The sequence below is a fragment of the Flavitalea sp. genome (assembly GCF_035489435.1).
Classification (GTDB): domain Bacteria; phylum Bacteroidota; class Bacteroidia; order Chitinophagales; family Chitinophagaceae; genus DATHKG01.
Genome location: NZ_DATHKG010000060.1, coordinates 1 through 57,671, shown reverse-complemented (window position 1 = coordinate 57,671; position 57,671 = coordinate 1). Strand labels below are relative to the sequence as shown.

Annotated in this window: 48 protein-coding genes and 1 pseudogene; 19 read left to right on the top strand and 30 right to left on the bottom strand. The window is 41.7% G+C overall.

Annotation, left to right across the window (positions count from 1 at the left end; genetic code table 11):
* Nucleotides 1–214 precede the first annotated feature (214 nt).
* The 3 genes from VK664_RS09415 to VK664_RS09405 are packed head-to-tail and all read left to right on the top strand — an operon-like array spanning nt 215 to nt 5,684.
* Nucleotides 215–1,003 carry a LacI family DNA-binding transcriptional regulator gene (locus tag VK664_RS09415; RefSeq protein WP_461398392.1) on the top strand — a complete coding sequence of 263 codons (789 nt, stop codon included), beginning with the start codon at nt 215–217 and terminating at the stop codon, nt 1,001–1,003.
* A gap of 33 nt (nt 1,004–1,036) precedes the next feature.
* A complete protein-coding gene (locus tag VK664_RS09410) occupies nt 1,037–3,193 on the top strand; it encodes an alpha-glucuronidase family glycosyl hydrolase (RefSeq protein WP_461398391.1) in 2,157 nt (718 codons plus the stop codon).
* Nucleotides 3,194–3,239: 46 nt separating this feature from the next.
* The gene (locus VK664_RS09405; RefSeq protein ID WP_461398390.1) at nt 3,240–5,684 is read left to right on the top strand and encodes an endo-1,4-beta-xylanase; all 2,445 of its coding nucleotides are present in this window, start codon (nt 3,240–3,242) and stop codon (nt 5,682–5,684) included.
* A gap of 6 nt (nt 5,685–5,690) precedes the next feature.
* On the opposite strand, the gene VK664_RS09400 is transcribed toward VK664_RS09405, so the two are convergent.
* Nucleotides 5,691–6,413, bottom strand: a complete 723-nt coding sequence (locus VK664_RS09400; protein WP_461398389.1) for a hypothetical protein — start codon at nt 6,411–6,413, stop codon at nt 5,691–5,693.
* Between the two features lie 200 nt (nt 6,414–6,613).
* Between VK664_RS09400 and VK664_RS09395 the strand changes: the two genes are divergently transcribed.
* On the top strand, nt 6,614–7,417 hold the full coding sequence (locus VK664_RS09395) for a phosphatase PAP2 family protein (protein WP_461398388.1): 804 nt from the start codon (nt 6,614–6,616) through the stop codon (nt 7,415–7,417).
* Here VK664_RS09395 and VK664_RS09390 read toward each other — a convergent pair.
* The gene (locus VK664_RS09390; protein ID WP_461398387.1) at nt 7,414–7,974 is read right to left on the bottom strand and encodes a DUF4199 domain-containing protein; all 561 of its coding nucleotides are present in this window, start codon (nt 7,972–7,974) and stop codon (nt 7,414–7,416) included. The genes VK664_RS09395 and VK664_RS09390 overlap by 4 nt on opposite strands.
* A 151-nt stretch (nt 7,975–8,125) precedes the next feature.
* The gene (locus VK664_RS09385) at nt 8,126–8,611 is read right to left on the bottom strand and encodes a response regulator transcription factor (protein WP_461398386.1); all 486 of its coding nucleotides are present in this window, start codon (nt 8,609–8,611) and stop codon (nt 8,126–8,128) included.
* An 84-nt stretch (nt 8,612–8,695) separates the two neighbouring features.
* On the opposite strand from VK664_RS09385, the gene VK664_RS09380 reads away from it, so the two are divergent.
* Nucleotides 8,696–9,514: an SGNH/GDSL hydrolase family protein gene (locus VK664_RS09380; RefSeq protein ID WP_461398385.1), complete on the top strand. Its 819-nt coding sequence runs from the start codon at nt 8,696–8,698 to the stop codon at nt 9,512–9,514.
* A 132-nt stretch (nt 9,515–9,646) separates the two neighbouring features.
* Entirely contained in the window at nt 9,647–10,087 is a 441-nt protein-coding gene (locus VK664_RS09375; RefSeq protein ID WP_461398384.1) for a response regulator, read from the top strand.
* A 145-nt stretch (nt 10,088–10,232) separates the two neighbouring features.
* On the opposite strand, the gene VK664_RS09370 is transcribed toward VK664_RS09375, so the two are convergent.
* The 8 genes from VK664_RS09370 to VK664_RS09335 all read right to left on the bottom strand — a co-directional run bounded on the left by VK664_RS09370 (nt 10,233) and on the right by VK664_RS09335 (nt 17,756).
* Entirely contained in the window at nt 10,233–11,660 is a 1,428-nt protein-coding gene (locus VK664_RS09370) for a T9SS type A sorting domain-containing protein (protein WP_461398383.1), read from the bottom strand.
* A gap of 30 nt (nt 11,661–11,690) precedes the next feature.
* Nucleotides 11,691–13,301: a hypothetical protein gene (locus tag VK664_RS09365; RefSeq protein WP_461398382.1), complete on the bottom strand. Its 1,611-nt coding sequence runs from the start codon at nt 13,299–13,301 to the stop codon at nt 11,691–11,693.
* A 173-nt stretch (nt 13,302–13,474) separates the two neighbouring features.
* Nucleotides 13,475–14,128, bottom strand: a complete 654-nt coding sequence (locus VK664_RS09360; RefSeq protein WP_461398381.1) for a hypothetical protein — start codon at nt 14,126–14,128, stop codon at nt 13,475–13,477.
* Complete coding sequence (locus VK664_RS09355) at nt 14,113–14,694, bottom strand: hypothetical protein (protein ID WP_461398380.1); 582 nt, start codon at nt 14,692–14,694, stop codon at nt 14,113–14,115. Before VK664_RS09355 ends, VK664_RS09360 begins: the two co-directional genes overlap by 16 nt.
* A 228-nt stretch (nt 14,695–14,922) precedes the next feature.
* The gene (locus tag VK664_RS09350; RefSeq protein ID WP_461398379.1) at nt 14,923–15,570 is read right to left on the bottom strand and encodes a DNA-3-methyladenine glycosylase family protein; all 648 of its coding nucleotides are present in this window, start codon (nt 15,568–15,570) and stop codon (nt 14,923–14,925) included.
* A 140-nt stretch (nt 15,571–15,710) separates the two neighbouring features.
* Nucleotides 15,711–16,346 carry a hypothetical protein gene (locus tag VK664_RS09345; RefSeq protein WP_461398378.1) on the bottom strand — a complete coding sequence of 212 codons (636 nt, stop codon included), beginning with the start codon at nt 16,344–16,346 and terminating at the stop codon, nt 15,711–15,713.
* A gap of 1 nt (nt 16,347) precedes the next feature.
* Entirely contained in the window at nt 16,348–16,833 is a 486-nt protein-coding gene (locus tag VK664_RS09340; RefSeq protein WP_461398377.1) for an RNA polymerase sigma factor, read from the bottom strand.
* Nucleotides 16,834–17,072: 239 nt separating this feature from the next.
* The gene (locus VK664_RS09335; protein WP_461398376.1) at nt 17,073–17,756 is read right to left on the bottom strand and encodes a dioxygenase family protein; all 684 of its coding nucleotides are present in this window, start codon (nt 17,754–17,756) and stop codon (nt 17,073–17,075) included.
* Nucleotides 17,757–17,988: 232 nt separating this feature from the next.
* Here VK664_RS09335 and VK664_RS09330 point away from each other — a divergent pair, with 232 nt between their 5' ends.
* Together VK664_RS09330 and VK664_RS09325 are read left to right on the top strand one after the other, a co-directional pair.
* Complete coding sequence (locus VK664_RS09330; RefSeq protein WP_461398375.1) at nt 17,989–18,162, top strand: hypothetical protein; 174 nt, start codon at nt 17,989–17,991, stop codon at nt 18,160–18,162.
* Between the two features lie 310 nt (nt 18,163–18,472).
* Nucleotides 18,473–19,513: a ScyD/ScyE family protein gene (locus VK664_RS09325; RefSeq protein ID WP_461398374.1), complete on the top strand. Its 1,041-nt coding sequence runs from the start codon at nt 18,473–18,475 to the stop codon at nt 19,511–19,513.
* A gap of 17 nt (nt 19,514–19,530) precedes the next feature.
* Here VK664_RS09325 and VK664_RS09320 read toward each other — a convergent pair whose 3' ends face one another.
* Complete coding sequence (locus VK664_RS09320; RefSeq protein ID WP_461398373.1) at nt 19,531–20,037, bottom strand: DUF1579 domain-containing protein; 507 nt, start codon at nt 20,035–20,037, stop codon at nt 19,531–19,533.
* A 98-nt stretch (nt 20,038–20,135) separates the two neighbouring features.
* On the opposite strand from VK664_RS09320, the gene VK664_RS09315 reads away from it, so the two are divergent.
* The gene (locus VK664_RS09315) at nt 20,136–20,522 is read left to right on the top strand and encodes a hypothetical protein (RefSeq protein WP_461398372.1); all 387 of its coding nucleotides are present in this window, start codon (nt 20,136–20,138) and stop codon (nt 20,520–20,522) included.
* Between the two features lie 22 nt (nt 20,523–20,544).
* Here the strand turns inward: VK664_RS09315 and VK664_RS09310 are convergent, their stop codons facing one another.
* The 11 genes and pseudogenes from VK664_RS09310 to VK664_RS09260 form a co-directional block, all read right to left on the bottom strand.
* Nucleotides 20,545–21,138 carry a TlpA family protein disulfide reductase gene (locus VK664_RS09310; RefSeq protein ID WP_461398371.1) on the bottom strand — a complete coding sequence of 198 codons (594 nt, stop codon included), beginning with the start codon at nt 21,136–21,138 and terminating at the stop codon, nt 20,545–20,547.
* Between the two features lie 93 nt (nt 21,139–21,231).
* Entirely contained in the window at nt 21,232–22,878 is a 1,647-nt protein-coding gene (locus VK664_RS09305; protein ID WP_461398370.1) for an alpha-L-fucosidase, read from the bottom strand.
* 15 nt (nt 22,879–22,893) lie between these two features.
* A complete protein-coding gene (locus VK664_RS09300; RefSeq protein ID WP_461398369.1) occupies nt 22,894–23,523 on the bottom strand; it encodes an ATP-binding protein in 630 nt (209 codons plus the stop codon).
* A gap of 65 nt (nt 23,524–23,588) precedes the next feature.
* Nucleotides 23,589–24,437, bottom strand: coding sequence for a RagB/SusD family nutrient uptake outer membrane protein (locus VK664_RS09295; RefSeq protein ID WP_461398417.1), 849 nt, complete (start codon nt 24,435–24,437; stop codon nt 23,589–23,591).
* A gap of 15 nt (nt 24,438–24,452) precedes the next feature.
* Nucleotides 24,453–25,121, bottom strand: a pseudogene (locus tag VK664_RS09290) (RagB/SusD family nutrient uptake outer membrane protein); the annotation flags it as partial.
* A 59-nt stretch (nt 25,122–25,180) separates the two neighbouring features.
* On the bottom strand, nt 25,181–28,555 hold the full coding sequence (locus VK664_RS09285) for a SusC/RagA family TonB-linked outer membrane protein (RefSeq protein WP_461398368.1): 3,375 nt from the start codon (nt 28,553–28,555) through the stop codon (nt 25,181–25,183).
* Nucleotides 28,556–28,593: 38 nt separating this feature from the next.
* Nucleotides 28,594–29,460 carry a hypothetical protein gene (locus VK664_RS09280; protein WP_461398367.1) on the bottom strand — a complete coding sequence of 289 codons (867 nt, stop codon included), beginning with the start codon at nt 29,458–29,460 and terminating at the stop codon, nt 28,594–28,596.
* 245 nt (nt 29,461–29,705) lie between these two features.
* Nucleotides 29,706–31,133 carry a YdcF family protein gene (locus tag VK664_RS09275; protein ID WP_461398366.1) on the bottom strand — a complete coding sequence of 476 codons (1,428 nt, stop codon included), beginning with the start codon at nt 31,131–31,133 and terminating at the stop codon, nt 29,706–29,708.
* Between the two features lie 331 nt (nt 31,134–31,464).
* Nucleotides 31,465–31,686, bottom strand: a complete 222-nt coding sequence (locus VK664_RS09270) for a hypothetical protein (protein ID WP_461398365.1) — start codon at nt 31,684–31,686, stop codon at nt 31,465–31,467.
* A gap of 344 nt (nt 31,687–32,030) precedes the next feature.
* Nucleotides 32,031–32,174, bottom strand: a complete 144-nt coding sequence (locus VK664_RS09265; protein ID WP_461398364.1) for a hypothetical protein — start codon at nt 32,172–32,174, stop codon at nt 32,031–32,033.
* A 291-nt stretch (nt 32,175–32,465) separates the two neighbouring features.
* Nucleotides 32,466–32,651: a hypothetical protein gene (locus VK664_RS09260; RefSeq protein WP_461398363.1), complete on the bottom strand. Its 186-nt coding sequence runs from the start codon at nt 32,649–32,651 to the stop codon at nt 32,466–32,468.
* Nucleotides 32,652–32,992: 341 nt separating this feature from the next.
* Here VK664_RS09260 and VK664_RS09255 point away from each other — a divergent pair, with 341 nt between their 5' ends.
* Nucleotides 32,993–33,331: an MmcQ/YjbR family DNA-binding protein gene (locus VK664_RS09255; protein WP_461398362.1), complete on the top strand. Its 339-nt coding sequence runs from the start codon at nt 32,993–32,995 to the stop codon at nt 33,329–33,331.
* A gap of 14 nt (nt 33,332–33,345) precedes the next feature.
* Here VK664_RS09255 and VK664_RS09250 read toward each other — a convergent pair whose 3' ends face one another.
* A complete protein-coding gene (locus VK664_RS09250) occupies nt 33,346–34,131 on the bottom strand; it encodes a DeoR/GlpR family DNA-binding transcription regulator (RefSeq protein WP_461398361.1) in 786 nt (261 codons plus the stop codon).
* Nucleotides 34,132–34,372: 241 nt separating this feature from the next.
* On the opposite strand from VK664_RS09250, the gene VK664_RS09245 reads away from it, so the two are divergent.
* Both VK664_RS09245 and VK664_RS09240 read left to right on the top strand, forming a co-directional pair.
* Nucleotides 34,373–34,843: a RidA family protein gene (locus tag VK664_RS09245; RefSeq protein WP_461398360.1), complete on the top strand. Its 471-nt coding sequence runs from the start codon at nt 34,373–34,375 to the stop codon at nt 34,841–34,843.
* Between the two features lie 90 nt (nt 34,844–34,933).
* On the top strand, nt 34,934–36,004 hold the full coding sequence (locus VK664_RS09240) for a dipeptidase (RefSeq protein ID WP_461398359.1): 1,071 nt from the start codon (nt 34,934–34,936) through the stop codon (nt 36,002–36,004).
* Between the two features lie 23 nt (nt 36,005–36,027).
* Here the strand turns inward: VK664_RS09240 and VK664_RS09235 are convergent, their stop codons facing one another.
* Nucleotides 36,028–37,584: a M20/M25/M40 family metallo-hydrolase gene (locus VK664_RS09235; protein ID WP_461398358.1), complete on the bottom strand. Its 1,557-nt coding sequence runs from the start codon at nt 37,582–37,584 to the stop codon at nt 36,028–36,030.
* Between the two features lie 328 nt (nt 37,585–37,912).
* Here VK664_RS09235 and VK664_RS09230 point away from each other — a divergent pair, with 328 nt between their 5' ends.
* From VK664_RS09230 to VK664_RS09210, 5 genes are all read left to right on the top strand, one after another.
* A complete protein-coding gene (locus VK664_RS09230) occupies nt 37,913–38,905 on the top strand; it encodes a hypothetical protein (RefSeq protein WP_461398357.1) in 993 nt (330 codons plus the stop codon).
* Between the two features lie 187 nt (nt 38,906–39,092).
* Nucleotides 39,093–39,848, top strand: a complete 756-nt coding sequence (locus tag VK664_RS09225; RefSeq protein WP_461398356.1) for a glucosamine-6-phosphate deaminase — start codon at nt 39,093–39,095, stop codon at nt 39,846–39,848.
* A gap of 6 nt (nt 39,849–39,854) precedes the next feature.
* A complete protein-coding gene (locus VK664_RS09220) occupies nt 39,855–41,192 on the top strand; it encodes a sugar MFS transporter (RefSeq protein WP_461398355.1) in 1,338 nt (445 codons plus the stop codon).
* Between the two features lie 45 nt (nt 41,193–41,237).
* Nucleotides 41,238–42,458, top strand: a complete 1,221-nt coding sequence (gene nagA, locus VK664_RS09215; RefSeq protein ID WP_461398354.1) for an N-acetylglucosamine-6-phosphate deacetylase — start codon at nt 41,238–41,240, stop codon at nt 42,456–42,458.
* 104 nt (nt 42,459–42,562) lie between these two features.
* Nucleotides 42,563–45,166 carry a mechanosensitive ion channel domain-containing protein gene (locus VK664_RS09210; RefSeq protein WP_461398353.1) on the top strand — a complete coding sequence of 868 codons (2,604 nt, stop codon included), beginning with the start codon at nt 42,563–42,565 and terminating at the stop codon, nt 45,164–45,166.
* A 108-nt stretch (nt 45,167–45,274) separates the two neighbouring features.
* Here the strand turns inward: VK664_RS09210 and VK664_RS09205 are convergent, their stop codons facing one another.
* The 3 genes from VK664_RS09205 to VK664_RS09195 form a co-directional block, all read right to left on the bottom strand.
* Nucleotides 45,275–47,107: a serine hydrolase domain-containing protein gene (locus VK664_RS09205; protein ID WP_461398352.1), complete on the bottom strand. Its 1,833-nt coding sequence runs from the start codon at nt 47,105–47,107 to the stop codon at nt 45,275–45,277.
* An 87-nt stretch (nt 47,108–47,194) separates the two neighbouring features.
* Nucleotides 47,195–48,520 (bottom strand): RagB/SusD family nutrient uptake outer membrane protein, encoded by a 1,326-nt coding sequence (locus VK664_RS09200; RefSeq protein WP_461398351.1) that lies wholly within the window; start codon nt 48,518–48,520, stop codon nt 47,195–47,197.
* Nucleotides 48,521–48,544: 24 nt separating this feature from the next.
* Complete coding sequence (locus VK664_RS09195; RefSeq protein ID WP_461398350.1) at nt 48,545–51,574, bottom strand: SusC/RagA family TonB-linked outer membrane protein; 3,030 nt, start codon at nt 51,572–51,574, stop codon at nt 48,545–48,547.
* 168 nt (nt 51,575–51,742) lie between these two features.
* Here VK664_RS09195 and VK664_RS09190 point away from each other — a divergent pair, with 168 nt between their 5' ends.
* Together VK664_RS09190 and VK664_RS09185 are read left to right on the top strand one after the other, a co-directional pair.
* Nucleotides 51,743–52,945 (top strand): anhydro-N-acetylmuramic acid kinase, encoded by a 1,203-nt coding sequence (locus tag VK664_RS09190; protein WP_461398349.1) that lies wholly within the window; start codon nt 51,743–51,745, stop codon nt 52,943–52,945.
* A gap of 51 nt (nt 52,946–52,996) precedes the next feature.
* Entirely contained in the window at nt 52,997–54,445 is a 1,449-nt protein-coding gene (locus VK664_RS09185) for an MFS transporter (RefSeq protein ID WP_461398348.1), read from the top strand.
* A 2-nt stretch (nt 54,446–54,447) separates the two neighbouring features.
* On the opposite strand, the gene VK664_RS09180 is transcribed toward VK664_RS09185, so the two are convergent.
* Entirely contained in the window at nt 54,448–56,823 is a 2,376-nt protein-coding gene (locus tag VK664_RS09180; protein ID WP_461398347.1) for an ABC transporter permease, read from the bottom strand.
* Nucleotides 56,824–57,102: 279 nt separating this feature from the next.
* Nucleotides 57,103–57,671 (bottom strand): pirin family protein (locus tag VK664_RS09175; RefSeq protein WP_461398346.1); only part of this gene is annotated, 569 nt, incomplete at its 5' end.

The following is a 57,671-nucleotide window of genomic DNA, read 5'->3' as shown; positions in this document are numbered from 1 at the left end:
ACAGATCTGAAACTTCATCAGTATTGAAAGTTTTTCAGATCTGAAACTTTATTAGTACTGAAAGTTTTTCAGAACTGAAAGCTGTATAGATCCGAACATTTTTCAATAACCAAGCACTACACGGTTAATGATCTTTGTGATAAACGCCAGCCCGGGCGGCATCTCGCAGAATAATGATTAACTTAATAGCTCAAAAGTATTACTAATTTCAAGTATGAACAGAGCAAAAGAGATTACCATCTACGACCTGGCTGAAAAATTGAATATCTCTGTTGCCACCGTAAGCCGGGCGCTTAAAGATGATCCGGTCGTAAGTAAAAAAACAAAAAAGAAGATAGCTGACCTGGCAGAAGCCCTCGGTTATCGATCCAATCATTTTGCCCACAACCTTCGGGATCAATGTACAAATAACATCGGAGTAATAGTACCAAGACTCAACAGCTATTTTATGTCGGCTGTGACTGCTGGAATAGAAAGCGAGGCCAATAATAAAGGATACAATCTTATTATTTCTCAATCTTCCAAATCCTTTGAAAAAGAGCTGGAAAGTACAAAAACGATGTTCAATAACCGTGTGGATGGACTGCTGGTTTCGCTTGCTTATGACACAAAGCGAATAGATCATTTTGATGTTTTCTTCAAAAGAAAAATTCCTGTCATCTTTTTTGACAGTGTGATTGGGCATGAGTATTCGCCGAATATCCTTATTGATAACCGAAAGGCTGCTTATGATGTTACCACTCACCTTATCAGCCAGGGATGCAAACGTATAGTTCATATAACAGCCATGTCAAACCGCAATGTTTATGTAGACAGGTTCCATAGTTACAAGCAGGCATTACAGGAAAACAGGATACCCTTCCGGGAAAATTATGTCCTTGCAAACAATCTGAGCCAGGAAGAAGGTGAGCGTGCCGCGAAAAAACTACTACAGATGAAACCGTTACCTGACCAATACCATTATTGTGCGATCGGATCTGGTCATTCGCAATTCGTCGCTTAAATCAAAATTGCCCTAACGAAACCACTTAGCTATATGAAAATGTTGAAACTGTTATTCATTATCACATTGTTTGTAGCACCGGTGCATGGAGAAGACGGGTACAGGCTATGGCTCAGATTTGACAAAATAAAGAATGCAGCTCTCCTGCAGCAATACAGGACCGCTGTTTCCGGCATTCATTTAACAGGCAACTCAGCTATCCTTAATACAGCTTCGGTTGAACTAAAAGCTGCCCTTTCGGGATTGCTCGACAGACCCCTGCCTATACATTCAAAACCTGAAAACGGAACGCTGTTACTTGCAACCCAGTCTGCAGCTGCTGATGTTGCCAGTACATCCGGGATTGATTATAAGCTGCTTGGCAAAGAGGGTTTTGCAATCCGGACAATGAAGGTGAATGATAAAAATATCATTTTCATAACTGCCAATACCGACATTGGGATTTTGTATGGATCTTATCACTTCCTTCGATTGATACAGACCAACCAGGATATACGTAAATTTTCCATTTCATCTGCGCCAAAAATACAGTTGCGGATATTAAATCATTGGGATAATCTCAACCGTACTGTTGAAAGAGGTTATGCCGGGCTTTCTCTTTGGAACTGGCACACCCTTCCTTCGTATATTGATCAGCGTTATATCGATTATGCAAGAGCAAATGCTTCTATTGGTATAAACGGAACGGTGCTTACAAATGTCAACGCGAACGCTCTTATAATTACTGAGCCATATCTAATTAAAGTTGCAGCTCTTGCAGATGTATTCCGTCCTTATGGCATCAGGGTTTACCTCACAGCGCGATTCAGTGCACCGGTTGAATCAGGTGACCTGAAAACAGCAGATCCTCTGGATAGCAATGTACAGCGGTGGTGGAAACAAAATGTAAAAGAGATCTATAAATTCGTACCTGATTTTGGCGGTTTTCTTGTGAAAGCAAATTCCGAAGGGCAACCCGGCCCGCAGAATTATGGCCGGAACCATGCCGACGGCGCTAACATGCTCGCTGATGCGGTTTCACCATTTGGGGGAATTGTGATGTGGCGCGCATTTGTTTACAGTAACGAAGTTCCGGAAGATCGTGTAAAACAGGCCTACACGGAATTTAAATCCCTTGATGGTAAATTCAGGAAAAACGTGATGGTACAGGTTAAAAGCGGACCACTGGATTTCCAGCCAAGAGAACCTTTTCATCCTTTATTTGGTGCTATGCCTCAAACACCGCTCATGATGGAATTTCAACTTACCCAGGAATACCTTGGCCAGGGCACTCATTTGGTATATGAAGCTCCCCTTTTTAAAGAATGCCTTGACGCAGAAACTTATGCAAAACCAGGTGGAGCACCTGTTTCCGGTATTGTTGAAGGAAGCATTGATAAACAAAACTTATCCGGCATTGCAGGCGTAACCAATATTGGCAATGAACGTAACTGGACCGGTCACCCTTTTGGACAATCAAACTGGTATGCTTTTGGAAAACTTGCCTGGGATTATTCTCTTGGTTCGGCAGACATGGCCAGGGAATGGATTCAACAGACTTTTACAAACGATCCACAGTTTATAGAAGCAGCAACTAATATGATGTTGAGTTCGAGAGAAACCATGGTCAACTATATGACCCCGCTGGGACTGCATCATATCATGGCAACAGGGCATCACTATGGACCCGGCCCATGGGTGAGTAATGCAGGCAGGCCTGACTGGAATCCTGTATACTATCATAAGGCAGATTCAAATGGTATTGGCTTCGACAGAACAACTAAAGGCAGCGATGCTATTTCACAATACCATGAACCTGTTCGTGCGCACTTCAACAATCTGGCTACAATTGATGAACATTATCTTCTATGGTTCCATCATGTTCCCTGGAACCATAAGATGAAGTCAGGCCGTAGTTTATGGGAAGAACTCTGCTTCAAATACAACACTGGTGTTGACAGCGTCCGGTCCATGCAAAAAACCTGGAATAAACTGGAAGGAAAGATTGATAAAGAAAGGTACCAGCAGGTGAAGATGTTACTTACTATACAGGAAAATGAAGCAGTGTGGTGGCGCGATGCCTGCCTCGTCTATTTCAGCAGTGTATCCGGAAAAGCTATTCCTTCAAACTATGAAAAACCCGCATACCCTTTGGAACATTATATGAAATTACAATTTCGATTTGCTCCCGGCATCGGAGGTAATCCCTAGCTATCGGGATGAACCATAGTTCGATTGAATGCCTAAATAATCTACAATGAAAAATATCATTTTATCTGTTCTCGTCATTATAACATCTGCTACTGCGTTCTCTCAGCAGCGAAGCCGCGAAGAGGACAGTATTGCAAGACGGAGGTTCCAGGATAGTATCCGGACACTCACTGAGCAGGATCACAAGGAAATGCTTGCCTTGTTAAATATCAAGACGCTTCGTCCGGGTGCAAACGGCAGTAATCCAAATGCTCCCAATGCCGCAAACTATGATGAATCCAAAGCCAACCCATTCCCGGTTTTACCAGCTGCGCTCATTCTTAAAAACGGAAAAAAAATTTCTACGGCAAATGATTGGTGGCAGCGCCGCCGCCCTGAGATCATAGAAGATTTTGACAGGGAAATCTACGGACGAACACCCGGGAACATTCCCAAAGTCACCTGGCAACTAATCACTGAAGAAAAAGGTATTAATAACAATATCCCGGTAATCATAAAAAAACTTGTTGGTCATGCTGACAATAGCTCATACCCAAAAATAAAAGTAGATATAGATCTGACTTTGACAGTGCCTGCAAATGCAACAGGACCTGTGCCGGTGATCATGGAATTTGGTTTTGTTTTTCCACCGGGATTCAGACCAACTGCGACACCTCGCGATACCACGGCTGGAAATAATAATCCTGCACCTCTTACCTGGCAGCAACAGGTGCTTGCTAACGGTTGGGGATATGCGATCATTATTCCCGGTAGTATCCAGGCAGACAATGGCGCTGGTTTAAAACAAGGCATAATCGGGCTGGTAAACAAAGGGCAACCCCGTAAACCAGACGATTGGGGATCATTAAAGGCCTGGGCCTGGGGTGCAAGTCGTGCTTTGGATTATTTTGAAACCGATAAATCTGTCGATGCAAAAAGAGTCGCTATCGAGGGCCATTCAAGATATGGCAAAGCTGCACTTGTCGCTCTTGCTTATGAGCCCCGGCTCGCCACCGGTTTTATCAGCTCCTCGGGTGCAGGCGGCGCCAAGCTGCATAGGCGCAATGCAGGAGAGATTGTCGAAAATGTAGCTGCAGCAAACGAATATCATTGGATGGCCGGTAATTTTATGAAATATGCAGGCCCCCTTAACTGGAATGATATGCCTGTTGATTCACATGAACTTATTGCACTATGTGCCCCAAGGCCTGTATTTATTAGTGCGGGTGATAAAGGAGATGGCTGGGTTGATGTAAGAGGAATGTTCATGGCAGCTGTTGCTGCAGGACCTGTTTATAAACTACTTGGCAAAAAAGACCTGGGAACTGAAATCTTTCCGCCATTGGAAACCAGTCTTACAGATGGTGAAATTGCTTTCAGACAACACAGCTCAGGGCATACACCAGGTCCCAACTGGCCATTTTTTCTTGCATTTGCAAAACGATATTTTGAACCGGGTTCAATCCAGGTCGCCAAATCCGGAAATAATCAGGCTGGCAGATCGGATAAAGGTCTCAAAGATTATTATAGTAATTATTTTCCGATTGGAGTTGCAGTATCACCTGGATCCCTGAAAACGGATGAGGCCGCTCTTATCATTTCGCAATTCAATAGTATGACGCCCGAAAATGCAATGAAGATGGGGCCGATTCATCCACGCGAAAATGAATATTTCTGGAAAGATGCTGATAGCATCGCAGCTTTTGCAAAGCAAAATAATTTAAAGCTTAGAGGTCATACCCTTTGCTGGCACAACCAGGCACCACGTTGGTTTTTTACTGACTCCGCTACCGGTAAACCGGTTAGTAAAGAAGTTTTGCTGAAGCGTTTAAAAGAACATATCACAACGGTTGTATCAAGATACAAAGGGACCATATATGCCTGGGATGTTGTAAATGAGGCGATATCAGACAATCCGGATGAATACTTACGCAACACGGAATTCTATAAAATCATAGGAGATGAATATATAGCAAGGGCATTTCAATATGCGCATGAAGCAGATCCGGCCGCAATTCTTTTTTATAATGATTATAATGAGATCAACCCGATCAAAAGTGAAAAAATTCATCGCCTGGTAAAATCTTTGCTGGATGCAGGAGTACCTATTCATGGCGTCGGACTGCAGGGTCACTGGGCAATCAATGAACCGACTGCATCTCAACTGGACAGCACCATCAGCCGGTTCGCAGACCTGGGTTTAAAACTACAGGTAACAGAGCTCGATATTTCTATATATCCTAAAGAGCATAACGCAAGAGAGAGAAAGACCGTCGACGCAGACACGACGTTTAATCCAGCTAAAGAAAAGCAGCAAATAGATCTATACCGGATTTGTTTTGAGGCATTCAGGAAATATAAAAATGTTATATCCGGGGTTACATTCTGGAATATATCAGACAGAAAAAGCTGGCTGGATAATTTCCCCGTTCGTGGGCGTAAGGATTATCCCTTGTTGTTTGATAAAGAACTGAAACCTAAAAAAGCATATTGGGAAGTTGTCAATTTTTAAAGAACATCAATTACGAAACTCGTGATCTATCATTGAAATAATTTTTTGAGATTTGTCAATGCAAATATTGTATCGCTCTAAGATTTCAGTGATATTGGTTAACACACCCGCGCGATTGTAGATCGCGGGCGATGTCAACACTTTGTCAATATTTGTTGTTGAGTCGGTCAATCTGGCCATGTTATCATTGTACAGGTCCAGGAACTTTGCTTTTTGTGAAGTATAATAATCAGTGCTTCTTATTAAAGTAGGTATACTCTCCACATACATGTCCACTATTTCGTTTTGCAGAACCTCATTTTCAATATTTCCTAATCGGCCTGAAGATTTAAATCCCTCAAAGCGGCCATCGTTTGGTGTTAAACCAGTGGCATTAAATAAATAATCATCATACTTATCCAGGCTGTCCTTGTTTATTTGTTGATCTAATTTCAGGCTTTTCAGATAATTGAAACTTGCCTGGCTGTTTTGATACGATTCTTTATCTGCCTGCATTTCCCTTATATCCTTTCTGAGGTCCTCCCGCAGGCCGGTCAGAAATACTTCTACTTCTTTTTGCTGATGGGCATGTTCACTTCTTTCATGGAACCAGATGGAGAGACTGACAGCGAATACTATGATTATGATCTCCAGTAAAAATTCTTTGACCTTCGCCCAAATGTTGTGCTTTTTATCGCCCCAGATATTATATATTTTTTTAGTATGTTTAATTACTTCCTGTTCAGCCATCTGTTAGTTTTGAGTTGAATATACATCAGATACGGTGAAATTGAAAAGCAGCGGTGCATAATTTATTCGGTTTGATACGAAACCCGGCGTATGAACGTTATTATGTTACAACCCGCTATTCTCCGGTCCCACGAAATCAGAAATTCTTCAGAATTTAATACTAGTTTGTAATACGTTTTATCAAATTTCAACTAAACTGCATGTTAAGGAAACGTTGGTTTCGCCTGCTTTCAATACTTTTATTTTACACCTATTCGGCTGGCGCTCAATTCAATGATACGCTCGCATTGCCAGCTTTGGCTGCAAAAAATTTCACCGTCAATCTGAAGCCATCAGCGCCGGCAAAGGAAAATAAGATAAGCCTTAAGTCCTTTTACGTGCCAGCTGGTTTAATAACTTATGGGATCGTTAGCCTGGAGAGCCATAATCTGCGTCAACTCAATCACAAAGTCAGGGAAGAAATTTACCTGGAAAACCCACATAAAAAACTAGGTGTAGACGATTATCTTCAGTACGCCCCTGCTGTTGCTGTATATGGATTGAATTTCGCGGGTGTTAAAGGTTTGAATAATTTTCGTGACAGGACGCTTATTTACCTGATGTCGGATATCATCTTAAACGCTGCAGTTTCAGGTGGTAAAAAGGTCACCCGCGAACTTAGGCCCGACGAATCAAATTATTTGTCATTTCCGTCAGGTCATACTGCACATGCATTCGCATCAGCAGAGTTTCTTCGCCAGGAATACAAACATGTTTCACCCTGGTATGGTTATGCCGGCTATGCTGTTGCAGTTACAACCGGATATTTAAGAATGTATAATAACAGGCACTGGTTAAGCGATGTTGCGGCCGGTGCTGGTGTTGGAATTGCATCAACTAAAATCGCTTATTGGCTATACCCCAAGGTTAAAAAATTGTTTTTTAACAAGAGCAAATCAGAAAACATTATTATGCCTTCTTATAGCGATGGGTCTGTGGGCATAAATTTCATCCGCCGATTTTAAATCCCTGCTGCCCGGCCTGCTGGCTGAACTTCATGAATATTATTACGGTTTCGTTTTAAAATCAAACCGGAAATAACAGTCACTATAATTCCGACCATAAAGGCAGTTAAAAACATTACCAGTGCTGAGATAACAGGGTTTGCGAACATATTTTTTTCAGCTTCGATGGCCTTTGCCTTTACCTGGAACTCGCTTGCAGAAAGCGTTTTTTGCATTTTCTCTAACTCAGCCAGGTAATACTGATCCAGGAAATCCGGGTTGATGAAAAGTATATATAACAAATCAACAAGTGCAAAACCGATCGAAGGGAATAACGCTATAAGCGCCCCGACTTTTAAAGCCTTGACAAAATTGAGCCGGCCATGATTCACTTTATCCCGGTAGTAGCGGATGCCGGCAAATACAAATAACATTGACAGGATAATTCCTGAATATCCGATTACTTCCTGCCCCTCATAATCATTTGCCTCAGAACCGAAAACCAGCCAGTTAACCAGGAAAAATAAAACAATAAACACAGCACTGGACAAACCATAACGAATCAGAACTTTTTTCATAATTTTTGTTTTTTGGTCAGGCTGTAAAGAAGATGAAGAATCCTGAAAGTTCAGTTACACTTTAGTATGATTTTGTGATGCCGGGCACGAATTACTACTTAAGTATTAGTGTTCATCACCAAAAAACCATTGAATATTGCAAGCCAGGTTTCTATTGGATTATTTTCAATTGCTTTGCCTTGTTTATTGCATCTGTTCTTCGTTCTGCGTCCAGTTTTTGGAAAAGGTTGCTGACATGTTTTTTTACTGTATGAGCAGAAACGAAAAGCCTGTCGGCAATCTGTTGATTGCTTAGCCCCTCATTTATCAAAATGAGAATCTCAAGTTCCCTTTTACTTATACCGCTTTTTTGTAAAGAAGGTGTATTTTCTTCCTCATGCCCGGTGGCTTTTTCCGGGGGCATAGTAAACAACAGGTGGTCGGTTGTTTCAGCTTCGGGAGTCATATCACTTTTCGTGGTTTTGCTTTTCGGCATCTTCCGGCTTATTGCGATTCCTATCATCAAAAAAAGAAAACTGAAACCCGCTATCCAAAGTTCCAACTGGAAGTCAGGTTTTAGCCGGTTGATATTAACCAGACGGAACAACACGAGCAGGCAGAATATTAGCAAAGAAAAAGCTATCACAATGTCTCTCATGTCCTAAATCTAAGAATTAATGATGGTTGTTTTACAGGCTTTGCCTATGTTCAGTATTGACTGGTATTAGTTACATTTAAAGTCATGAAAAAATTAGTACTATTTACCTGCATTCTATTATTATTCACCTCCTTTCAGAAAAAAGGAATTACCTGGGTGGCGATCGGAGATTCTATTACTTATTTGAATGAACATCCTGATGAAACCGGGAACCGGGTCACCAGGGGCTATATGACGCTGGTGAAAGAAAAACTCCCTTCGATAAATTATATCAACAAGGGTTACAATGGTTGGACTTCAGCCGGCATTGGTGATAAGATAGAAGATCTGAACATTCCCACTGCAGATATATATACCATTTTTCTCGGTACCAATGACTGGTGGCAGGGAAGACCAGTGGGCACAATCAATGACTATCAAAACAATACAGGGACGAAAACGTTGTACGGTTCGTTCCGGGTCATCATCAATAAATTGCGTATTCTTAATCCCAAAGCAAAGATTATACTGATTACGCCGCTTCAACGTTCAGATTTCGTTTATATCAACAATATGAAAAACAATGCCTGGGGCTCATATAAAGAGAAAAACGGGCAGTTCCTGGCCGCCTTTGCCGCAGCCATCAATGACATTGGCAGGGCTGAAAAACTGGAAGTTATTGACCTTTACAATAAGAGTGGGATCAACCAAAAAAATATTGTGAATTTCAAAAGGCTTCGTGATCCAAAATCAGGAGAGTATAAAAATTTTAAATATCCCGGGTTTACTTCTGTTCCATTCAACCCGGAAACCGACGAATATCCATATCCCCATGAAGCAATTAATATGACCTATGATGGCTTACATCCCTCCGATAAAGGAAATAAAGTAATAGCCCGGATGCTCATAAAGCTCATGGATTAATTGCTGGATTCAAGCTGTTCTTGCTGCAATATCCGGAGGTAGTTATACGTTATCAATACTTGCCGCCAGCTGTTGCAATCCAGTAAATAACAAAAGAAACAATAGGACAAATAATGATCCTAAACAACGAAAATGCCAAAAGACCCAAATATCTCGATTTTCCTGGTTGACGATGATGCTTTATGTCTGAACCTCTATCAGCAGTTTCTTAAACAACTTGGATACACGCAGGTGCATCTGTATGACAATGGGAACGATTGCATCGAGCATATTTCCCGCCATAAACCGGAAATCATTTTCCTGGATTATAATATGGATGGGCTTAATGGCCTTGATGTGTTAAAACAAATCAAACAGATTGATCCTTCAATTGTCGTGATATTTATTTCCGGCCAGGAGGAGATCTCCATTGCCGTAACAACTATTCAACATGGCGCACTTGATTATATCGTTAAATCGTCACTTAATTCAGAAAAATTAAAAACAATAATGGACCGCGCTGAAGGATCAATTATTCGTACCGGTGCAGCCCCCAGGGCTCAACCATCATTTCTGAAGCGGCTGTTTTCATAAACCTGATCATCGCATTTTCACAATTTGGACCCGTAATTTTTTGCGGGTTTTTTTTGTAACATACTTTGATAAAAAAAATCCGCCCTCATGTATTAGACAAGGACGGACAGATATTATAAAAAGACATTCTTAAGTTTTCCTGGCATTAGTTTCCGACCATTACTTTCCGGACCATATTGAAGCCCGGCTTTTGCAGGCTTAGCAGATAAATACCTTTGTTAACAGATCCTGACAGGGGGATGTTAAGACCGGAGACGTTTATATCTACCATGCCCTGTTGTACGGTTTGACCAGACAATGTATTCAGTTGATACTGGAAGGTTCCACTCAAATTGTTTGTAAAACCATAAATCGATTTGAATGCCGGGTTTACAATTGCCAGTTCCGCGGATATAGTTGCATCACCCGAAACGTTTATCACCTTTGATAAAGTTGACCGGCCATCTTTATCAACGCTACGTAAACGGTAATATGTTGTTCCGGTTAAAGGTTTTGCATCAGAAAATTCATAAGCATCTATACCCTGGATGTTCCTGGCAGTTACAGAACCGATCCTGGTAAAAAGTAAACCATCGTCACTTCTTTGTGGTTCATGATGGCTAACGTTTACTTCGTCTGTCGTATTCCATTTCAATAATACAATGCCGTTATTTTTAACGGCAGAAAAATTCAACAAATGTAACGGAAGGATAAAGGCTATACTTCCAAAAGTGAAGGCACCAAAGGAAGAAATAAGATTTGATGAAATAGCACCGGTAGAACCTGTGCTTCCTGAAGCGGCCCCGCCAACCTGTGTCCAGTTTCCTGAAATATAGTTAGCTACCCGGATATCTGCAATGCCATAATTTGGCATATTGACTTTGGTATCATCCCAGTTCATATTTACATTGGCAGATCCACCACTCAATTTGTTGATTTGCCAGAATTCATTCGGATCAACTATAAAAAGCGGAGAAGTCACGTTCGTGGTATTAGTTGTTGCACCCATATATCTCGTGTTAAACACTGTTGCAGAAGAGATATTGCTAGCTCCTATTTTTCTTTCAATTGTACCATTACCTACCGGAAATGAAAATGCGGTGGTACCGCTTTTCCTGACCCAGCCATTCACATGCCGCGAGTCGCCATCACCGGTATAAGATGATCCTGCCTCATAGATAAGGTAGTTGGGAGTTGCTGATGTTGAAACAATACCTGAAGAAAATGTATGTACTGCAGCAACGCTCAAATCATTGTTTAGACGTACGCCAGCAGCATTATTTGTCACGAGATTATTGGTTCTGAAGACCTGCGTACCACTAATTTGTTGCTGTATGCTGCCATTAAGATACAATGTTCCTGCACCAGCAGCCATCGTTACCTGGCCGTTGGTAATATTCCGATTAACATACAGGCTACCATTATTTGTAAGAGCAGCCCCGGCGGCATTAGTCAGGGATCCATTGATATAAATCAGATCCGAAGCACCGGAAACATACAGCACTCCTGTATTCTGCAGATCAACCTGTGCCTGCAGATTATTGCCAATTGCAAAGGCGATGGTGGCAAGGATGATGTTTTGAAATGGTTTCATGGGGTTTAGAATATTTCTTGAATTTCCATCTTAATTAAGACGTCTCCATTGGGTCCCGTCAGATAAAACCTCTAGGAAATTTGTACCAGTGCTATTTATGTTTGTCGAAGTAGTCGATGAATTGGTTCTTACACTTTCTGACAACGTTATAGACCCGGTACCATGATTCAACAATTTATAAGTTCTGCCCGGGCAGCTGGTGGCGACAGGCAAGGTCCAATTAACGGCCGCACCTGTATTAATCACGACATAATCAGTTGCTTTTATTGTATAATCGCCCGTGCCCGAATAGTATGATACCGACAAAGATCCGTTTACTGACAAAGTTGAGTTTGGCGTTGCATTACCTATTCCAACATTACCTGCTCCCGTAATTCTCATTCTCTCTGCTGCTGCAGGTTGACTGGCTCCCGGAGTGGTAAAAAATATTAGTGGTTTATTGTTACCAAGATTGCCGAGTGTCATATCGTTACCGGCGCCATAGAGGTAAGTGTTATTTACTCCATTAAGAACTGGTATATTTCCAGTGACACCGGTACTATTGTAGCCACTCGAATTGACTCCCATATCGATGTAATTTGTTGTCTCGGTTCCATTATCAGCAGTAGCTACAAGATCTGAACTGGCTGCTAAACCGGCGGACCTGTTCTGAACATTAATCTGCAGATAATTATCAATGCTGCCTTTACCTGTCATCAGGTTATAAGAAGTGGTAGTGCCGGCATCAATAAGTAATTTTTCGGGATTCGAAACGTTGAAAGCATTGGATCCAACTGCCATTCTTCCGCTCTGCAATCTCATAATTTCTGACATGCCATTAACATGATGAAAGCTTTTAAAAACTATTGGCTCATCTCCATCATCACCAATAATGAATTCAAAACCGCCATTGTTACTGGCACCGGTTGATCCAAATTCAAAAAAGTCAGTACCGGCAGAGCTTCCCTTCACACGGAAGTTCCCGTTTACATCTGTATACATCTTGGGCTTATAAAAGTTAGCGGCGGTAGCTTCAAACTGGAGCGCAGAGCGGATATAAGTCACCTTCTCGTTATTGTCGTCATAATCAGTATATGCCTGTGTGAGACCAAGCGTCTGCCTCCGTCCGAACTCGAGATAAGATTGATTATTTGATTTAAAAATCATCTGTTTATCATCTGTTGTGCCGAGGAAATTTGTGGCCGCATTGATATTGCTGTTACCTGTCTGGCTCCAGCTTATACTTGAACTGGTCGGAAGAAAACTTACAATGCTCCAGTTAGTGCCGTTACTTACCACAGTAACAGTCTGGTATAAACCCGTGAGTGACCAGTTTGTTAAACCATCAATCGTTTCACTGGCTGTTGTAGCGATGGTAACTGTTGGAGTCGGGCCGGTAATGCTGGAATTTTTTACCTGGTAACTTCTGCCTGCAATGGAAGCTGCGGTTGGTAATGTAAGTGTAGCTGCCGTGGTACCCGTAAAAACAAGAACATTGTCAGTAATTAAAGCAGCTGTATTTGCAGTAAATGTTCTGTATCCGGTTGATAATGATCCTCTAACATCAAGTGTTGAGTTTGGTGTAGTTGTCCCGACACCTACCTGAGCAAAAGATTGAAAACTGCAGAAGAGCAGACATAAAGAAAGAAATTGGATTTTCATAGTCAGGTTGTTATTATTAATGGAATTTTAATAACGTTCACAATGACTTTTAATTGGACCATAAATAATCTGATCCTGAATTATAAATCCATTACCTAGTAAAAGCTAAGTGGATACATAGAGAGCGGTTGGCAGTGAGAAGATAACAGGTTGAGAATTGAAACAAGAAACGACTAGGGATTTTGCACGATCACAGGTGCAGGTTTCTTTTTGTTAGCGCGGTTGTAACTAAGTTCCCAGTTAAGACCTACTACAAAGTATCTTTCATTTGCGAAAGGATTAAAACTATATACCGGAAAGTTCCATTGTTTATAAGATAAACCAACCAATAGCCCAGGTTCTGTTAAAGTAGCTGTTCTGTAAACCTGTGTATTCTGCAAACTAATACCTGCATATAGCCAGTCAAGCGGTTGATAAGACAATTCCGACCAACTGAAAAAATAGTTATTCATTCGGCTATCGGCGTTTACGCTATACTGTGATTGTGATGAAAAATTAAACCCCCTGAAATCGAATTCTGTATTTAATGCGAGAGATCCGCCACGGCTTTTACCAGCCATACCACCAATCATCGGCGTTATCGAATATGTAAGGTTTCGTTCACCTGAAAAAGTCCGGCCTGCATATAAAGAAAAGGTATTTAATTCGTCGTAATTATAACGCGCTTCAGCATACCAGTTTGAATTGGTTTTGAAATGTGCTACAGGCATTAAAGTGTTCAATTGCCCTATACCCAGGTAAGAATATTGCTCAATCCCTAATTCATGTTGCGAATAAGCCGCAAAGCAAAGAATTTGAAAAAATATAGCAGTCAGGAGGCGACGCATATTTGTTGCTCCGGCTTTTTAAGCTCAACAGCATACATTTCACTTGTAAGAACATCTGCGTTTATCAAACGGTCAAATATAGATATATCTTTCAGGTAAGGATTCCATCCGAATACCAACTCGTTTATTGGCCGCCAGAGGATAACCCAGCTAAATACTTCCATAGCATTCTCAAATATTGAATGCATTGTTTCATTTGATATTGTAAATGCAGCAAGAATCAGATGGCAAATCACCACCATCGATAAACTGAAGCCAAGTAATTTATAAGAGCTTTTTTTGAACTTGGTAAACTGAGATTCCTTTATTGATTTCTGAATAGAGAAATGCCGGCGGACTGCATGTATTAAAGGCTCGACATATTTTTTATCGGATTCATTTTTACAAACAAGTTTATACCGTATTAATGAATATCTCTTGATCGCTACAATCGAGGACATGATATATTGCTCAAATTCCTGGTTTAGCTGCCGCTTATACAAAGGTGACGGATCGTGTATGTTGAAATATGAATCAATAGTATCTTCATCAACAGTCAGATATATGGTGATTTGTTTAAGTAACATTTGGGAAATCCGGATAACTGGTTTAGATGACCTGGTATTTTCAAATCCAATCGGTACAAAAAAGAGGACCAGGGCAATAACCTTAACAAACGAATACAGCTTCGATGTATTATAACCCAACTATGCTTTCTTCCCATACTAAGTGGAAATATCTACAACTAAACAACAAAGTTCAGGAAGAAATTATTATAGCTGCAATGGCACCAGCCTGAAGATCGCATGATGTCTTCAGGTGCCAGGTAGTCGCGTTGCTTTCGCGCTTTTACTTAAATATAAATGCCAGAGCATCATAGTGGCAATTGTCCTATAAGGTTTCCACCGCCCGCTGATTGCAAGAATCATATTCCTGTCTGCATCTGCTGGTAATAACTTTAATGATTTAAGGGCATTTACTGCTGCTAAATCACCGGAAGGAAATATATCAGCCCTTTGAAGCACAAACATGAGGTACACATCTGCGGTCCAGTTTCCAACACCTTTTAACTTTGTCAACTGCAGCCTGATATCTTCATCTTCCATGGCATCGAAAGTTGCCAGGTCCAGCCCCCCGCTGATAATCGCAGATGCAACATTTTTTATATAAACTTGTTTCTGCCTGCTGCAATAACAAGCCCGCATTTCCAGGTCTGTCATTGCAATTATATTTTCCGGTGTAAAATCTGCTACATGTTGTTTTAGTTTTTGAAGTGCGGATAATGCAGAGGCGAGCGACACCTGTTGTTCCAGGATGAAGTGCACAAGGGTCTCAAAATTATTCGGCCTGCTCCAGAGTGGAGGATAACCATAGCTTGCTAAAATAACTGCAAGATCCGGGTCTATCGAGCCAAGTTTATCGCAGATATCATGAAAGTTCCGGGTACTGAAATTCGTCGGCATTGATGATTTTAGATTTTCCTTTCATACCATGAAATTAACCATCTTAACTAAAACCCAGGCAATTTATATCTCCTTCACCTGGCCGTGTACTTTTATTAAGAGATGAAAAAAAGCCACGGCCTGATGGTAATATTCTGCGTTCACTGTTTAAATTCTGCAGAGAGCTCTTTGAGATTATTTAGTTCCTTCAGATCATTTTCAAATGCCGCCTTGTTGTGATTCTTAAAAGCTCCTGCTTTAAATGCAATAAAGTAAATAACAATTGTGATCATAACAATCAGACCGGTTTCTAAGAAAGCTTCCGAAACACTCTTGTTCTCAAGTTTCTTAGGTAAGAAAGAAAAAACTGTCAACACGCCACCTGTAAACATGATAATGCCAAACCAGGATTCTACTCTACTTTTCGTGTCATAAGCAGAAACAGTTTGTTTCAAAAATGATGACAGATCCAATTTATTCAAATCCGCAGGCAAGCTTTGTAAAGATTGTACAAGTGTTATTATCGTTATTGCAACTCCAAGCAGGAGCACACCATAAGGTATAAACTGCCAGCTATAATTAAAGTCAAATGGATTTCCGGCCAGGATCGCAATTAATAATGTCAATACTAAACACATAAGTAAAAGGTATAAAAAGTTACTGCGCCTGATCGCCGAGATCCGCGAGCGTGATCTTTCTTTAAGGATGCTCATTATCAGCTGATCACTTAATTGTTGGGACAAAGACAGTTTTTCATTGTACCTGGCCCATTCCATTTTCAGTTGTTCCACATTCATGTCAATAAGTTTTAAGGATTTTTGTCAATTTCTTTTTTATACGGTTTATCCTGACCCCGATATTGCTGATAGAAAGACCCAAAATTTCGCTCATTTCTTCATAAGAATTCTCATCCAGGTATAACATCACGACCGCTTTTTCCAGGTCATTAAGTTTGTCAATTGCTTGTTGAAGGGAGTGGTTATTATCTAAGCTGTCTGGGTCAAAAGACATATCAGGGATCTCAAATTCGAGGGCGGTAATTGACGACTTACCTACTCTTTTTGTTTCCTTTCTGAAATTTGAAATAGCTGTATTCAGTGCAACCTTGTAGATCCAGGTACTGTTGGAGGACTCTCTTTTAAAACCCGGGAAAGATCTCCAGAGTTGTAACACCACTTCCTGGAACAAATCCCGCCTGGTTTCAGTTTCATGGCAGTAAACATTACAAACCTTGAATATAAGGGCCCGGTGATCATTTATAAGATTGATAAACTCTTTTTCCATCAGCGATGATCGATTTAATTATTAGTCGCATCCAGGGAAGCTTTCTTACAAATGCCAATAAATAATTTGTTCCCTCAAATATATCGGCTATCCAAACAACGGGCTATATATTACTAAAGCATAAGTGTTATTCAATAAAAGTTATGAGAATTATATACCAGGGAAATAAAAGAGGTAAACCTGGCCATACTCAGACGCTGAGTATAACCCCGGGGATAGTACAATGTCAGTGAGAATAGTTACTTCTCAGGATAATCGGGAATATTAAGCCCCAGTATAATATTGTGTGAAGCGGTTTGGACAGGATTACTGGCATTCACTTTAAGAATACCGCTTCCACCACGGTTTTCGTGCCCCGCCCTGATTGAAGCAGTCAGAAATTTATCATCGTCAAAAACCAACTCGTCAATAAAATACTCATTATCAATATTTGGTTCCTTAACCAGTAAGTGTACATGAGCTGGAATATTTTCCTTTGGATATGGAACCGGGCGGATGGTATAGATCGCATAATTCCCTTCGTTATCAGATTTAACCCAGCCCCTTAAATGTCCATGACGTTTGGCTTCAGCAGGCAGTCCCGCTGCAGGCGAATAATATCCCTCGTTATCCGTATGATAATAATACACAATCGTGTTTGGTGCCGGGGTGCGGCCATCTTTCCTGAATATCTTCCCGGAGATGATTAATTTCTGGCCAGGTTCATTCCATCCGGCGCTGGTATCTTTAGAATCTATCCGGGTGGGTACTCCAGCCCACATCACTTCACAACCATCGCAGCGGCCACCCACAATCCTTTTGGATGTTGCTTTTTTATCTTCAGTTTTTTTTTGACTTTGAGCCTGGCAGGAATTAACAATAGTTAAGACTGAGATAATCAGGATTAATATAACCAGGGGGTTAATCAGGTAATTACTTCTCATAAAAAAGTATTTACCTCAAAGTCGGTGGAAGATCAAAAGCCGAAAAATCTATTTGATGAAACGTGCAAAATCCTACATAATCCGTTCATCACCTTTTCGTGTTAAACTGCCAATAACCCTCTATTTCTCACCAACTACCCGCTGAAAATTGCTAAAAAAAACTTCTGAGGTTTTTATAAAAAAACTTGTTAAATTTAGTATGTCCATGGGATGGACCCGAATAACCCCTCATATGCAAAGCAGTAAACTGATCTTATTGAAGTTCCTGCTACCGGGTGCTGTTGCATTAAGCGGATTGGCCGGGTCAGCGCTTTTGATTTTACTTTGCTTACCGGCTATCACCACATTGCTTTTCAAAAATACTAATACGGCTACCACAATAAAGTTGAGCCTTCGTCAAACCTGATTTGTTATCTATCAACATTTTGCTAAAACAAAAATTATGTTGATTTATGCAAATCGGCTTACCGGTATCAGCTATTGATAAAAACTTCCGCACCTGGATTCCCGGATAAATACGGCTGATTGGCCTGAACTAAAAGGTCCCTCCTTCGGTCCTAACCCTTATACATACGCGAAAACAAACTCACCAATTGATTAGTGGATTCCTTTTATCACGGCGGCGGCGCATCCGAGGTCTGTGAACCGGTTATACATATAAGCCTGTGAAATTCCGATTATTGTTTGATTGAATCATCACTAAACTCACACAAAACATGAAACACCTATCAGTCACTTCAAACAAATTTTCTAAGCCATTTTTTCCTGCTCTTTGCCTGTTAGTGATACTGCTGGTTGCCGGTAGTTGTCATAAAATCAAAGACTACCTTGAACCTGAGTTAAAAATCACGACTATTGCAGACGGTTTTGCCATTCCAATTGGCGTAGAGGCCGATCAATATGGAAGGATCTGGGTCGCAGAAATGGGTACCGGGAAAAACGATGGCAAAGTATCCGTCGTTACAAAGGATGGCAAAAAATACCCGGTATATACCGGATTTGATTCTTATAAAATTGATAACGGTGAAATCGAGGGCCCCGGACATTTGCTTATTTCAAATGGGGTGTTATACATCGTAGGTAGTCATAGTAAACTTTATAAAGTCAACCCATCATCTTATCAAACCGGCGACGCACCAAAAGATGCCTCCACATTGTCTTATGAGAATATTGGTGCTTTTGTGCTCGATTACGACTTTAAATACAAGATTTATGAAACACATGCATATGGCATCGTAGCAGGAGATGGCGGAAATATATATCTTACGGACGCGGCCTCAAACGCGGTGCTACGTCGCGCCAGTAATGGAGTACTGAGCATAGTTACAGAATTTGCGCCTATAGCTAACCCTACACCGGTAGGACCCCCACAGATTCACCAGGTGCCAACATCACTGTATTATGACGGGCAGAATCTGCTTGTTACAACTCTAACGGGCTTTCCTTTTCCGCAGGGCAAGGCTACAATCTACAAACTAAGTACAGGCGGGGCCCTGTCTGTATATCAGCCGGGCTTTACAACACTGGTTGATATAGTTGAAGGTGGCAGAAAAGGAAAACTCGTGATGGAACATGGTCAGTTTGGCCAGATGGGCTTTGTTCCAAACTCAGGCCGGCTCGTTTGGACAAATGGAAATTCGATGAAAGAGCTTACCGGGGGATTAAATACACCTGCTGGCCTTAAACAAGTGAATGATCATACCTGGTATGTAACCAGCACTGGTGATGGCAGCCTTTTAAAGGTCACTTACGATTAGTGGTTTCAAGCCGGGTATTAATTTGCCGGTTCAACTTTTAAACGTTTATAATCAATTTCAACAGCCCTGGCAGACTCTCCTGCCGGGGTTATGTTGTAAGAAGTGATCTGAAGATGATCAGGGTCGTCCTGTTTTAATTCTATTCTCCAGCCCCAATGCTGTGGCTCAGGTTCAAGGCTGGCATATGTGCCGGTAAATGCGATTTCATTGGTCGAATTACCCTGTAAAAACATGATACCGGTGCTCATATGAAAGCTGTCTATTAGAACAGATTGCCACTGGTTATGCCGGAGGTCATACCCATAGATAGCCATACCAGACAATGGTTTACCCTGGAAGGTGCTGGCATACTCATGCAAAGCGAACCGGCCCTCAAGAATTGAACGGATAGTTCCCGCAATAGGTGACTCATCTACGGGATCATCCCCTTCAAACCAGGTCCTGGCAGTTCCCTGCCACTGTCCTGAAATCCCAGATAATAATTTGTGTTGTCCATCTTTCAATGAATCGTCAAATTTTCCCATAACGAGATTTTATATACATGAATTTTTATATGATTTATAAATGTAAACAATATCTTCAATGGCATGTTCTTGGTGCTAAAAAAATCTAAAGCAAAAATATGAAAATAGGAAACTGGGAAGTTAACGGTTCCGCCATTGAGTGGAAAGGTAGTGGCCGAAACAGGTTTGTAATAGAAAAGAAAAGTCTCACTGAGAAAATTGAGACCGATGATGAGAACCTTTCCTTGTATAAATGGATTGTGCTCGCTACAGATGAAGAATGGTTAACTGAAGATGACCTGTATGATCTGAACTTTGCTTTCGTTTATGCCGCAGCGGAGGGAAAAGCCGGGTTCGATTACCAAATGTTTGATGAAACATTATCTTATCAGTACAACCAGCTGGAAGAAGAGGATGATGAAGATGAGGAAGATGATGATGACGATAAAGATGGTGATGGCGATGCGCCGACTGGTGGTAAATTGGCTGAACTTAAACAGCAATAAAAAACCGCTGAACGAGGCACTCTTATTTTAGTGCCCGTAAAGAGGAAATAAACTTACTGGTATTATAGTTGGCCATCCCTTCATGTTTATGGAACAGTTTCCCAACTTTATCGAATACCAGGGTGGTGGGCAATGTGCCGGAATAAAAACTATCCGGTGCACCGCCGGATGCACTATATAAAGGAAGCTGATACTGATGAGCCTGCAAATACTCAATGGCTTTGGTAAGGTCTTCATCTTCACTTACAAAAAGGAAGATAATATCTTTATCATTTTCAAATTCCTGGTAGAGCTTGCTAAGGGAAGGCATCTCCGCCCGGCAAGGAGGACACCAGGTTGCCCAGAAGTTGATAAATACAATTTTCCCTTTCAACGATGCTGATGACAAACTATTACCTGCGGTATCAACGAATGTAAGTCCAAGTTCGCCGATAGTTGATGCAGACAATGCCGGATGTTTATCTACCTGTGCATTAAACAAGCCCGTATGGATCAATTGTCGCATCATCCATGACTTTGCATCAGGCACAAAGATGAGCAGTAATATAAAGGTGATCAAAGAGATGTTTAATACTTTGCCACCATGTTTTTTTAACCAAACTGATCCTGGATTCATAATCTTACTTCAATTTATTAAACTAATATGATGATACCAGGGATTGATTCCGGCTTGCCCGGATTAATACAATCGCAACGGCAGATAGAACTTCTAGATAGTAATTTTAACAGCATAAGCATACTCCTTTTTCACAGATTCAGGAACGATTATTTCCAATCCATCGGGCGAATTTCTGAATTCAAGATTAAGATTGTTTCCAACTAATACAACACGCTCAATTTTTCCGGGATAATGGGTGGCATTTTCTGCAAGTGATTTAATCACCAGTTTATTTTCAAGCGGTGCACCCAATGGAATAGCATATAAAAATTTTCCCTTTTTTGTGAACCTTATATCTTCCCGGGTGAAAGGTTTTCCTTTGCCTTCATTAAATCCCTGTGCATTTATAGCAACAGCCGAAGCCATGGCAGGCCCTTCGCCGAACACTTTCCATGGTCTTGTACTGTAAATACACTCACTATATATACGCATCCATTTGCCTATTTCCTGAACAATAGTTCTTTCGTCAGCATCTATAGTGCCATCACCCCGGACCGGAACACTCAATAACAAATTTCCATTTTTACTCACAACATCAATCAATGTATGGATGACTGTTTGAGCGGATTTGTATTTATGATTTACAAACACACGGTCATCATAATGCCAGTTGCCGATACAGGTATCGGTTTGCCATGGTAAGGGCTCGATACTGTTGCTTTGCCCTCTTTCAATATCCCAAACCAGGCATTTCCGTTGTTCTTCATCAAGCACTTTGCCATTGATGACTGCCTGTACTGAACCTTTTCGAAATATACTTTTATTATACATATGCGCTGCGATCTTCAGGCCGGCATCGCTTACCGGCCATAAAGGCAAAGCCGTATCATCAAAGTAAAGCAGGTCGGGTTCATATTTGTCGATGAGTTCGATGGTACGTTTATAAAATTTGTCAATATAAACTTCTGATGGAGGTGATACACCGTCGCCCCAGTTCCACTGTTTATGAATCGTTGAATTATCAAAACTGTTTTCGCTGAGTGGATGACTTTGTGCATACAATTCCTGTGGATCAAGTCCATCCCACCATTTGCCTTTACCGTCTTTTGTTGTCAACGAACCGTCATAAGGGGTTCCGGCCTTTGGCCCGGTCTTATCGGAACGTCTTGAAGTTTCATACCAGCTCCAGGCATGAGAAGCATGTACGCTGGTGCCAAAATACAAACCATTTTTGCGGGCAGAGTTGGCCCATGCTCCGATTATATCTTTTTTGGGTCCGACACGTACCGAGTTCCAGGGTTGATGCGTGCTGTTATATAAATCAAGATTGTCATGATGATTGGCTAAGGCTACAAAATACTTTGCGCCGGCTGACTTATAAAATGAAAGCAATTCATCAGGTTTCCATTTGTCGGCCTTCCATTGATGTATTACATCTTTGAAACCAAATTGAGATGGATGTCCATATTTCTGAAGGTGGATCTTGTATTTATCCGTTCCTTCCATATACATCTCCCTGGCATACCAATCACCGCTTTCCGGTTGACATTGAGGACCCCAGTGTGCCCAGATGCCAAACTTTGCATCGCGGTACCATTCAGGAACTGAATATTGTTTCAGGGATTCCCAGGTTGGCTGAAATTCCATCGGAGTCATCCCGGTTGCTATTTTATTTATTGCCGCTGCTGATATTTTGTTTGAAACAGATAAAGATGCAATTGCACCTGCAAGGGATTTGACAAGTTTTCTTCTGTTCATAAGTATTGAATTGGGTTATTTCTTTGGAAAAGAAATGGTCGTACGCAGCCTTCGTAAAAAAGCTTCATCGAGATTAGTTTTACTTTTTACTGACACTATGGTAAGTCCGCTCCTGTTCTCAGCAAGTGTGGTGAAATATGCCAATTCAATGTTTGCATACCTGTCATGGGAATCTTTAACGTTGCTTCTTTTACCAAACAGGGCATCCGCTTCATCAAAAAAAAGTATGTTGCCACTTTTGTCGGCCTCATCAAAAATCTTTGTAAGATTTTTTTCAGTTTCACCAATATATTTTGAAACGACCTTTGAGAGATCAACCATCGTCGTTTCAACACCTGCCTGTGTGGCGAGTAAATTTGCAATGAGGATTTTAGAAGAAGATGAACTGCCGTCGAACAAAGCAATTATTCCTTTTGAGGGAGGGGGCTGATTGCCCCTGTCACGAACATGTGATTGCGTTACCAAAATATTCAGATCCTGAATTGAGCTTATCATATCCTGATCTATCAGCACATCATCATAAACAAGATCATGTTTTGGTAAGTCTTTGTTTCCGTGGATAGCCGAAGCAAGGGCAGTTTGCAGTTCTGCCGGAGTATTATAGAGTTTTTGCATAGCAATCTCAAAGCTATGAGATTTTAGCATGCGGTCAAATAAGGGAAAGCAGGAAGGAAAAAAGCTCCGGACCAGTCGATCCGGAGCCAGGTGTGTTAGTAACCGGGATTCTGAAACATTTGTTCAGGATCGAGCCTGGTTTCATTCAGGGGAATAGGGAAATAATAATCTTTCTCGCTGATATTACTAAGGGGTGAATTATTGTAGTCAGACTGGCTCTTTTGTTTGAAGTAAGCCACCAGTTCTGAAGGATTAAAAAATCTGACGAGGTCATGCCATCTGTGGTGTTCAAAGGCCAGTTCCACGCGCCTTTCATGAAGGATAGCCAGTTTTAGCGTAGGATACCTAGAAGCATAAGCCGGGATGTTCATCATTGCAATGTAGCCTGGCATACCTGCCCTGGTTCTCACCATATCAAGGTATGTGATTGCCATAGCATTTTCATTCAAACGCATATGCGCTTCGGCCAGGCAAAGAATAATATCGGCATATCTTAACAATATCCAATCGTTTCCACCATAACCCAGAGTTCCGGCAGTAGCACTTACATCGCGGAATTTTGTAATGAAATAATCCTGAACAGATGGATGTGCTGCATATTTAATGGAATATTCAGTACGTTTATCACCGGTTTCGAATTCTTTTCTCAGATCCGCTGAAAGCGTTCCGCCTACGCCTGTTGACACAACCAACGAGTTAATTGTTTCGCCACGCGCCTGGTTATTACGGGCTATTGCTGATGAATATGTTGGATCTCCCTGTTTATTTGAAATCTGCCATATGATTTCTGCATTTGTTGATTTTTTTGACACGTCAAATACATCAGCAAATGGTATATCAGCCAGGTTTGCAAATGTGCGTTGATTGTAGCATGCGAGGAGATATGTTTTTGCGTTGTTCAGATTTGCATTCGAATTTGAAACATCAACACCTGACGCCGCCATCGTGAGATATACTTTACCCAGGAGTCCGTTTGCTGCCTGCATGGATACGCGGCCCTTGCCGGCAGCAGGTTGAATAACAGGCAATGAACTAGTGATTACATCTTTCAGATCTGCTATTATCTGCTGATAAACGGTTTCCCTTGATTCACGCCTGGTGATTGCTTTTGCTTCGTCAGGGTTGTTCAGCCTTTCTGTAACCACTGGAACCTCACCAAATTCTTTTACCAGGTTGAAATACATAAAAGCCCTGATGAACTTAAGCTCAGCGATATACTGATTTTTGGTTGCTTCGTTCGAAAATGCAATTTTATCAATCTGCGAAAGAACAAGGTTAGCCCTTGATATAGGATTATACAATGCTACCCAATGGCTATACAGATAGGTGTTACTTGGTGATAACGCAAACGCAGTAAACTGAAATGGTTCACCATTGTTGGATTGATTATCTGTTGAATTTACATCATCTGAACGGTCGTCCGTCCAAGTGCCCGAACCCTCGCCTACAGCGTTTCCGGTTCGCAATGCCTGGTAAACACCACTTACTGCGAGGCTGATGTCATTTTCAGTCTGAAAATTTTTATCTATTGATATCGAATTCGGTGGATCCTGCTCAAGAAATGATTTGCTACAGGAAACTCCGAGCGTAAATGTTGCTATTGCAACGAAAAATATTTTTGATTTCATCTGTTCTTTTTTATTTGATTTGAGCCTGGGATAATCGAATGGTAGTTATTTACCTGATCTTAGAACACTACTCTGATTCCTGCATTGTATCCTCTTACAAGTGGATATTTACCATAGTCAACACCAGGAGTCAGATTGCTACCATTGTTATAGTCGACCTCAGGATTGTATCCCAGGTAGTTTGTAATTGTGAATGCATTATCAACTCCAACGTATAAACGAAGATTTGTGATGCCGATCTGCTTAAGTCCGTTTACATTTCCCAGACTATATCCTAAAGTCAGGTTTGTACATCTGAAATAGGAGCCATCCTGCAGATAATAATCAGACAAACGTGTACTATTACTTTGGGTTCCACCTCTTGAAGCGCGGTAATCATGACCGTTGCCCGGTTCTGATTCGCTCCTATAGCGATTTGTAAGTACCTGGTAATTATTACCGGAACCTTCCATATTCCTGATATAATAGTCCTGGCCATCAAGAACTTTGTTTCCCTGGGAGCCATTAAACGATGCACTCAGGTCAAGGTTTTTATAAGCAAATGTGAGATTAAACCCATAGGTAAAATCAGGATATGGCGAGCCAATTACATCTTTGTCAGCTTCATTTACAACACCATCACCATTGTTGTCGATAAAATAAAGGTCACCGGGGTTAAGTGGAGTACTTGAATAACCGACAGATCTTGGAGGTCCTTTCAGTACATATCCTTTTGGAAACGACCTGTTGTTCGCGAGGTAGACGGCGTCATCGGCAGCAATATTAGCCATATCCGACGCCCTTACCATCCCTCCGACTTTCAATCCATAAAACATACCAATTGGCTGTCCTTCCCTTGTGACGTGAGTTACATATGATCTTTCTGCGCCAGCCCTGAAAATTTCACTCGCTCCATCAAGACTTTTTACTTCATTTTTATTGGCCGTGATATTACCACTGACATTGAATGAAAAGTCTTTGGTGCGGATTATTTTAGCATCCACCTGGAGATCAAATCCATTGTTCCTGATATCGGAATTTTTCAGATTGGTCAATACGGTAGTAGTCCCGGATAAGGCAGAAACATTTTTTTCATAAAGAAGATTGAAAGAGCGGCCAACATAGTAATTGGCAATGATACCAATCCTGCCGTTCAGGATAGTGATGTCTGTTCCAATATTGTATTGGGAAGTCGATTCCCAGCCAAGTTTATCATCAGCCATTTTTCCGGCCCAGGTTGCACTAACGATGTTGTTTCCAATCACTGTTCCACCTGGTTGAGCAAGAAGTTGCAGGTATTGATAGTTGCCAATATTATTATTACCACTAAGGCCCCAGCTTGCCCTGAGTTTTAAAGTTGACCCGGCACCGAGCCAGTCATTGTAAAAGTTTTCGTTTGAAATGTTCCAGCCACCTGAGACAGATGGAAAGACGCCATAACGGTTCTGCGGACCAAACCTGGAGGATCCGTCGGCACGGATGGAGCCGGAAATATAATATCGCTGATCATAGTTGTATAAAACCCGGCCAAGATATGATACCAGTGTAGTGGTAGATTTGCCTGTGTTACCGTTTAATAGAAAGCTACCGGCTGCCGCACCCTGGGCAGTAATTTCCGGAACAAGGTCGTTACTGAAATTTTTTGCTGTTACGCTTGTAAGATCAGTATAAGTTTCCTGTGCTGTGTAACCGGCCAGGGCATCAATACTGCTTTTTCCAAATTTCTTATGATAGTTCAATGTGAATTCTGCAAGTTTGTCCTGGGTTTCCAGCGTCTGGCTTGAAGCTTGTGCTGCTGCTATTGCCTGGGCGGACCCTGGCGGATTTTCACCACTGCTTAACGTGGTCGGGTAAAAATATTCGTACTTCTCATTATAAGTTTGTAAACCCAGGTTCACTTTTGCAGTTAGCTGTGGAATTATTTCGTAAGTAACATTACCGTTGAATGTGGATCGCATACCCTTACGCGTTATATTAACCTTTTCTGCCAGGGCAACAGGGTTCTCAATACCCTGGAGGCTATATGTAAATCCATCAAATCTTTCCGCGGCTTTGCCAAGTTGTAATGAACCGTCAGGATTATATACAGCAAATATTGGCATCATAACCAGCGCTCCCAGTATTGGTCCCTGGTTGAAACGTCCTTCCTGTACTTCGCGTCCGTTTGTGTTGGTCACTGAAGTACTGGTACTGAATTTCAGCTTTTTACTTATTTCGCCGTCAATGTTTGCGCGGAAGTTTATGCGTTTCTGATAAGTTGCGGTTAAAATTCCCGGCTGATCCTGGTAACCCCCGCTGATCGCATATCTTACTCCTTCCTTACCACCCGAAAAAGACAGGCTATGTCTTTGAACAAGTGCTGATCTGTATAACGCATCCTGCCAGTCTGTATTAAACTCCGGGGTGATCATTTTTTGAGAAGGGAAATCATAGATGGCCTTAATTATAGTGCTTCCGCTACCACCACCTTTTGCAATACGTGTGTTATTATCATCAGAATAATAACTATCATTCCAGGTAACACCATTAGCAATGAGGATATCTTTATAGCTTCCGTTACGGCCATCAATGAAAAGCTGTGCGAATTCTGACGAATTCATCAGCTTCACTTTTTTGGCAAGTTCTGTGACTCCTATCTGGTAATTATATTGTAATGTACCTTTTCCAAGTTTGCCGCGTTTCGTAGTGATCAACACAACCCCGGCTGATGCCCTGGAACCATAAATAGCTGCTGAAGCAGCGTCTTTAAGTATCTCTATAGATTCGATGTCATCAGGATTAATAAAAACATCATTACCTGCTGTATTTGGATTATAACCTCCTGTACCGGTGCCTCCATTTCCGGGACCGCTATTTATATTTCCACCGACAGCATAGCCATCGATCACGTACAACGGTTCAGAGCTCGCATTGATCGAACCTATACCTCTCACACGGATTTTTGTTCCCGCATAAGGCGCTCCACTTACCTGTGAAACCTGTACCCCTGCTACCTTTCCTACCAGCGCCTGGCTGAGTGTGGGCGAAGACAGGTTTAGTTCACTTGACTTCACGCTTGAGATAGCGCCGGTAAGATCACTTTTACGTAAGCGTTGATAACCGATTGATACTACTTGTTCGAGTGACTGAACATCTTGTTTAAGGGTTAAACGAATCGAATTGTCTGCTTTGGCAGTCAGCTCCTGCGACTCAAAGCCTGATGATGACACAACAAGGATAGTTCCCTCTTCCACTTGTAAAGAGAACTTACCTGACTTGTCTGTAATGGTTCCCTGGTTGCCGGTTTTAGCACTTATGCTTACTCCCTGCAAAGGCAAATTTTTATCATCTGTGATTGTTCCTGCTACTATGACCTCCGCAAATGGGCCGGAATCTGTAGGATCACAAAATGCTGTACCCGGGATAATTAGCAATGCCAGGTAAAAGAAAAAAGAGACAATGGAATAAAATCTCACTTGCATGGTTGTTTTAATTGGTTGGTTAATATTTATAATTAATTTTTTATGGTCATCATATTCACATTGTTCTTTCTGGATGATGAAACAGCAATTGCTTTTCCATTTTTATCCAGGAAAGCAAAACCTTCCAGCTCATCAGCGCGATCAGTATCCACCACTTTAACTACATATTCTTTTCCAGTCTCCAACGATTTTGAGAGATCAAGAAAAGTGAGTCTCCACCGGCGCCCTTCGATCTGGTTCTGAACCAGCACAACGATATTTTCTCTGCCCTCAATAAAATGTATATTCTGAACCCATGGTGAACAGCTAAATTTCTTAAAGACAACATTTTTCTGAGATGTTGAGTCAGCTTTGCTGAGAGCAACAGGATCATACAATCTCACTTCGTTGTTTTTGCCCCCATAATCAGCTGTTGCTACATACCATTTATTTTTATATTTCACGTATTCGGGTCTTGTACCCTGAACACATGCATCATCACTTATAGTTCTTTTAAGATTTCCGTCCAGCGTTCGTGTTTTTTGCAACCCCTCCCAGTTTATATGATAAATAACAGCCTTCCATAATGTGCCTTCCTTATTCAGGCGGATGCTGTTGCCAATAAAAACCGGCTGACCTGGTTGATAAGCAATACCTGTCGGATGATTGATAACATCAGTATCATTCATGGTTAAACGGATTTCATTATTTACGCGAACAAGGCTGTCGTCTTTCATTTTATATTCCCTTATTACACCGACTTCACGATCACCGTAAAGAAATATTCTGTCGTTTTGAACTGCAATCCCCTGGCAGGCACCCGTTGAATCAACGGAGAATGACCGTTCTATAGGGATATTAATATTTGAATTGTAATAGCCAGTGACAATACTTATTGCCAGGATTAATAACAGTTTCATTAAACTTTTTTTAGCAATTTGTATTGAATAATCTCTTATACAGCTTTCATTTCCATGCATACCTCACTATTATTTTCTGCTATAATTACAGTCAATAAACGAGGTGACACAGACTAAGATGACAATACTACCGTCTGGTAATGGGGCAAGCAATAATTTTCAGGTATGACCTGATACTGAAAATCCGACAACAATCATCTGACAGGCAATGGAGTTAGTAACAGGGATAGTGGGTATGCATAAGCTTAAGGGTCCATCGGCTCATTTGGATCAATATGCAAGGCTTCAATCAATGGATAAAATTCAAGAAGTGTTTCGTTTAATCTTTTTCCTACCTTAAATGGTACATGATCCAATTCTTTTTGACAACGGGCCGCCAATGTCGTTCCAATGCTAAAGCTTTGACCACGGGTAGTACAGGTTAATGCAACTTTTTCAAAGGGGATACCATATCGGAACATCAGCCTCGCTGCGTTTCGCATATTTGTTGTGGTATGGCGCGCATGGGGATCAATTATGATAGCCGATTCAGGAATGCCAAGTTCATGTATAAGGTATTGCTTCATTTCAATTGCCTCGTTGAACTTAGTCTTATAAGGATGAACTTTGCCGCCTGAAGGAATGATATAAGGTGCAAGTCCTTTTTTATATTCGATTGCGGCCAACTGGCATCTCACAATTGCTTCGGCACTTAAGGCTACACCTGGATCTCCGGGCCCGGCGCCTGGTACGAGAATCACCGAATAAGGAAATTTCTGCCAGTTAGTTTTAGCTATGGTTTCAAAGGCTGCCCGGTTCTCTCCAACCTGCATTGGCTCAAAATCAGCTGCGAGGGCCCTCTCATTCATTTCAATAAACCTTAAAGCGAACTCGAGCGGCAAAGTATAAAAAAGGGTACGATCAGAATGCTTTTCATTGCTCATCCATGCAGTATTGTAGATAAGGCCTGCATGACCGGCTGTAACCATTGAGGTGTCTTTTTGATCTGCTACGTGCAGGCTAATCGAATCAATATTTGGGTAGTTTGGCTTTAGACCGCCCGCATAAACTCCGATAGCAAAATTGATCCCGCGCGCATCCTGTTCCCAGGCTTTAACAAGCATTTCTTCGGGTTTCAGCTGCTGATACAAGATATATGTGCCGGAAGGAATCAAATCTGTTTTAACCAATGAAGCCAATGGACTACCAGGGCTACATAATAAAGACAGTCGCTTACTCACCTGCTCAATCTCAGCGTTGCTAAACTGAAGTGTAGAAACAAGACAAGCTTTATTTCTTCCACATGTTTTAATAGCAGCGAATAAAGACTCTTTTTTATTTTTTGTAATTTGTTTCAATTCGGTATCTGTCGACAATATTGAAATCAAATCGGCCCTCTCAGAAAAAAGGGTAAGCAAATAATAATTTTTTGATTGCACAAAACCGCCATAAGTATGCAGCTTGTATTCCTTAACTGGCCTGACTGGCAAGTCTGGACCGATAGCTAATGTTTTGTTGGGGTGAAGATTCCCGGCATTATCTAGGCCTGTTGATAAAGAGCCTTTTGATAAAGAGCCTGTTTCGGCAACTAGATGTTCACCGGCGACTGGTGTTGACTGGGATTTAACAAAAGAATTATTGAACAAAAGAACACTGAGAAGTAAGTATTGCTGTAAAACGAAATTCGTGCGCATTAATTAAAAGTTGATGCCGCAAAAGTAATTTCAACAACGCTACATCAAGAAACATTAATACGACTTAATGATTTGATATCGAACTGATCATTATTTAATAACAAATCGGTAACGGTATGGATACATGTTCATGCTAACATCCGGATGGCATAATTGATTTATTAAAAAGCAGGGATTTGAGTAACCAGGAGTTTAACAGAGACTGGAATAAATAACTGGTTCGTAACGGAGATTAGGATAAATAACGGGGATTATAGTAAATAAAAAGCTTCCAGAGCAATGCAATGGAAGCTGATAACAATATGACTATGTACGGAGGGAATACTAATATCTAGTTCGCAGTAACTAAAGGAAGTTCAAGGACCTCCTTCTTCTTATCACTCTTTTTCTGTTTTGGCAAACCGGCTGTTAAAACCCTGGTGGCTTTTTTCACTTTCCGGTTAAATTTTTTTTCGCCAAGAGTTTCCCTTAGATCCATCAGGTTTTTTGCAATTGTAGTTGCAATGTGTTGACGTAATATCTGTTTTTTTGTTTTTTTCTTTAATTCTGACATAAATTCTTGTATTGATTGCTTACAAACTTAACGATAAGATAATATACCTAATGTTAAGTTTTCACCTTTTTTTTAATCCTAAGCTTAATATGCAGGTCATATTAGGATAGTAATTTCACATTTTATGGCAAGCAATCGTTAAACGGCGTTCTGTTTCTACGGGATGCCTTTTTTTATTAGCAAAACCCAGGGTTGGAAGCAGGTAACTTAATATACAGGTTATATGGGAGTGTTAGATTTGCATTCTCATGTGACTTAAATTTATTTGGCTGCCTGTTTCTACAGGCGGCTTTTTATTTTAACACGGTGTACAACAATCTGTTTCCTTGAGCTAATGCCGTTCTTCAGCTAACAATCTGATCGCATAAACCAAAGCTTAAAGTCATTCCCGCTCCTCCAAGACCATCGCCAACTATCAATTCTCCTTCCTGGTTTTGAGAAACCATAACATGTATTCCTGACTTGAGATATTCAGGATTTGTCTGCAAAAAACGTGATTGCAGATCTTTCAATGAAGGTGCTGACTCAAAAAAAAGGAAATTCCGATTATACTTCTGATTCTACTTACGCAGAAATAATGACTGATGGGATCAATCAGAAAATAGAAAATCAATCGGAAAGAAAAAATTAACACGCATAAATTATTGGTCATGAAAAATACTTCATGACATTCTATGCTATACCGATTAAAATGCATGCAAAAAAGATTAAACTTTTTCGTGCGGATTCAATCAGGACAAAAATGCGGCTTAGGGGAATGCGTTCTGGAAATGCAAGTATCAGGAAAGTTGCGCTTGCAGTTTATTCGCCAGCTGCAGTAGTTCATCAGAAGTGAAAGCTGTTAGCGGAAGTATGCCTACAGCTATTCTTCTTAGCTTGGTAATTTGCTCTTCAGTTAAAACACTTAAATACTGGTATAATTCCAGGTAATCAGTCAGCGTTGGTTTTGTTGAATTGGCGATCATATAAAATGATTGAAGCCGCAAGTAAATGAATAATCGGAACCTGCAATATTAATTCTGACAAAAGTGGATAAGTTCTTTAAAGGGTGCATATCTTATAATCTTTTGTTTTTCAACAATAGAACACATTATTAAAATAATTATACTAAAGTAAGTAACTGCCAGCTGCAAAAAACCAGCCGCTTCGAAAATTGAAAATTTAATGAACCTTGCGAAGGTAGCTGGTGATTACTGCCCGATAAGGTTTGAGATCGACCAATGATATTTAACTTTGGAATTCAAGTTAATTGTGAACCAACCCAAAGCGCATTGGCCAAAAAATAAATTAATAAGATTGACATTTCATGGACATAGAATCATTCCGTAATTACTGTTTATCACTGGCAGGTACAACTGAAGAATTTCCTTTTGGGCCAGATACCATCGTTTTCAAAGTGGGTGGAAAAATATTTGCACTTGCAGGCATTGAAAACTTCGATAGCATAAATCTTAAATGTGATCCGGAACTCGTAACAGAACTAAGGGAAAGATACCCGGCAGTACAACCAGGGTATCATATGAATAAAAAACATTGGAACACAGTTCTTATGGATCACACAATAGCTGATTCTATGATAAGGGAATGGATAAAACACTCTTACGAGCAGGTGGTCGCAAAACTTCCAAGAAAAAAAAACGGTTGAAGATCTCAATTGTTCTATAGAATTGTAAACTTCTTCGAATGATAATCGTGTAATAAATTGTTGTCAGGAGGAAGTTCCGTAATCAGGTAATCTATTTCATCCAGGTCAGCAATCTTCATTTGCATTGACGAATTGAGTTTCTCAGAAATTGTAAGTACAGCAATATTCTCTGCGGCCTTTAACATGGCCTTTTTTACATGTACCGTTTCCCAATCAGAATCCGTAAGCCCGTTTTTTATATCAATTGCGTTGATCCCAAGTATACAAAGATCCGCCCTGATACCAGCCAATGATGCATATACATCCCCGCTTACCACCATTTGACTGTATGTAGAAACGCAACCGCCGATCATTATCGTTTTGATATGTGGTTTATCTAACAGGCTCACAGCAGTAAGGGGGTTAACAGTGATGAAGGTGGCACGGAAGGTATCGGGTATTCGTTTAATAAATTCCCTCACGGAAGTACCACCACCGGTAAGCACAATCATCTCGTCTCTGAGCAATGCAACGGCCTTATCTGCAATGATGATTTTATCTGCCTGGGCATAAGTTTTCGCTTGCTGGCCCACGTGATATGCCGCAGTCATTACCCCTCCTTTGATACGAATAACCAGTCCTTCATCTGCCAGTTCGTTTATGTCACGGCGGATAGTATCTTCCGAAACATCAATTAGTTTCACAAGATCTGCAAACATCAGGCGGGTGTGAATTCCCACTTGCCTGATTATAAGTTGTTTTCGTTCTTTTTTCTGAAGCGCGATTGGGGCTTCAGCCTTGGAAACTGAGTTACTTGGCATAGTTTAATGGGCAATCTAGCAATCGTTGTCAAAGCCACCGGCGGCCGTGTTATGGTCGCGATTCTCATGCGGGGAATCACTGACAATTTATTCAATTATTCACACATATATAAAAAAAAACAAGGACCCATAGAAAAATACTGCCGGCGATTTTTAGAATAAATTTTACTCATCTTTGAAGCAGGAACTAACAATTATTCACAACCTCGTCAATACTAACTAATAAACTGAATTAATGACAATGGAAACTAAAACAGCAGATAGCCGGCTTGAACAACTTGGACTCGAATTACCTCCCGCACCAACACCGCTTGGAGTTTATAAACCTTATCTCATCGACGGTAAATATCTTTATCTCAGCGGGCATGGACCGGTACAAAAAAACAAAAGCCTGATAATTGGACGTATCGGTCAGGATCTGGATAAGGACCAGGGAAAGCTGGCCGCAAGGCAGGTAGGCCTGGCAATGTTATCCACTATAAAGACAAACCTTGGCAGCCTGGATAAAATTAAACGGGTTATAAAAGTGCTCGGGATGGTAAATTGTACCAGCGATTTTCTTGCGCATCCTTATATCATAAATGGATGCAGTGAATTGTTTGCTGCAATCTGGGGAGACGAAAACGGGGTTGGGGTGAGAAGTGCTGTAGGCTTTGGCTCATTACCTGATAATATTCCGGTTGAAATTGAAGCAATGTTTGAACTTAATTAAAATTCATAAAGCCAACTATTCAATCAAAAGTCAACTATTCAATCAACCAGGCACATTAACACAAACAATTTTCAGAAACATAACACAATCATGTTTATTATAGATGCCCACCTTGACCTCAGTATGAATGCCATGGAATTGAACAGGGATCTGCGGTGGAGCGTAGACGAAATCAGGAAAAGCGAATCAGGAATGACTGATAAACCTGACCGGGGAAAAGGTACCGTGTCTTTACAGGCATTAAGAGAAGGAAATATTGGTATAGTGGTTGCAACACAGATCGCGAGATATGTATCACCCGGAAATCCATTGCCCGGCTGGCATTCACCGGAGCAGGCCTGGGCTCAGACTCAAGGCCAGCTTGCCTGGTATAAAGCGATGGAAGCAAAAGGTGAAATGCAGATGATCTCAAACCTCCATGACCTGAATGCACATCTTGATTACTGGCAAACTGACCATCGTTCATTAAAAAAAATTGGTTACATACTCAGTCTTGAGGGTGCAGATTCTTTAGTGACGATCGATCATTTGCATATAGCTCATAACTATGGGCTTCGCGCTGTAGGGCCCGCGCACTACGGCCCCGGTCGGTATGCGAATGGAACAGATGCTACCGGTCATCTGAACGAAAGTGGGAAAAAGTTGATCTTGGAAATGGATAAGTTAGGAATGATACTGGATGCGACCCATTTATGTGATGACGCTTTCTGGGACGCGCTCGAAATTTATAGTGGTCCGGTTTGGGCCAGTCACAATAATTGCCGCAACCTGGTTAATCATAACAGGCAATTCAGTGATGATATGATCCGTGCCCTCATACAAAAAGGTGCGGTAATCGGGGGAGCGCTTGATGCCTGGATGATGGTTCCTCATTGGCAAAGGGGTATTTCAACACCTGAAGCTACTGAATGCAATCTTGAAAAATTGATTGATCACCTGGTACATATTTGTAGTATTGCCGGAAATACAAATCATATAGGTATTGGTACTGATCTGGATGGTGCCTTTGGAAAAGAGCAATGCCCATATGACCTTGAAACTATAGCTGACTTACAAAAAATTCCCCACCTGTTAAGCAGGCGGGGATTTAATGACGTTGACATTGAGAAAATCATGCACAAAAACTGGCTCATATTTTTGAACCGTGCATGGAAGGATTAATTAGTCCAGGCTATTCACCAGGTTTAATTAACCCCACCCTTTCTTGTAGCTTTTGTTTGTTTTGGCCAGGCCATAGGTTCACCGGTTCTTGGATTTAGTCCCATCACACGTTTGTCGCGGGAAGTGGTAGCCGGATCTTCACTGGCCATATATATGAGTATTGCAGTGAGGATTGCATTATTTCTGACATCGTCGAAAACAATCTTATCATAGGTATCCCGGTTTGTATGCCATGTATAAGTGCCATATGACCAGCTTGTTGAACTCAATGAAAACGCAGGTGCTCCAACTGCAACAAAAGACGCGAAATCGGAACCTCCGCCGCCGGGTACACCGGGAAAAGTAGTTTCAATCTGCGTGCGAATATCAGCCGGAACCTTAGCAAGCCATCTGCCCAGATAATCGTATGAATTGATAAATCCCTGGCCCGATAAGTTTACAACCCGACCTGTTCCATTATCCTGGTTAAATAATACCTGCAGTTTGTCAACAACTTCCGGATGATTCTCCACAAAAGCCCTTGAACCATTAAGGCCTTGTTCCTCAGATCCCCAATGACCCACAAGTATTGTTCTTTTTGGATTCGGATATATCTTCTTTAATATGCGCATTGCTTCCATCATGGTAAGTGTTCCGGTACCATTATCGGTAGCCCCTGTTCCACCATCCCAGGAATCGAAATGGGCTGAAAGCATTACATATTCGTCAGGTTTTTCTGAGCCACGTATTTCCGCAATTGTATTAAATGTGGGAACCATACCAAGCTCTTTTGAATCGGCTCTTACGCTAATTTTTGGTTTTACTCCTGATTCTGTGAGACGGTAGAGAAGACCATAGTCTTCAAGGGAAATATCAACCGTCGGGACTTTTGTGGTATAGGCCCCAAAGATTTTATTGACCCCGAAACCTGAAGACCAGTTACACATAACTATACCCAGGGCTCCTGCTTTTTCGAGCGCAGCAGGCAATGTTCTTGCATTGTAACCAGTTTTGGCAATTCGTGCCCGCCATGCTTCTGTTTGAACAGCACGGTTTTTTTTCATTTTTTCTACAGACTCTTTGGTACCAAACTCTTCCCAGTTATAGTCGGGACGACCAGTTGGCTGGTTCATGGATATCATCACGAATTTCCCTTTCACAGAAGGTGTCCATTTATTGAAAGCAACACTATCTGCCAGGTCTGGAATTATTATAAGTTCCCCGGTCACTGCCTTTCCCCCGGTGGACGGACTCCAGGCAAGTTGCATCCCTTCGAGCGATTTAACCCGGGGATAAATCATATCAATATGACTTGCGCCTCTTTCCCATCCGCGCCATTCACCCCATTGTTCATTTTTGGCAGTGATCCCCCAGGTTTTGTATTTAGCTATTGCCCAGTCGTTGGCTTGTTTCATTTGGGGTGTTCCAACAAGCCGCGGCCCGATACCATCTATAAGTTCGTGAGCAAGGTTTTCAAGCTGTGAATTAGTCGTTGCCTCCGCAACGATATTTCGTACCACAATCGAGTCAGGAGTTTGCGCGGATATGTGAGCGCACGAAAAAGCGATACAAATTAATGCAGTGATAAAAGTTTTTCTCATTTCAGAACTGTTTGGTTTTTGTGCTTTGTATTAGCGAGGAAGATAAATCATTTTCGGATCGGCACTGCCTCTCTCCCAAAAATTTATGGCTCAAACAGGCTTGTTGGTTCAGGGCTCATGAGATAACTTTTCTTTAGGGGGAAATTTACGGTCCACTCATCGTTAAAAAACGAATCCGGATAGTATTTATACCTGTTTGGGAAAAACTGTCCCAAAACCGGAAATTTTACAGATTCTAGCTCTTAAGTATTTGGCTGATTATTAATAAGTTAAATCTAAAAAAATGATCGGTACACGGTTTGGCAACTAGACTGTACAAACCGATACCATGAAAAAGATCTACCTCGCCCTGATTTTCCTTATAAGTTCCGCAAGCTTGTTCTCTCAACCTTACATGGTCTTTACAGCTCAAAAAAGCGGAACCTGGAATGATTTGTCTGTTTGGAACATTACTCCCCGCGCAGATGGCATACCTAAATCTAAGGTCATAATTCCTGCTTCATATTTAATAACAGTAGATAATGGGGTTAACGCCTTCGGCCTTGGTAATGCTGATCTTAATTTATTCGGCACACTAACTATAATTAATAACACCAACATAATCCTTGGACCTGGAAGTACAATCGAGGTTTTCGGAACAGGATCGATTGTTGGCAATAATGCAACCCAGTTGATCACCTTAGGTGGAGTGGTAAAATATGATGGATCTAAAGACTTCACTAAAACCGGCGATTGGATAGCTAGCTCCCTGACAGGCATTTCGCCTTTTGGATTTGTTTCGACAGCAGTTCTGCCGGTTAAAATGATAAGTTTTAATCTTACAAAGAATAACAATGATATTCTGCTAAAATGGATCACCGCTTCTGAAGTTTCAAACGATTATTTCTCTATCGAGCGCAGCAATGATGGTTCCGCGTGGACAGCAATCGGAACAATTAAAGGTGCATCTAACACAAACTCAAACAATACCTACACTTTCACTGATAAAAATACTAACGCAGCTATCATATATTACCGCCTGAAGCAGGTTGATAACAAAGGCAGCTTCAGTTATTCTGAAGTAAGAAAACTTGCAACCAGTGTTGAAAATACTGCCAAAGTTTACCTGGTCAATAACAGCATCAGGGTTGAACTTGCAAACGCTTCATCCGACAATACAATTGTTACTGTACTTCAGTCAGGTGGTAACCTGTTAGCGAGAAAATCTTTCAATGATGTCAAAACGCTGTCAGTTGATCTTAAGGCAGGCTGCACTGGTGTGGTGTTTGTTAACGTGAGCGATAGTAAACAATTGAATCAAACGGTTAAGTTGCTTTTTTAAACCAACCGGGCCTGGATCACGGCCTTGATTTTCGATATTTCTTACCGGGCAATTTTGCCCGGTATTTTTTTGGTTACTAAACAAAATCCATTGTTAATTGAAATCAGTATGTTTGAAACCTGATCTATTGCAACCAGTATTTGAAGGATGCAGTGTGACGTTGTTTACAAAGATGAAATAAAATATAATGATGGGCATCCATATCTACGGGGATTCAAAGCAGGCAGGAATTGAATCTGGAAAACAAGGCGCCAGATTTATCAGGGAAGCCATAACCAACAGGGGTTCGGCAAATATTATTCTTGCTACTGGTACCAGCCAGTTTGAAACACTTAACCAGCTGAGGTCTGAGAATATCGATTGGAGCAAAGTATGCCTGTTTCACCTGGATGAATATATAGATCTTCCTGTTACCCATCCGGCCAGTTTTCGCAATTATCTGATTGCCCGCTTTATTTCAAAAGTTAAAGACCTGAAAGCAGTTTACCTTATTAACGGTGAAGCTCAACCAGCTGAGGAATGCATAAGATTAAGTAAATTAATCATTGAACATCCAATTGATGTGGCTTTTGTTGGAATCGGGGAAAACGGCCACCTGGCCTTCAATGATCCGCCTGCAGATTTTGACACTAATGAGCCTTATATTGTAGTGGAGCTTAATGAAGCCTGTCGCCGCCAGCAAATGGGTGAAGGCTGGTTCGCTGACCTTTCTGCTGTTCCCGGCAAAGCGATTAGTATGTCAGTAAAACAGATAATGAAATCAACTAAGATAATTTGCACTGTTCCAGATAGCCGCAAGGCAGAAGCTGTTAAAAACAGTCTTGAAAACGCTGTCAGTAATTTATTTCCAGCTACCATTTTGCAGGAACATCCGGATTGTCATTATTATTTTGACAGATCATCTGCTGCGTTGCTTTCAAATCAATCTCATCAAGTTTTATAATACACAATGAGTAAAAGTCCATCAGCCGCACTGACAGTCATGAGAGAAGTAAATTCTCTTACAAAAAGGGATACACTTATTTCCATTGTTATTATAGGTTTATTGTTTTTCATCTTTGGATTTGTATCCTGGCTGAATGCGATTCTTATTCCCTATTTTAAAATTGCCTGTGAGCTTACGCACTTTCAGGCCTACCTGGTGACCTTCGCATTTTATATTTCCTATTTTGTTATGTCGGTTCCTTCATCTTATCTTTTGCGCAGGGTTGGTTTTAAAAAAGGGATGATGTTTGGTTTCTGGGTTATGGCGGCCGGTGCAATTATATTTGTGCCTGCAGCTTTTTCCCGCACTTATGAGATCTTCCTTCTTGGCTTGTTTACACTTGGCACCGGCCTTGCCGTTTTACAAACTGCCGCAAATCCATATATCACCATACTGGGACCTAAGGAAAGTGCCGCACAAAGATTCAGCATTATGGGCATCTGCAATAAAGGTGCGGGTATCGTTGCGCCTTTGCTATTTGCAGCAGTTGTGTTAAAATCATCAGATCAACAGCTATACAATGAACTTGCCGGAATGAGTGAGCTTAGTAAGAAAGTTGCGTTGGACGAATATATACGCAGGGTGATTGTTCCGTATACCTGCGTCGGAATCGTGTTATTTATACTCGGCCTTGTAGTGCGTTACTCACCGCTTCCTGAAATAAATACAGAGCATGAGACCGAAGAAGTAGCACTTGCTAACAAGGAGAAAAGAAGCGTATTCCAGTTTCCACACCTGGTAATGGGTGCGATTGGCATATTCCTGCATGTTGGCACCCAGGTAATTGCTATTGACACGATTATCGGATATGCAAATTTCATGGGCATTCCGCTGATGGAAGCAAAAACTTTTCCTTCCTATACGTTGTTTGCGACAATCTGTGGCTATATAGTTGGCATCTTTATGATCCCAAAATATTTCTCACAGGTAACTGCATTAAGATGGTGTACGATACTCGGTCTTTCTTTTACAATGCTGATATTATTTACACATGGCCAGGTAAAATTTTTAGGTCATAATGCAGATATCTCAATTTGGTTTATTGTGTTGCTTGGTCTTGCGAATTCCCTTGTTTGGGCAGGTATCTGGCCGCTGGCGCTTGATGGACTTGGAAAATTTACAAAGATAGGGGCCTCAATTATGATCATGGGTTTGTGTGGAAATGCAATTCTACCATTAATTTACGGACATTATGCCGACACTGTCGGTGTCAGGGCTGCTTATTGGGTCCTGATTCCATGTTATGTTTACCTGATCTTTTATGCAATTTATGGCCACCGCGTGAGGAAATGGACACTATAACTATTAGATCTGCAATAATAAAAATTTACACTGCAATCATCATAGATGAATTCCATAACAACTAAAATATACAACGCTACCATCATCACAGGCGACCGGTTGATCGATGATGGATACCTTCTGATAAAAGATGGTATAATTGTAAAAATTGGCCGCCATGATATTGAACTTTCAGAAGAGGATATGGCCGGGGATATCAGTTCTATTGATGCCAAAGGTAACTACCTGTCTCCTGGCTTTATCGACATTCATGTACATGGTGGAGGTGGTCATGATTTCATGGACGGTACCGAGGAAGCATTTCTAGCTATCGCTGCATTACACGCCCGGTATGGAACAACCTCAATGGTGCCCACAACATTGACAAGTGATAAGGCTTCACTACTGAAAACGCTTGAAGTATATGAATCAGCAAATAAAAAAAATAAGTCAGGTGCACAATTTCTTGGTCTTCACTTTGAAGGCCCTTACCTGGCGATGAGTCAACGTGGTGCCCAGGATCCAAAATATATCCGGGATCCGGATCCGGCTGAATATAAAGAGGTCCTGGCCCTTTCTTCGTCGATTAAACGATGGAGCGCTGCACCTGAGTTAACAGGTGCGATAGAATTCGGTAAGTATTGCCGGGATTCGGGCGTATTACCTGCAATTGCGCATACTGATGCTATTTATGAAGATGTGGTCGAAGCATTCAGGAATGGATTTACATTGGTCACGCATCTATACTCAGCCATGTCCGGTGTTACCCGTCGTAATGCCTACCGTTATGCCGGCGTTATTGAAAGTGCATACCTGATTGATGAAATGGATGTTGAGTTGATTGCAGATGGCATTCATATGCCTGCTCCCCTGCTGAAACTTGCATATAAAATCAAAGGTGCCGACAGGATTGCATTAATCACTGATGCCATGCGTGCTGCAGGAATGCCTGAGGGTGATAGTATCCTGGGCAACATTGAAACAGGTCTCAAAGTAATTGTTGAAGATGGGGTTGCGAAGTTACCTGACAGGAGTTCGTTTGCCGGCAGTGTGGCTACAGCTGACAGGCTCGTAAGAACAATGGTCACAATTGGAGAAGTACCACTTGTTGAAGTAATAAAAATGATTACTAAAACACCGGCAAGAATTATGGGTGTTCATGAAACCATAGGATCTATTGCAGTCGGCATGGTTGCGGATTTGGTAATCTTCGATAAAGACATTAACATTAAACAAACGTTTATCCGTGGAAACAGCATTGGAGAAGTGATGAGTTATGAGTTATGAGTGATAAGTTAGTGTTAAGTGTGGGAGCTAAATTTTACAACTCATTGCTCATAGCTCACAACTCATATCTCAAAATCCTATCTTGCTGTTGTAATACGACTGATATGAAAAAGCGATATGGACAACTGGTAACTCTTTTTTTAATTATGTTCCTGACGGGCGATCTTTTTGCACAGGAAACACCAGAAAGGGGATCTGAAAGAAATAACCGGAGAGTCGATTCATTGAAGAGACAGGATCCGAAGCGCAGGTCACCAGGCGATCAAAACAGGCAATCAGACTCGGTTTCCCGCAGAGATGATCAAGGGATTTTCTGGCAGTCCGACTCGTCCAGGCGAAGAGATTCATCATACCGCAGAAGGGATTCATCGTCAGGAAGATTTGATTCTTCTTACAGGCGAAATGATTCTTCCTTCAGGAGATCGGACTCAGGCCGGGCCAGGGGTGGTATGTTAAATTCCCTGTTTGCTGACAGCAATACACTTACCACCAGTGACTATCAACTCCAGATTGAAAAAACATTTCTCGCCTTAAATAATATTGAAAACAATGGCCATCTCGGTCCCGCAATCACGAACATTCAAAAGGATTTGACTGAAAGTACCAATGTGCTTGCGGTACTGAAAGACAATGTCCGTAATAACAATAATGCGCTTAACCTAAAAAATCTCCAGGTCTTTAAAACACTGCTTCAGAATATCCAGCAGGATCTACGCAAAGACAGAAAGCTTCTTGATAGCAATGAAAACAAGATGGTAAGGCTCAGGTCAGATCTGCGCCAGCTTATAACCGATACAATACTGCGGCAGGTAATGCGAAATGATACGCTTCGCGATTCATTTGGTACACAGCTTCGGGATCTTCGCAGAGCCTTTGTAAGCACAACAAGGCAGGTGAGAGAAAGTCTCACTGCTATAAATTTTCTACAAACCCAAACATCTTCGAATTCAATCAGCACAAATCAATTGCTTGAAAATATTACGAACCTGGAAGCTTCGTCAGCAAAACGGATTTTTAGCAAAGAATACAATTACCTATGGGAAGCCGACACAACTGTACTCACCGAGCAAACAAAACAGTCTTTCGAGAAAGTTTATGAAGGTGAAAAAAAGGCGATGAACTATTACTTTACAGATAATGGTTATAAGACATTCTTACTGTTGTTTATGGGACTGCTGTTTTGTCTGTGGCTAAATCGCAACATCCGTTACCTGAGGGCACATAAAGATGATCACCATCTTACCGGAAATGAATTTGAATATTTGAAATTTGGCGTGATTCCTTCAGCACTGGTCGTAGTTTTTTCGATAGCACCGGTCTTTGACCTACACGCTCCCTCAACATATATCGAAACGATGCAGTTTTTACTGCTTTGTGTTGTTACCTACCTGATGTATAAGAAATGGTCGGGCAGGGTCTTCACCCGCTGGCTGGGATTAGGCATATTATTTATTTGTTTTACTTTAACTGGCCATGCTATTGAACCTGGCTTCTTTCAGCGATCCTTGTTGATTTTACTCAACATCAGCTCCATTCTTATAGCGAGGTCGTTTATTTCATCTGTGGGTCATACCCATCATTTGAAACGTTTTCTGCGGCTGGCTGGTTATTTTCATCATGCACTGCATTTGACAAGCATACTATGCAATATTTCGGGTCGATATACCCTTGCCCAGATTTTAAGCAATGCAGCAATATTTGGTATTACGCAGGCAGTGGGCCTTGCTATCTTCAGTAAGATCTGGCTTGAATCGATATTGTCGCAGATGGTGGCAAGCAGACTGAGGAACGGGTTGCCGGCTACTTTTGAACACAGTCATGTAATAAATAGCTTTAGCAGGCCAATTAAATTTCTGATCGGTGTTCTCTGGCTTATCGTTCTCACTACAAATCTGAATTTGTACACAGCAGCTTATAGCTCGGTTTTAAATATCCTCCAGAAACCACGCCATATTGGTAGCGCTTACTTCACACTCGGTGGGATTGCCCTGTTTTTTATGATCATCTGGCTTGCCCATCTGCTGCAAAAGTATATTGGATATTTTTTTGGTGATACAGGCACTGACGAAGATGCACAAAACAAAGTTCAACGTTCCAGGCTGCTGATCGCAAGACTGGTGCTACTCTGCGTTGGCTACCTGCTCGCTGTTACAGCTTCAGGAATACCGGTTGACAAAATTACCATTGTATTGGGAGCACTCGGTGTCGGTATCGGATTGGGTCTTCAGAATATAGTAAGCAATTTTGTTTCAGGCATCATCCTCATATTTGACCGTCCACTCCAGATTGGTGACCTGGTTGAGATTGGCGATAAAACCGGAAAGGTGAGAGAGATAGGACTAAGATCCAGCACCCTGTTAACACAAGACGGTGCGGAAGTAATAATTCCAAACGGTGATTTGTTATCGAGGCAGATAGTTAACTGGACACTATCAAATAATCAGCGAAGGCTTGAACTGGATCTGACTGTAAAAGGAACCGATGATATGGAACTGGTTTCATCAGTCATAAAAAACAGTATCGCGGAGTCAACATTTATTACCAAAAATCGTGATCCACAAATTCTGATAACGAAAATACTTGATAACGGCTTTTCACTGAAAGCATTTTGCTGGTGTGCCGATGTAACAAATTCTGAACCAGCAAAAAGCGAGTTGCTGTTACTGTTAAATGCAGAACTCAAAAAACACGAATTAACCCTTGAATAGAGTGATGAGTTATGAGTGATGAGTGAGTGATTAATGACTAAGTTATGAATTCATTCACCTTACATTTCCCACTCACTCATAACTCACTCATCACTCATAACTCATCACTCATAACTTCTTAACGGTTTCCTGATAAAACAGGTTCAGGACAACGCTTCTGACGTTTATCTTCGCGGGCCCGTAGGTTTTTCCATCATCGGGATAAACCCTGTTAGACATAAATATATAAACCAGGTTATATTTGGGATCTACCCAAACATAAGTGCCTGTATATCCGCTATGACCAAATGATAACTGTGACGGATATGCGCTGTCGGAGACAACAGGCTCGGGTGTTTTAGCAAATCCGAGACCACGGTTCGTTATTTTTGATTGACGTGAAGTAAACAACTCAACCGTTGAAGGTTCGAAATATTTCCTGCCTCCATAACTACCTTTGTTTAAGAGCATCTGGTAATAAATTGCAAGATCATTGCTGGTTGAAAATAAACCGGCATGCCCTTCCACACCTCCTGCCATAGCGGCACCGGGATCATTTACAAAACCAACTACACGCATGTTACGCAACCAGTTGTCATTTTCGGTGGTAGGAACAATCCTGGATTTATCAAACCTTATTCTTGGTAGGAACCCTGAAGACTTCATGCCAATGGGCAAGTAAATTTCGTTGAGAATGTATTCGTCTAAAGAGCGGTGTGTTATATTTTCCGCAACTTCTTTCATCATATACATGCTTACATCACTGTAAACAAATTTACCACGGGTTAAAACCGGCGATTGCAATGTGACTGGCCACATAATATTGTCAAAATAATTTTTCCGAAGAAAAAAATTATCAGCCAGCTGAACCGGAAATTCTGCGGATCCGTGGAAACTCAGATCAAGTGGTGTGAGCTTTTCGAAAAACTTTATATAAGGAGTAAACCCTGCTTCGTGTAACAGTGCCTCCCTTATGGTCTGTTCCTTTTTATCAGGTGTAGCCTGCAGAAGCTGTACATAGTGGCTGATCGGGGTATCGAGGTTCAACTGTTTTTTTTCATAGAGTTGCATGATAACCGGTGTAGTTGCAGTAACCTTTGTTACTGAAGCCATATCGTAAATATCATCGGACCTGGTTAAAACCGAATCATCATATGTATGTCTTCCATAGGCTTTATCATAAATCACAATGCCATCTTTAATAAGTAAAACAACAGCGCCCGGAGTAACATGAGCAGCTATCCCTGCCTCAACCACCGAATCTATAAAAGTTAAAAACTCACTGCCGAGGGAAACAGATTCCGGTATTCCATATCCGAGCCGCAATTTTTCTGTTGATGACCCCTTGCCTTTCCTGAATTTGTTTCCATAATTGCTGGTCAGTTTATTATTCGTGGCAACACCCCCGAATATCAACTGAGCGCTAACAGAAGCACTTTCAGAGGTTATCAATGGACACCAGATAACCGGGGAGTTGAAGGAGGCAAACTGGCTAAGATTATTGCCCTCCCCCCTGTAAACGATTACCAGGTTGCGGTTAATCTTTAATTCCTTAATAAATGCCGTCACCCGCTCATCAGGAGAAACTGATCCTGAAAAAGTAATTATCAGCTGATCAAACAACTTAAGGTGATCATGCAATGCCATCAATGTGCTATCGTTCAATACAGCACTATCCTTGTTGCGGAATGCACTAAAAGCTGTGACCGTAGTGTATTTATTTGCTATGCTGTCAAAGATCCTTGTGTCAGGATGCAGCCATGGATTTGGCTCGAAATGTAGTACCGCAATTTTACCTTTATCCAGCTGCTGCAAGGGCAGCATTTTTCCTTCGTTATTTAATAAAACAATCTTTTGTTCTGCATCCCGAATTCCAGACAAATTAAACCTGGTGCCCTGCGCAGACATAGTAGCAGTCAGCATCAAAAAGGCAATAACACAAAAAATGCTTTTTAAAGTCATGTTACAGATATTACGTTGTAAAAAATCCCTTCCCTGGAACAAGGAAGGGATTTGCAATGATAAGATTTCGACTACATTTCTTTTTGATTAAATCTGGGGATCTGCCGGGGTGTTTGAATTGGTAAGACGCTCCTGGTCCGGGTAAGGATAAAAGTTCCTGTTTCTCTCAAAACTGACAGGTACAGGATTTACATTTGATGGAGGAGCCGGCCGGCTGAAGCGGCGGCTATCTTCTAACCTCAAACCCTGGAGGAATAATTCTGCCGAACGTTGACGGTAGACCTCTAATAATAACGCATCCGTAGTGACTGCACCGCTGTAAGCTGGAAGATTTGGATACACACCAAAAGGATCACCGACAGACTGCGTTCTGACTAAGTTGATCTGCAGGAGCGCATCGGCAAGCACCCCACCACTCCTGAGTATTGCTTCAGCTTTTAACAGTCTCACTTCATCGGGCAGGTAGATCGGGATAGGTTTTGCAATATCATCGAAAAAGCCTTTCAGTGTTTTCAAGGTTTCTCCTCCTACAACAACATCGGGAGTGCCCAGGTAAAAGTTCAACCGGGCATCAGCTGGATCTACTAACGTTGATGGCAGACCGAAATTTGCTCTTGGCTTATAGTTAATCGCCACTGCGATCTGCTGGTAAACAGGATTCGGACTCTGAGAGTTATAGATGAACTGGGATTTGGTAGTAAGATTTACTGCATTCGCCGCAGTCAGTGATTCTGCGTATTTTCCAAGCATCATATTGATTCTTGCCCTGTAAGCATTGATACAATCAAGAAGTACCATATCAGTACCCACAACACGGGAATTAAACTCTGCAGAAGGAGGTGTCGCAGCAATTGCTGTAACTGCATTGTTCAGCAATGTAATTGCAGACTCTAACGCTGCCTGTCTTGTTACAAAGGCAGCTCCACCCTCTTCTATAGTTTCTATAGGAAACTGTTCAAACGCCGTGCCCAGGCCACTGATGGACATTGCTTTAAAAAGGCTGGCAAATGCGATCACACCTGTTTTTGTAGCATTGTCGGTAGCCAATACTTCATCTGCATTATTTAACAGATCATCAGCCATGCCCATCGTTCTTAACATGGCACTCCAGAGAGCAAGCACGTTACCATTGAACGTTGGCAATGCAGTTCCGCCAGCCTCCAGTTCCAATACATTTGTGAAGGTTGTAATGCCTTTTAGTTCACGGGCAGTAACACCAGGGTTAATCAGCAAGGCCTGCAATCCACCGGTTGAATAATATTGCTTCATCCCGATTGATAAAGTCAGTAAACCCTCACGTGATGTTAGAATCTGCGTGTCGGTTGGACCATTGGGATTTTCGTAATCCAGTTTTACACAACCGGATCCCAGGATGATCAAAACGAGAAATGTATATATTGATTTCTTTTTCATTTTGTATGATTTATGAGAGCAGGATTAAAAGTTTACATTAACACCGAACAGGATAGTTCTTGGTAAAGGCACTTCCACGAAATCAAAACCTCTTACAGCGTTTGATTGACCTGCTGCATTTACTTCGGGATCATAACCACTGTAATTGTCAATTGATAAAAGATTTCTTCCTGCAAGTGTCAACCTGATATCTCTGAGTCCACGCGCCTTTGGCACAATAGTATATGATAGCGAAAGTTCCCGCAGTTTCACAAAATCACCTTTTTCAATCCAGTGCTCAAAAATGGAAAACTCCGCAGCGCTGGTTCCTTTCCGTACTTCGCCTTTTAATTCCGCTTCATATCCTTCGAGTCCTCCGTAGTTGGCGTTATCCCCTACACGTTTGGTGAAGTTGAAAACATCAAAGCCAAGCATACCGTCCCATTGCATCCTGATATTGAATTTGCCAATGTTGAAGTCATTGATGAAAGCAACAATATGTTTAGGATTCGGGTCACCGATAACCTTGCTTAGGATCGCTCCGCTGGGCTGACCAGCAGCATCCCGGGCTGTGGTGTATGTACCATTTGCACCCTGCACCCCTCTTTCACGTTGTGGAAGGCCGCCGGGAGTTAACAGGTAGGACCCGTCCTTACTATCCCTTGCATAAAAAGTCGCATAGAACGCACCAAGAGGATACCCGTTCACTGCAGCGACCTGGCCAAAACCTCCGGCAAAAGGCAGAACGCCATTGCCTTCCACTCCATTAATAACATTTTTGTTATGGGTATAACTTAATGTCGCCACCCAGTTGAAAGATTTGTTTTGTACCGGTACCGCCCTGATCATTGCCTCGTAACCCTTATTCGTCATAGTTCCAATATTAAGAAAGCGGTTATTGAAACCTGTACTTGGTGATAATGTTCTGTTGAGTATAAGATCTTCTACGTCTTTATTGAAGTAAGTAAATTCAACACTTACCCGGTCATTCAATAAACTCAGATCAGCACCCACCTCAAGTTCAGTCTGGCGCTCAGGTTCCACATTAAAGTTCCCCAGTTGTGCCGGAGAAACATAACCCGCAGTACCACCATAACTGATAGGCGTATACGCAGTAAAACGATCGTAGGGCCCGATAGCAGTCAGGTTACCTGATTGTCCCCATGCAGCTCTGAGTTTGAAAGAAGGTATAACCTCGCCTAATTTCGAATCCTTCCAGAATTTTTCTTCTGATAATATATAAGAGCCGCTGACCTTTGGAAAAAACTGCCAGCGATTATCAACTCCATAAACCGATGAAGCATCAACTCTTGCGGCACCGGTTAGATATATTTTATCCCAGAGACCAAATGTCTGCTGAAGAAAAGCACCAAGTATGGTTCTCTCTGCACGGTTTTCAGAAACAACACTGGTTCCGTTATTCACTGTTTGCCCGAAAGCGCCCAGTTGCTGGGCAGTTGCACCTATCGTGTAGGTTCGGTCGTACTGCATAGTACCCCCGAGGCCTGTGGTTGACTCCAGCCATTGATTGACCATTTTCCGGTAACTGATGTTCAGGTCGGTATTAGTCTGAAGAACGTTAGCATCAGCTCTTCTTGCCAATCCGCCATCATAACTTGGCGTTGTATTTTTCGGGGGAATATAAGCAGTGCTGTTTTGCCCATAATTATCAATACCAAATACGAGATCAATATTCAGTCCTTCAACCGGTTTTGCGTTCAATTGTGCATTACCTGTAAAACGGCTTACCCGCTGGCGGAAATCAAAACGTTCAATTGCTTCAAGCGGATTTGTGCGCCTCAAAATAGCAACCGGCGCCGTTGATGGATATGCACCAGTAACCGGATCAGGAGCCGGGTTAACAAAGTTATTACTGAATATAAAACCCGTCAAAGCTCCATAAGCTTCTACAAGTCCGCCGTTGGGTATTTCCCGGCTGTTACTTATGGCATAATTCGCTCCTGCTGACAAAGTAAGAATGTTGTTCAGCTTCTGCGATACATTCATCCGGATACCATAACGACCGAAGTTTGTGTTTTTGATAATTCCTTCGTTATACAGTGCTGAACCCGCGATATAATATTTTGTTGATTCAGTACCACCCGAAACTGAAAGGTTATTGTCCGTTCCGATACCAGTGCTGAAAATATCTTCCTGGTAATCGTAGCGTGTAACAGGCGTTTGTGTTAGATCCGTGACAGTTGCATTATTAAAACGGAATGGATACTTGTTGTAAGGCAATGTCTTCCGTACACTGTTTGTTTTAAACTGGGTTGAAAATGTAACCTGTGGTGCACCGGTTTTACCTTTTTTGGTAAAAATCTGAACAACACCATTGTTGGCCCTCGATCCATAAATGGCTGCAGCTGCCGCACCTTTGATTATCTCGATACGATCGATATCTGCGGGGTTGATATCTACAAGGCGGTTCTGTGTGTATCCCCCAAGATCTATCAGTTCTTTTGAATCGTTATTGACAATCACTCCATCAACTATATATAATGGATCGGAAGAACCAACTATGGTGCTGGGTCCTCTCAACCTTACAGAGATTCCACCTGCGGGGTTCCCGGAATTCTGCGTTATCTGTGCCCCGGCAACCTTGCCTTGTAAAGCTCCGTCTATACCCGTCGAAGCACTGTACTGGATATCACGCGCGGACACAGTTGACACTGCATTAGCCAGCTTTTTCTTTGATATAGCCACCGCGTTACCGGTAACAATAACATCATTAAGCATCAAAATATCCTCTGTCATCTGCGCGTTAACCGTCAAAGCCGAAGCGCTAAGATCCACTGTTTTACTTTGTGGTTTAAATCCGACGCCGGTAAAATTAAGCGTCACCTTACCTTCTTTCTGGCTTAATTCCAGGCTATAATCACCGTTTGCATCAGATGATGTTCCAGATCCGGAATTTGCAATCTGTACCGATATTGATGGCAGTGGAACATCACCCGGACCGGTAACTTTACCAGAGATTTTTACTTGTGCCAGGCAGATAAAAGAAACAAGTTGTAGCAGGAGGACGAACGGTAAAAACTTACCTTTCCGGCCGAGCCAGGAGATTTTTTTCATTTGCAGTTGTTTTAGTTATTTAAAGGTTTGAACGCTTACTTAAAACACAGTTCAATTGGCTGGAGCTATCGGGCATATATCGGACTTCAGAACATATCAAATCTTATTACAATTTACTTGAATATGCTCCTGAAACCATAACTATTTTGAATAATTTTATATTCACGCATGAATGAAAATATCGGACGATTATATAAGATCGCAAATAAGCAGAAACGAACGGTAATAGGCCTGATGTCTGGTACTTCGGTAGACGGACTTGATGTAGCGCTTTGTGAATTTGCGGGTACAGGTATGGACACAGTTATTAACCTGTTGCAATTTGCGACTGTTCCTTACGGTGAAGAATATAAACAGGAAATCAGCTCGGTCTTTTCAAGACGGGATGCAGATCTGGAAAAACTTACGTTGTTAAATGGATGGATCGCAAAGCAACATGCTGCCATCATTTTGTCCTGTCTCGATAGCTGGAAACTGGCTCCGGCTGATGTTGACCTTATCGCCAGTCATGGGCAAACTATCTTTCATGCCCCGAAGTCACTTCACCGGCAAGCTAAGTTCGGTAATGCCACACTACAATTGGGTGATGGTGATCATATGGCTGTTGACACCGGCATAATAACGATCAGTGACTTCCGGCAGAAACACATTGCAGCAGGTGGAGAAGGTGCGCCATTGGCTGCTTATGGCGATTATCTCATATTTTCCCGCAAAGGTGAAAACAGGATCATGCTTAATATCGGTGGTATTGCCAATTTCACCTTTCTTCCAGGTGACCTGGATGCCGACCGCGTATTTTGCTCTGACACGGGGCCTGGTAATACGCTTATGGACGCGCTTACCAGAACAGCCATTCCAGGAAAATATTTTGATGACAATGCCGGCATTGCTGTTGGTGGTAAAATTCATCCCGGTTTATTAAACGCACTAAAACAACATTCATTTTTTGATCAGTCTTTCCCGAAAACAACGGGTCCGGAGCTTTTTAACCTTTCATATCTCCGCGATGCTCAGTCCCAATCAAACTCCAATGATCTTCATCTAAGTGATCTCATGGCAACACTCAATCGTTTTTCAGCTGAAACGATAGCCGAAGCAGTGAATGCAGTTACCGCAGCCGGCGAAAAGTTCCGTTTTTATATCAGCGGTGGTGGTATGCATAATCCGCTGCTGGTAAAAAATCTGGAGGAACTATTGCCAGGATCAAACTTTCAAAGCACAGCTGAACTCAGCATAAATCCTGATGCTAAGGAAGCAGTGCTGTTTGCTGTTCTGGCAAATGAATTGGTTTGTGGCGGATCGGTAAGTTTTGGAAAAGGAAGAAATGGTATTCCGAATGTATCCATGGGAAAAATAAGTTTCCCTGGTTAAGCTGGTGGCATGTTATTTTAAACTTATCTCCCCAATCATAAAACATGGAATTTGTCTGAACCTGCAAAACCTCTTGTTGAAAAGCCCACAGGAAAATGGGCAATATTGTTTACAGTGGCCTTTGGCACTTTCATGGCAACACTTGACAGCAGCATTGTCAACATTGCATTGCCTACCATCCGGCGGTCGCTGGACGCGGGGGACAATGTGGAGTGGATTGTATTAAGTTACCTTATCGTTACCACGAGTACGCTGCTTATTATGGGTCGTTTGTCTGATATGTATGGCAGAAAACGAATTTATATTCTTGGCTTCTCCGTTTTTGTTCTTGGTTCCCTGTTATGCGCGCTGTCCTGGGATATCTGGTCATTGGTTTCTTTTAGGATTATTCAGGGACTTGGAGCATCGATGATGTTTGCCATTGGGCCCGCCATTATAAGTGATGCCTTCCAGCCAAGTGAAAGAGGCAAAGCACTTGGTCTGATGGGTACCGTTGTGGCAGCAGGTAGCAGTACAGGACCGGTGGCAGGTGGTTTGTTGCTGGAACATTTTGGATGGACCAGCATATTTTATGTCAATATTCCAATTGGTTTAATAGCCATCTGGCGCGCCTTAAGAGTGTTGCCGGGAACTTCGGTTACTCACAGGCAGAAATTTGATCTTAAAGGAGCCGCCTTATTTTTTGCCGGGGTAACCTGCCTGCTGATTGGCGTTGACCTTGGTGCAGAAGCCGTTTACCCATGGAATGGAATGATCGTTGTGAGCCTGATAATAACCGGGATTGTTTTGCTGATTGGTTTTCTTTTTTGGGAGAAGGTTGCGACTGCTCCTATGTTAAAACTGAGCTTATTCAGCATTAAGCCGCTTAGCATATCATTGATGACTGCGGGACTGGGTTTTATTGCCAATGGCGCGAACATTTTTGTAATACCATTCTATCTTCAGATGATCCTGAATTTGAGTCCACAGAATGCAGGACTTGTTATGCTTGCAGGTCCGCTAACCCTAAGCATCGCTGCACCAATTGGTGGTTATCTGTCGGACAAAATAAGTACCCGATGGATCGCGAGTACCGGTCTGCTCATTACTGCAACCGGATATTTTTTTCTCTCCAGGCTGCAACCTGATTGGACCTCCGGTGATGTAGTATGGCGGCTCGCCATGTTAAGTCTTGGTTTCGGCCTCTTCCAATCTCCCAACAGCAGCACTGCACTGAATGCCGCACCCGCATCTGAACGTGGAATTGCCAGTAGCCTCGTCGCGTTTATGCGTAACCTTGGCCTTGTATTTGGAATCGCGCTGGGTGCTGCAGTCTGGTATACATTTAGAAATTCATATGCCATAACCAATAACCTGGATCCTTTGTCAAAAACTGCCCAGGTTGAAGGAATGCAGATGGCTTACCGCGTGGTTTCATGCCTGGTTTTACTGGCAGCCACCATCTCAGTTTTGCGCGGGGAAAATAAAATCACCAACAAGCAAACAATTTCCCCGGTTTAAAATCATTCTGAACGCAGGCTTTGAACCGGGTTCATTAATGCGGCACGCACTGCTTTTAAACTTATGGTAGCAAGGGCGATGATGAGTGTGATCAAACAGGCAAGTACAAAAACCCATGCATTTAATCCAGTGTTATATGCAAAGTTTTCAAGCCACCTGCTCATCGCATAATAAGCAACCGGGGTCGCAACAAGCGTTGCTATCAACACTGGCTTAAGCAGATCGCGGGATAACAACACCACAATAGACTGAACCGAAGATCCAAGCACTTTACGTACTCCAATCTCTTTTATTCTTCTGCCGGCAGTATAACTGGCCAGGCCAAATAATCCCAGGCATGCAATAAATATTGCCAGCCCTGCAAAGATTCCCAGTATGGTTTGTTGCCTTAAATCATTTCTGTATAACAATTCAAATTTCTGATCAAGAAAGGTGTAGTCAAAGGGATACACAGGTGCAATACGGCTGTAAAGATTTTTTATTTTTTGCACTGAAGCCGGGATATTTTTTCCTTTAAGCCGGATCAATGCCACACGATGATCATCACCCGGTGTGATTACCAGGGGATCCATGTTTTCTTTGAGAGAAAGAAAGTTGAAATCTTCTACTACTCCCACAATCCGCCGGCGTTCAGTATCCCTCACACTATGCTGGATCCATTTACCTATCGCCTTTTCAGGAGTAAATCCAAGCGCTCCGGCCGCAGTCCTGTTAATCAATGCTGCCTGTGCAGAGTCTGTTTTAAATTCCGTTGAAAGGTCACGCCCCGCAATGATCTTCAGGCCAAGATTGTTGACAATATGCAAGTCACTGATCAAGGTCCTGGCCTTCCAGCCTTCAGTCTGCCCTTCAGCATTGAACATATTCAGATCATAAAAACCGCCGGGTTCGCCAGACATCATCGAAACCGAATGTACATCTGGAAAACTCAGCAGTTCCGTCCTGAATGCATTCCGGTTATTATATATATCCCCGTTATCAAGTGGCAGAACCAATGTTTGTTCCTGATTATAACCCAGCTTTTTATTCTTTACATAAGACATCTGGTTCATGATGGTGATAGTTGTTATGATCAGGAACACGGAGATAGCAAACTGAACAATGACCAGGCCTTGCCTGAACATTGAACCGGCTTTCCCAATACGAAGTTTTCCTTTTAAAGAATCTATCGGTGAAAAGGATGAAAGGAAAAAAGCAGGATAGGAACCTGCAAGAAATCCGGCAATTATGATAACCCCTCCCAGGAAAAGATAGAGTTTGGGAGAGAACCATGAAACCGTGAGTTCATAACCAAGTAAGGCGCTGTAGGCTGGCATGGCGAGCATTAGTATAAATAAAGCGAGTATGCATGATATGATCGTTATCAGGATTGATTCACCAATGAACTGCCAGATGAGATTTTTTTTGAGTGCACCCATTACTTTTCTCAGTCCAACTTCTTTCGACCTTTCCATAGCTCTTATCGTTGAAAGATTCATAAAGTTTATACAGGCTATTAATAGTATCAATGCTGCGATGGAAATGAAAATGAAAACAACGTTAAGGTCTCCATGTTTTACATGGTCAAATGCACCGTGTTTTTCAAAATAAATATCCTTCATAGGGGTAAGAGAAAGATTGAACTTTATATTCATCCTTTTCATGTCCTCACCCATATACTTTTCCATAAATGCGGGAAAACCTTTTTCGAGTTTTGCCTCCTTTCTTGTATCATTCAACAAAACATAAACAAAACCATTATTATTTATCCAGACTTTGAACCAGTCTTCATGTTCATGGGCTTTGATGGGATACATCAGGTCTGCAGAAAGATGTGAGTTCGATGGCAGATCTTTGAACACGCCGGTAACTTTTACGTTGTTCTCCTTGTCTACTGTTATCATTTTTCCCATGGCTGTCTGCGAAGAACCAAAATATTTTTTAGCAGTAGACTCTGATAAAATAACGCTACCCGGTTCGTTAAGGAGACTGGATTTATTGCCTTCGACCAGTGGAAATGAAAACAATTCAAAAAAATCACGATCGGTTGCATACACTCTTTTTTCACGAAAAGATTTATCCCCGACGGTAATAAGTAAGCTGACTGGCATAACCCGGACTGATTTGCTGATATCATGCGGATAATCGTTCAGCAAAGTGGGACCATAAGAAGGTGACAGGTATGGTGTGGGGGGATTTGTAGGATCGAATGACCTCATTACCCTGTATATATTTTTTTTATTTGAGTGGAAGTCATCAATGCTGAACTCATGCATAATAAAAATGTAGATCATCATACAAACAGTAATACCGATTGTTAACCCGAGAATGTTGATCAAAGAAAATGCACGGTTCTTATTAAGATTTCTCCAGGCAATTTTGATATAGTTCTTTAACATGTAGATGAATTATTTAGCATTGATGGGGTGAATTCCTGTTTCATTCCCGAACAGGCATAAGATTCCGCTTATTCCATTCAAAAAAATGCCAATTGTACTATTGGTTAATAATCAGGATTTTACCTTGATGCAGGAAAGGCTGCTGTCCGGAATTGATACAATTAAGTGTTCAGTTATATACAATTAAAACGGTGGTGAAAAGTTCCAAAGCCTACTCTTTTAATGAAAAGTAAAAGTATAAACCGAAAATATGAAACAGGAAAGCAAACCCATGACAAATTATTTACTATCTGCTCCACTATCCCTGCTATAGCTAATCTTACCATACTTACCTGCATGAAAATCTCTGTATGCGTCCGCAATTTCAGTTTGACTGTTCATTACAAATGGCCCCTGGGCTATAATTGGCTCAGTATATTGTTCACCACCAAATAGTATGACATCAATACCAGTGTCGGAGTTGTTGCTGATTTCAATGGTTCCTTCGTTCCTGTCAAACTCGATGAATTCACCTTTGCTGAATTCCTGGTCGTTGATCACTGCATTGTGCAACGGAAGAAAAGCACCATATTCCAATCTTCTTTCTGTAACAATGGAAAATTGTTTTCCTGCTTCCAGGTGGATGTGATATAAAAACTGTTTTGAATAATTTGGAATTTTGGAAGCTAAATTTTCATGCTCCCCGACAATTACTTTTATCCATCCCCTTTTATCAGGCAACATTTGTTGCGGCACTTCGCTTGCCTGTACAGGAAGATATTCCGGCGGCTCAGCTTTTTGTTTGGAAGGAAGATTGATCCAGAACTGAAAAGCATGTGTAAGCAGGTCGGTAGTTTGCGGGTCAACAT

Coding starts and splice junctions, on each gene's coding strand:
- VK664_RS09415 (WP_461398392.1), top strand. CDS start 215: ATGAACAGAGCAAAAGAGATTACCATCTACGACCTGGCTGAAAAATTG.
- VK664_RS09410 (WP_461398391.1), top strand. CDS start 1,037: ATGAAAATGTTGAAACTGTTATTCATTATCACATTGTTTGTAGCACCG.
- VK664_RS09405 (WP_461398390.1), top strand. CDS start 3,240: ATGAAAAATATCATTTTATCTGTTCTCGTCATTATAACATCTGCTACT.
- VK664_RS09400 (WP_461398389.1), bottom strand. CDS start 6,413: ATGGCTGAACAGGAAGTAATTAAACATACTAAAAAAATATATAATATC.
- VK664_RS09395 (WP_461398388.1), top strand. CDS start 6,614: ATGTTAAGGAAACGTTGGTTTCGCCTGCTTTCAATACTTTTATTTTAC.
- VK664_RS09390 (WP_461398387.1), bottom strand. CDS start 7,974: ATGAAAAAAGTTCTGATTCGTTATGGTTTGTCCAGTGCTGTGTTTATT.
- VK664_RS09385 (WP_461398386.1), bottom strand. CDS start 8,611: ATGAGAGACATTGTGATAGCTTTTTCTTTGCTAATATTCTGCCTGCTC.
- VK664_RS09380 (WP_461398385.1), top strand. CDS start 8,696: ATGAAAAAATTAGTACTATTTACCTGCATTCTATTATTATTCACCTCC.
- VK664_RS09375 (WP_461398384.1), top strand. CDS start 9,647: ATGCCAAAAGACCCAAATATCTCGATTTTCCTGGTTGACGATGATGCT.
- VK664_RS09370 (WP_461398383.1), bottom strand. CDS start 11,660: ATGAAACCATTTCAAAACATCATCCTTGCCACCATCGCCTTTGCAATT.
- VK664_RS09365 (WP_461398382.1), bottom strand. CDS start 13,301: ATGAAAATCCAATTTCTTTCTTTATGTCTGCTCTTCTGCAGTTTTCAA.
- VK664_RS09360 (WP_461398381.1), bottom strand. CDS start 14,128: ATGCGTCGCCTCCTGACTGCTATATTTTTTCAAATTCTTTGCTTTGCG.
- VK664_RS09355 (WP_461398380.1), bottom strand. CDS start 14,694: ATGTTACTTAAACAAATCACCATATATCTGACTGTTGATGAAGATACT.
- VK664_RS09350 (WP_461398379.1), bottom strand. CDS start 15,570: ATGCCGACGAATTTCAGTACCCGGAACTTTCATGATATCTGCGATAAA.
- VK664_RS09345 (WP_461398378.1), bottom strand. CDS start 16,346: ATGAATGTGGAACAACTGAAAATGGAATGGGCCAGGTACAATGAAAAA.
- VK664_RS09340 (WP_461398377.1), bottom strand. CDS start 16,833: ATGGAAAAAGAGTTTATCAATCTTATAAATGATCACCGGGCCCTTATA.
- VK664_RS09335 (WP_461398376.1), bottom strand. CDS start 17,756: ATGAGAAGTAATTACCTGATTAACCCCCTGGTTATATTAATCCTGATT.
- VK664_RS09330 (WP_461398375.1), top strand. CDS start 17,989: ATGCAAAGCAGTAAACTGATCTTATTGAAGTTCCTGCTACCGGGTGCT.
- VK664_RS09325 (WP_461398374.1), top strand. CDS start 18,473: ATGAAACACCTATCAGTCACTTCAAACAAATTTTCTAAGCCATTTTTT.
- VK664_RS09320 (WP_461398373.1), bottom strand. CDS start 20,037: ATGGGAAAATTTGACGATTCATTGAAAGATGGACAACACAAATTATTA.
- VK664_RS09315 (WP_461398372.1), top strand. CDS start 20,136: ATGAAAATAGGAAACTGGGAAGTTAACGGTTCCGCCATTGAGTGGAAA.
- VK664_RS09310 (WP_461398371.1), bottom strand. CDS start 21,138: ATGAATCCAGGATCAGTTTGGTTAAAAAAACATGGTGGCAAAGTATTA.
- VK664_RS09305 (WP_461398370.1), bottom strand. CDS start 22,878: ATGAACAGAAGAAAACTTGTCAAATCCCTTGCAGGTGCAATTGCATCT.
- VK664_RS09300 (WP_461398369.1), bottom strand. CDS start 23,523: ATGCTAAAATCTCATAGCTTTGAGATTGCTATGCAAAAACTCTATAAT.
- VK664_RS09295 (WP_461398417.1), bottom strand. CDS start 24,437: ATGGCGGCGTCAGGTGTTGATGTTTCAAATTCGAATGCAAATCTGAAC.
- VK664_RS09280 (WP_461398367.1), bottom strand. CDS start 29,460: ATGAAACTGTTATTAATCCTGGCAATAAGTATTGTCACTGGCTATTAC.
- VK664_RS09275 (WP_461398366.1), bottom strand. CDS start 31,133: ATGCGCACGAATTTCGTTTTACAGCAATACTTACTTCTCAGTGTTCTT.
- VK664_RS09270 (WP_461398365.1), bottom strand. CDS start 31,686: ATGTCAGAATTAAAGAAAAAAACAAAAAAACAGATATTACGTCAACAC.
- VK664_RS09260 (WP_461398363.1), bottom strand. CDS start 32,651: ATGATCGCCAATTCAACAAAACCAACGCTGACTGATTACCTGGAATTA.
- VK664_RS09255 (WP_461398362.1), top strand. CDS start 32,993: ATGGACATAGAATCATTCCGTAATTACTGTTTATCACTGGCAGGTACA.
- VK664_RS09250 (WP_461398361.1), bottom strand. CDS start 34,131: ATGCCAAGTAACTCAGTTTCCAAGGCTGAAGCCCCAATCGCGCTTCAG.
- VK664_RS09245 (WP_461398360.1), top strand. CDS start 34,373: ATGGAAACTAAAACAGCAGATAGCCGGCTTGAACAACTTGGACTCGAA.
- VK664_RS09240 (WP_461398359.1), top strand. CDS start 34,934: ATGTTTATTATAGATGCCCACCTTGACCTCAGTATGAATGCCATGGAA.
- VK664_RS09235 (WP_461398358.1), bottom strand. CDS start 37,584: ATGAGAAAAACTTTTATCACTGCATTAATTTGTATCGCTTTTTCGTGC.
- VK664_RS09230 (WP_461398357.1), top strand. CDS start 37,913: ATGAAAAAGATCTACCTCGCCCTGATTTTCCTTATAAGTTCCGCAAGC.
- VK664_RS09225 (WP_461398356.1), top strand. CDS start 39,093: ATGATGGGCATCCATATCTACGGGGATTCAAAGCAGGCAGGAATTGAA.
- VK664_RS09220 (WP_461398355.1), top strand. CDS start 39,855: ATGAGTAAAAGTCCATCAGCCGCACTGACAGTCATGAGAGAAGTAAAT.
- nagA (WP_461398354.1), top strand. CDS start 41,238: ATGAATTCCATAACAACTAAAATATACAACGCTACCATCATCACAGGC.
- VK664_RS09210 (WP_461398353.1), top strand. CDS start 42,563: ATGAAAAAGCGATATGGACAACTGGTAACTCTTTTTTTAATTATGTTC.
- VK664_RS09205 (WP_461398352.1), bottom strand. CDS start 47,107: ATGACTTTAAAAAGCATTTTTTGTGTTATTGCCTTTTTGATGCTGACT.
- VK664_RS09200 (WP_461398351.1), bottom strand. CDS start 48,520: ATGAAAAAGAAATCAATATATACATTTCTCGTTTTGATCATCCTGGGA.
- VK664_RS09195 (WP_461398350.1), bottom strand. CDS start 51,574: ATGAAAAAAATCTCCTGGCTCGGCCGGAAAGGTAAGTTTTTACCGTTC.
- VK664_RS09190 (WP_461398349.1), top strand. CDS start 51,743: ATGAATGAAAATATCGGACGATTATATAAGATCGCAAATAAGCAGAAA.
- VK664_RS09180 (WP_461398347.1), bottom strand. CDS start 56,823: ATGTTAAAGAACTATATCAAAATTGCCTGGAGAAATCTTAATAAGAAC.